Genomic DNA, 57,671 nt, shown 5'->3' on the forward strand with positions numbered 1-57,671 from the left:
CCGTACTCGCCGAGGTAGCCCACTTCGTCCATGTAGGTCGCGACGTTGTAGAAACTTTCTGCGCGGAGGAAGTAGCCGTCGCGTGGCTGGGCAGGCCCTCTGACGAGAGCAAGGTACTCGTGCAGCGGTGAGATGTCGCCGGCGGATTCCAGTTGGACGTTCTTTGTCCCTCCCTGGGCGCCGAACCCTAGAGCCAGCGCAAGGGCCTCGATCAGCGTGGATTTCCCCGAGCCGTTCTCGCCGACGAGGAATGTCACATCGCGATGGAACGTCAGCCGATCAAGTGCACGGACGGCCGGAATCGAGAACGGATACCGATCATAGCTCTCGACCCTATCTCTTTTTAGGGACGCCTGAATCAGGAAAGGCTTCTCGTACTTCATTGCTCCGTCACCCTTCTGTCCGGTCTTTCACTCATGGAACGCGGCAATTGCCTCTTCCTGGACCCGAGTCTCGACGGCGCGAGGTAATCAGATCTCCCGTACCTTGGCGATCGCGTTATCGGTCGTGAAGCCGCGACTCTTGAGCCAGCACGAAGCCACCGTGCCAGCGCGCCCGATGCCGCCGACGCAATGTATGACCACGTTACGCTTCTGCTCAAAGCGCTCCCGGATACATGCGACGGACTCGTGAAGTTCGGTGGCGCTCGGCGATCTGCCATCGAGCGTGGGAGTGTGTAGAACATCAATGCCACGAGCGCGATAGGCGTCAAGCAATCCTTCCACTCCATACCGCGCAAACTCGTCGCGTGCCAGCAGGCAGATCACGGAGGTCACGCTTGACGCCCGGAGCGCGTCGAGACTCTCCTCGAGAATCCGCCCGACATTCTTGCGCCCCGGAAGCCAGGTCAGGCCGACCCGTGCATCACCGGCCGCCATTGTCAGCAGCCAATCAATGCGAAGCCCGACGGAAGCCGGGATCTTCCGCCGGAACTGTGCTGCCGCAGCCGACGCGGCAAAGAGTGCCCAGCGCTTCTGTAGCGGATTCGCTTCTTCGAACAACAGGGTGTGGACCGCGTATCGGACCTGCCCGATCAGCAACTGCATCGGATCACGATCTGCGCTCACCAGAGCCGGGTAGTAGCTCCGCAACATCCGGACGGCGGCATACGCCCGCTGGATCTTCGGCGACTTAAACTCCTTCTCGCCTCCTTCGGGAAGGCCAGCCGCCAAGTCCTCGACGAGCAGCAGCCGGTCCGTCAGTGCGAGGGCGTCCTCGAACTCCTCGTCGGTTCAATCCCCCCTCATGGAGCACCTGGGGGTGCATGAGGTCCTACAGAGGTCCAGCCTCCGGGATGTGGAAATCCATACCCCAGCAGCGCTGATGATCGCGGATTTACTCGGGCTTGTTGAGCGTCCCCTCGAGCGAGAACACTTGGCCATAAGTTGGTGGAGCGATGTATCCGAACTAGTCAGCATGCAGCAAATCGCCTGTGCGATTTCCGATTGGAAGGCCTGCGTTGCTCTAGAATCGGAGGACCATCCAGTAGTAAGCCCCAAGGCCACTGCGAGACGGCTGTTCTTCGAGCCGATTGGTCGGGAATGGCTGAGGTTGGGCCCACAATCAGTCAAGCTCGTGCAGAAATCTACGCTTCGATGGATAAATAAGCATGATGGTGAGTGGCTCCGTCAAATTCGCAAGGCACTTACGAGAAGCACCAGCTCGATGTTGCCCCTCGATGACGTGCTCGCGGCTCGGGTGGAAATCGAAGTCGAGCGGCAGCGACTCCGGCTATCTCGTTTTCGCTTGACTGCTTACTCGATCCTTACCCGCATACACGTTCAGGGCGGAAACTACGCCGCCGGTCTGCATCGATTGCCGAAGACCGCCCTAGCACTAGACCGGATGTGTGAGAGCAAAGACGAACATGAGCGTTTCACCTCCGAGGTCCACCGTCTTTCGCGCGCTAGGTATGCGCATGAGCCGGCGCGCCTTCAGGTCCTGTCGGTGCTAGAGAGAACTGCTGGGCGGGCTTTCATATGGCAGGGATGGCCGGCCTGGCTTAGTTCATACCGGCGCGCTAGACATGTATCTTGAGGGTGGTAATCCGGCAGGTGACGCAGTTAAGAAAGCGGCGCGACGAAACATATTCAGAAAACCTTCATATATTCAATCTTGTAACGGGTTCATCTGGGATAATCCGACACTAGGCGTCAATACCCACCTCTGTTTGTAACGGTTTCAATTGCGTAATTGCCAGCAGCTAACTCGTTGTTAATGCAGCCAGTCCTGTAACGGATTCAATTGGGGGCTGACAACCGTAGCCATAAGCAATATCGCCGCTTACGGATGATCTGCCTCTGCGCGAACCACGCGGCGGCGTCCCGGATCGTCTCGGTGATCGGACGCGGGTTCCAATGCAGTTCCCGGCGCGCTTTGCCGTTGTCCATTTCCCTGAATGCATTCGACAGAAATACCGCGTCGGTGCTGACCAGGTAGTCCTTGCGCCCCAGCAGTTTGAAGATGCGCTCGACGATCCACGCCAAGGCCGCGGCCACCGGTAGCGGGATCAGCTTGAGTGGCGGATGACCACCCTGGGCCGCTGCCATCGCGCAGAACTCGCGGTTGTGTATGTACTCGTTGGCGATGATGTAGCGCTCGCCCGCTCTGCCATGTATTTCAGCCAGCAGGGCTGCTTGCGCCGCGTCACGTATGTCGACGGTCGGCGCCGCCGCATCCAGGGTGAACCGCATCCTGCCTGCTGCTATGTCCGACAGCATTTTTCCGTGCGGCGTCGGCTGGTAATCCTCGGGGCCATAGGTATTGGCCACACACAGCGCAACGCCGGGCAGGCCTTTTTCGCGACAATAATTCAGGAAGCGGGTCTCTGCTTCGAGGCGCGCCAGGATGTAAGGCGATGCGCGATCACGCCAATTGAACTCGATCTCTTCGGTAACCGGTCCGTTGGGGTTGAAGCCGAGTGTGCCCATGCTGCTGGTAAAGATGAACCGTTCGATACCGGTCTCCAGCGCGGCATCCATCGCATTGACCAAGCCCTCGACGTTGTTGCGATAGATCGGCGTGACATCAGTCAGCCAGAACCGGGGATCGACCACGCTATAGAAAACGCTACCACAGCCCTGCATCGCTGCGCGCAGCGAGGCCGGGTCTAGAACGTCGCCCAGAACGATCTCTACATCGAGGCCTTTCAAGGCTTCGGTATTGCTGGTTTTGCGCAGCAGGACCCTCACCTTGCGTCCCTGCTTCACCAGGAGTCTGGTCGTATGGCTACCGACGAAGCCGCTCGCTCCTGCGACCAGTACGGGCTTCTGTAATGAACGGCTCATGGGTTCCCTGGAGGCATCACAAGTCTTGACGAACACCGTCATTGCCCGCGATATTAGTGTCATAACTATGACATAGATTTTTGGAGGGGATTACTCGTGAGCGTCGACCTGGTCGTCAAGCTGCTTCGCTGTACAACATTGTTGGCTCTGATGGGTGGCGCTCCGTCGGCTTCGGCCGCAGACCCGGACGTCCACCAGCTCGGCATCAAATACTCGCCGCTGTCGCAGATCAACGCCGGCAATGTGGCGAAGCTCGAACGCGCCTGGGAATTCCACACCGGCGAAGTGCCGCCGAAGGACACCCAGAACGCGCTGATCGCTTTCGAAGACCAGCCTAGCCTGATCGAAGGCAACCTGGTGATCTGCACCACGTCCCGGCGCGTCATCGCACTGGACCCGCAGACCGGCAAGCAGCGCTGGGTGTTCGATCCCAAGGATCCGAAAGTCGGCACGCAGAAATGCCGCGGCATCACCCACTGGGTGGACGACCTGGCGGCGGACGGCGCGCACTGCAAGTCACGCATCTTCCTGGGCACCGCCGACTACCGGCTGATGTCCTTCGATGCGCGTGACGGCAAGCGCTGTGAAGCCTTCGGTGACAACGGCCAGGTGCAGATGCAGGCGAGCAAGCCACAGCTGTTCCCTGGCGAGGTCGTGGCCGGCTCCAAACCCGCGGTGGTCAACGGCGTGGTCGTCGTGGGGTCGGCAGTAGCCGACAACCAGCGCGTCGACGCGCCGAGCGGCCGTGTGCTGGCCTTCGATGCGCGCAGCGGCAAGCCGCTGTGGCAGTTCGATCCGCTGCCGCGCGACCCGGCCGACCCGGCCGCCAAGACCTGGGCCCGCGGTACGGCCGAAGGCTTCGGCGCCGGTAACGTCTGGGCCAACATGGCCGTCGACCAGGCGCTGGACCTGGTGTATCTGCCGACCACCAGCCCGTCCGGCGATTTCTTCGGCGGCGACCGCGCCGGCGACAACCGCTACTCCTCGTCGATCGTCGCGCTCAAGGGCTCGACCGGCCAGGTGGCCTGGCACTTCCAATTCGTGCACCACAACGTGTTCGACTACGACACGCCCTCCGAGCCGCTGCTGATCGACTGGCCCAAGCCCGATGGCACGACGGTGCCGGCGCTGGTGCAGAACAACAAAACCGGCCTGATCTTCGCCTTCAACCGCGCCACCGGCGAGCCCCTGATCCCGATCCGCGAACGGCCGGTTCCGCAGCAGGCGGTCGCTGGCGAACACCTGTCGCCGACCCAGCCTTTCCCCGAAGGCATGCCGACGCTGGCGCCACAGAGCTTTTCGCCCGACGACGCCTGGGGCTTCACCTTCATCGACAAGTGGCTTTGCAGCCGCAAGGTCGAGGACCTGAATTACGGCCCGATCTTCTCAGCGCCGAGTCTCAAGGGCACGGTGTTTTCGCCCTCGGTTGGCGGCGGCCCCAACTGGGGTGGCGGCGCCTACGATCCGGCCACGGGCATCATGGTGGTGCCGTCGAATCGCGTGCCGACCATCGTCAAGCTGATTCCGGTCGCAGACATCAAGATCGACAAGGCGCAGAAGATCGAGATGGGCGGGCCGATGAACTTCGCCGCCGCCGGCTCGCCGTTCGTGTACCAGATCCAGCCGCTGCTCTCGCCGCTCGGCTCGCCCTGCTCCAGGCCGCCATGGGCCGCACTGACGGCGGTGAATCTCGCGACTAAAAAGATCGTCTGGGAAGTGCCGCTGGGCAGCATCGAGAAACTGCTGCCGGTGAAGCCGCCATGGGACATGGATCTGGACCTGGGTACGCCCGGCGCTGGCGGCCCGCTGGTCACGGCCGGTGGCCTGGTATTCATCGGCTACACCTTGGACGATTCGATGCGAGCCTTCGATCTCAAAACCGGCAAGCTGCTGTGGAAAACCGATTTGCCCGCGGCCGGCACGGCGGTTCCGGTGACTTACGAGGCGGCTGGAACACAGTACGTCGTGATCGCGGCGGGTGGGCATAGCATGTATGGCTCGACCCTGGGCGATTCGGTCGTCGCCTACAAGCTCAGACACTGAGTAGGTTGGGGTGAGCGCAGCGAACCCCAACATCGGTGCGGATACCTGTCGGGGTTCACTGCGCTCACCCCAACCTACACGTTCGGTCTAAAGAGACTCATTCCATGCAGATGACAGGACAGCAGCGGATTTCGGCAACCCGGCAACAGGTCTGGGACGGGCTCTACGATCCGGACGTCCTCAAGCGTTGCATTCCCGGCTGCCAGACGGTGACCAAGGAATCCGAGGAGCGCATGCGCGCTGCGGCCGAAATCAAGATCGGCCCGATCGGCGCGCGCTTCAACGGTACCGTGACGCTGTCGGACATCGATCCGCTGAACAGTTACACGCTGACCATCGAAGCCCAGGGTGGCACGGTCGGTTTCGTCAAGAGCATCGCCAAGGTGCGGCTCACTGAGGACAACGGCGCCACCCTGCTCGCTTACGAAGTCGACGCGCAGATCGGCGGCCGCCTGGCACAGCTTGGTGGCGCGATCATGGACGCCACCGCCAAGCAGATGGCGAACCGCTTCTTCCAGCAGTTCGGCTCCATCGTCGGCAAGCCCGCGCAGGCGGCCGCAGCCCAGACTGCCGCAGGCGCAGCGGTCGCCGCAGGCCCTTCTTATGCCGCACCCGCCTCGCGCGGCACACCGGTCACCTGGATGCTGACCCTGGTCGTCGCCGCGCTGGTCGGCTACCTGGTCGGTCATGCCAAGGGCGGCGGCGACTCCGAATGGATGGGCCTTGCGATCGGCTTCCTGGTCGTCATCGTCGCCGCAGCCGGCTTCGAGTTCGGCCGGCGCGCGGCGGCGCCACTGGTAACGCTCGATGCCTCGCTGCTCGCGCGCCTGCTCGACGAGGCCAAGCGGTGAAACCGGCGCCGTTCGATTACCTGGTTCCGTCGACGATAGAAGAAGCCTGCGCGCAGCTCGCCGAGGCCGGCGGCGGCGCCACGCTGCTCGCCGGCGGCCAGACGCTAATGCCGCTGCTGGCACTGCGCATGAGCCAGCCCTTCATCCTGATCGACATCAACCGGATCAAAGCGCTCAAGGGCGCGACGCGCGTCGACGGCGGCACGCGCATCGGCCCGATGATGCGCCAGAACGAAGTGATCGCCGATCCGACGCTGGCGCGGGAGCTGCCGGTGCTGGTCACCGCGGCTCAGCATGTCGGCCATCACCAGACGCGCAATCGCGGCACCATCGGCGGCTCGATCGCACTGGGTGAGCCGGCCGCCGAACTGCCGGCGACCGCGGTTGCGCTTGGTGCCTCGGTGGAAGTGCGCTCGACGCGCGGCAGCCGCCGCATCGCAGCGACGGATCTATATCTCGGCCCGTATGCCACTGCCCTGGAGCCGGAAGAAATGATCACGGCGATCCACTTTCCCGACTGGCCGGACGACTCGATCTCGCTGTTTCGCGAAGTGGCACAGCGTCCGGGCGACTTCGCGCTGGTCGGCCTGACCGGCGCCGTCACGGTGAAGGACGGTTGCATTGCGCGCGCCGGCATCGCCTGGTTCGGCATGGGCCCGACGCCGATCAGAGCGCGCCAAGTGGAAGCGGCGCTGCTCGGGCAGCCGATCGCCGATCTGGATCTGGCCGGCCTTGCCGAGCTGGCCGTTGCGGATACCGCGCCCTTCGACGATCTGCACGCCACGGCCGAATACCGGCGCACGGTCGGGCGGCGCATTTTCGCGCGCACGCTGGGCGAAAGGCTGAATCGCAATGGCCCGTAGGTCGGCAATCCTTTGCCGACGTGCGCGCTGCGATGCGCAATCGGGGTCTCACGTCGGCAAAGGATTGCCGACCTACATGAGCGGGAAACCTTTATGAGCACGCACCCCATCCAGCTCACCATCAACGGCCGGCGTCACGATGCGACGGTGGAAGGTCGGCTGGTGCTCAGCGATTTCCTGCGCGGTGACGCCGGCTATACCGGCGTGCACGTCGGCTGCGAGCATGGTGTCTGCGGCGCCTGCACTGTGATCGTCGATGGCTTGGCCGTGCGCTCCTGCCTGATGCTGGCCGTGCAGGCCGACGGCGCGGCCATCACCACGGTGGAAGGACTCGCCGCCGATGACGGCACGCTGCATCCGGTACAGCAGACGATGCGCGACGAGCACGGCTTGCAATGCGGTTTCTGCACGCCCGGCATCGTCATGACGCTCGCCGCGCTGACCGGCGGACCGAACAAGGCGAACAGCGAAACGCTGCTCAATGCATTGTCCGGCCACATCTGCCGCTGCACCGGCTACCAGGGCATCCGGCGCGCGGCGCTGAAGCTCGCCGGAGATGCCGCGTGAACGCGCCGCACACGCAGACCGAGGGTTATATCGGCCGACGCATGGCGCGCACCGAAGACACGCGCCTGCTGACCGGCAAGGGTGTCTACGTCGACGATGTCGGCCTGCCCGGCATGCTGCAGGTGGCCTTTCACCGCAGCCCGATCGCGCGCGGCCGCATCAAGACGATCGACCTCTCCGCGGCTCGCGAAATCCCCGGCGTCTATGCGGTGCTGATCGCGTCCGACCTGGCTCGCTACAAGGTCGACATGCTGAGCTTCTTCCTGGCGCTGCCGACCGTGCCGGTACCGGTGCTGGCGGTCGACCGCGTGACCTACGTCGGCGACCCGATCGCGATGGTCGTCGCGCAGGATCGCTACATCGCCGAAGACGCAGCCGGCCTGATCGTCATCGAATACGAAGAACAGGACCCGGTGGTCACGCTGGCCGACGCCAAGCACGGGTCGCTGGTGCATCCGCGCACGGACTCCAACGTCGCGGCCGCCACCGGCTCCGACGAAGTCGACGAGGATCTCGAAGCGCTGCTGGCACACGCGCCGCATCTGGTGAGCATCGATCTGACGCACCAGCGCATCGCGCAGTCGCCGATGGAACCGCGCGGCGTGGTCGCCGCACCGCAGGGCTCGGGCGAGTTGACGGTCTACCTTTCATGCCAGGGCCCGCAGCTCGCGGCGCGCTGGTTCGCGCAGGCCTTCGGCATGCCGGCGACTTCGATCCGCGTGATCTCCAAGGACGTTGGCGGCTCCTTCGGCCTCAAGGGCCAGCCCTGGCGCGAGGAAGTCGCGGTGGTGCTCGCAGCCCAGCTGCTGAAGCGTCCGCTGAAGTGGATCGAGGATCGGCTCGAGAATCTGACGTCCGCCAACCAGGCGCGCGAGCAGGAAATCAGGCTGCGCGTCGCTTTCGACAACGACGGCACCCTGCTCGCCTCGCACGCCGACTACGGCATCAACAACGGCGCCTATCCGCAAGGCGCGGACAGCAACATCGCGGTGATGATGTTCCTGTGGGCCGCGCACAAGCTGCCGGTGTTCGGCTTCCATGCTCGCGGCTGGTACACCAATACGGTCGGCCTCGCCGCCTATCGCGGCCCCTGGGCGCTGGAATCGCTGGCGCGCGAAGTGCTGCTCGACCGCGCCGCGCGCAAGCTGGGCATCGACGCGATCGAGCTGCGGCGCCGCAGCTTGATCACCAGGGCCGACCAGCCCTGCACCACACCGATGGGACTGCAACTCGAAGACATCAGCCCGGCCGAATGTCTCGACGAATTGCTGCGTCACGTCGACGTCGCCGCGTTCCGCGTGGAGCAGGCAGAAGCACGCAAGCAGGGCCGCTATCTGGGCCTGGGCGTCGCCACCTACATCGAGCCCACCGCCGGCAGCACCGGCATCGCGGTGCTGATCAGCGAGTCGGCGCACATCCGCATCGAGCCTACCGGTAAAGTCAGCGCGGTGGTCTCCACGCACTCGCAGGGCCACGGCACGCAGACCACGATGGCGCAGGTGATCGCCGAGCGCCTCGGCGTGCTGTTCGAAGACGTCACCGTGCACGAGGACGACAGCTCGCGCGGCGGCTACGGTTCCGGCGCCTACGGCAGCCGCCAGGCCGTGGCCGGTGGCGGCGCCTGCATCCGCGCGGCCGATCTGCTGGTCGACAAGATCAAGCTCATGGCCGCGCACCTGCTCAATGCAAAGCCCGAAGAAATCTTTCTGCGCGACAGCGTCATCCATGTCTTCGGGGAAAAAGAGCAGACCGTGAGCCTGCGCGATCTCGCCGACATCGCCTATGGCGAACCGGATCGTCTGCCCGAGGGCATGGACGCCGGGCTGGAAGTGCAATACCGCTACCGTCCGCCTCCGATCACGATGACCAGCGCGGCGCATGCCTGCATCGTCGAAGTCGATGGCGATACCGGCTTCGTCAAGATCCGGCGCTGGGTCACCAGCGAAGACTGCGGCGTGATGATCAATCCCGCCGTGGTCGAGGGGCAGATCGCGGGCGGCCTGGCCCAGGCGATCGGCTGCGTGCTGATGGAAGAAATCTCCTACGACCCACGCGGCAATCCCACCGCGGTCACGTACAAGGACTACCTGCTGCCGTCGATCTCGGACGTGCCCGATTTCGAGTACCACCACGGCGCCTCGGCGCCTTCCAAGGCCGAGGGCGGCTTCAGGGGCGTGGGCGAAGGCGGCTGCATTATCGGCCCGCCGACGCTGGTCAACGCCATTGCCGATGCGCTCTCGCCGTTCGGCGACATTCCGCTGCAGCTGCCGCTAACGCCGCACAAACTGCTGGAGGTGATCGAAGGTCGCTCGATGGCGAGGCCGGCGCCGACTCAGCCCAAGGCGTCCACACCCGCCGACGCGCCAAGCGAAAAGCCGATGTCGGTCGCCGAGGCCGTCGTGCACGAGCCTTCATCCGCGCTCACACCGGTACCGGTGGTGGAAACGGCCGGCATCGACGGCCTATGGAAGTTCATCCTGTCCACGCCGATGGGACCGCAGGCCTTCACCGGCAAGCTGGCCACCAGCGGCAACGTCGTCAGCGGCTCGTTCTACTTCAACATGGACGAGGCAAGCTTCACCGGCACCATCAATGGCAACAACCTCAAGTGGGATCTCAAGGTCACCAAGCCGATGTCGATCACGCTCAAGTACGACGTGCAGATCCAGGGCGACAAGCTGGTCGGCAAGGTGAAGATGGGCATCTTCGGCACTGCGAAACTCAGCGGCGAGCGCGTGTAGCGGCGGCGCTGCTACGTTTGATGCGGCATCTTCTTTCACCTGGACAAGCACTTTGCCCTTGGCACGGCCTTGATCGAGATACGCGAGAGCCTCTTTGATCTCGGCGAACCGAAATGCTAGCTCAGCAGACACGACTCAGGATTGATCTAGGCTTTTGCACGCAGGCGCCCTGTCCGGACGGTGCCCCAGCCGCTCTTCATCACCGATTTGAGGAATGCCCACAGTCCGCTCTCATCGGGGCGCGGATTGCCACCGCTGGCTATCCGGCGAAGCTGTAGCGTGTACCAGAAGATTTCCATGACACTCATGCGGTCGATCATCGAGATACCCGTCTTGATAGTCGGATGAATTGAGCTTGATGCCAACCGGGAAGTCGCGACCCACCTGCCTGCGGATTTCGGTGTAAACAGCGAGCACGAAGCGCCGCCGCTTTTCCGGGCTGCCACCCCATTGATCGTTGCGCCGGTTGTGATGCGGCGACAGAAACTGGCTGACCAGGTAACCGTGCGCGCCGTGAAGTCGAATCGGCCATGGTCGATACTCTTAAGGGTGAGGGCAGCGCGCGACTTGGCGCCGCCAGGTCTCAGGCTTTCGCAAGCTTTTCCTGAACGGTTGAAAGGCGCTCCACTTCGGCTTCAAGTCGCCTGATTCGCTTTTCCAGCCGCTCTGCATCGGACTCACCCACCGCTTCGACGGCGAGCGCCAGCCTCGTCCAGAAGCCGGGGACGGTCCTTGGCGGATTCGCGTGCATGTTGTTCATTGGGGGCAACTCGTGGTCGTGATCGAGCTACTTGGCGGCCGCCGAAGACCGAACCGGCGATGCTGTCAGCGTGTCGAGCTGGAAATCTTTTCGAATGCCGGCGTCGAGCAGAGCGGCCGGCGCAAACCGGCGCAGAAACCGCAGCCGGCCAGCGAGGCCGCCGGCGGTATATCGCAGCTTAGGGTGCGCCGCGTTGGCCGCCTGCAGAACCACATCCGCGACGACACTGGGTGCGTCGCCCTTTGTGATGGCGCCTTGCATCAACTGGCTCATGGCGGCGCGGTTCTCGCGGTATTCATCGAGCTTGGCGTCAGGCTCCATCAGGTTCGCGTCGAATGCCGTCTTTGTGAAGGCCGGCTCGATGACGGAGACCCGGATGCCTCGGGTCCGCAGCTCGTGGTCGAGCGACTCCGAATAGCCTTCGACGGCATGTTTGGTGGCGGAGTACAGCGCGCCGTACGGCATGGGCAATAAGCCCAGCACCGAACCGATGTTGATGATGCGACCACTGCCCTGCTGTCGCATGTGCGGGACAACGGCGCGAGTCATCCGGACAATGCCGAAGAAGTTGGTTTCGAAGATCGTCCGTGCCTGCGCAATCGAGCTTTCTTCTGCGCCGGCTGGGGCGACGCCGAAGCCGGCGTTGTTCACCAGCAGATCGATGCGGCCTTCCAGCCGCAGCAACTCGTTGACGGCTGCGGCAACCGATTCGTCGCTGGTCACGTCGAGAGGCAACATCTCAAACGATTGTGGACCTTGTTGCGCACCGCGCCGGCTGGTGCCATACACCTTGTAGCCCGCTGCGGAGAGCCGCTCTGCCGTCGCCTTGCCGATGCCGGATGAAGCGCCCGTCACGAGCGCGATGGATTTCTTGGGGGTCATGGGAATGCCTTCCTGTCAGTGGCGGTACACGGGGTTGTTGGATAGAGGGGTAAATTTATGATGAACATCATATTTCTATTCGTGCGAAAAGCAGGCGCGGACATGACTGCGCTCAGGTGCCAGTGGAGTTGAAGTGCTTCAAGGTCGACGCCAACAGGGCATCGGAAAGCTTGGGGTCGTCTACCGCGCGTGCCAGTACCAAAGTGCCGACCATTGCGGACACGAGAACGAGCGCCTGTTCGTGCGCTCCGGCCTGCCCCCAATTGGGCAAGTGGCGCGTCACGACGTCGATCATCTCCTTGATGCGGAGCGTGGCGGCGCGCCGCACCTCGGGCGCCTGGCGCGGCATCTCCGAACCCAGGGCGACAACTGGGCAGCCATTTTCCGCGGAGTTAACGTGCTCTTTGGAGAGGTAGGCCCGCATCATCCGCTGCAAGGCCTGATCCGGCGGGGCTGCCGCAGCGACGCGCGCTGAAGCGGCCACGGCGTCGGCGCCGGCACGGTCCGCCGCCTCGGCCAGCATCGCCTCACGCGATGGAAAGTGGGCATAGAAGCCGCCATGCGTAAGGCCGACCTCCTTCATGATGTCGGCCACGCTGGTGCCGTCATAGCCGCTGCGCCGGATGGCGCGGGCCGCGGCATCGACGATGCGCTCGTGCGTTGCTTCCTTGGAACTGGCGGTGGTTCTTGCCATATGATGAACATCATAATTAATTCCGCGAAGAAAGCAAGCCCCCACGCATGAATCGATATTTTGGTAAGGCCTGCTAACGTGATTTTTTCGCCGTAGGTCAGATGACCCGTGCTGCGCTTGGCGTAGCCGCCCGTCAACGGCCGGCCCACATCGGCCCGCCGCGATGCGCCGGAAACCCGAGCTGATCCACCGCCACCAGATCGATTTCTGCGGCGGAAATCGCAGCACCTTCGTTCAGCAGCATCGTTCCCGCTCGGTGCAGCGCCGCCAGAACATGGCGCTCGGTCGTCTCGCATGAATCCGTTTCGGGCGTCACCGGCTTGCCAAGTTGTTGTGTCGGTGGATGCAACGTCCATCCGAGTCGGCTCAGGCAGGCGTCGTCAGGGCTGAGTTGCGCAAGCACCTGTTGCAGAGCTTCTTTCAGCCTTTGGCTCAACAGGCCGGCCCGGGTCGCGAAACCGGTTTTCTTTGCGGCTCTACGCGCCGTGAACAGATAGCCCAGAGCCGCTCGCTGCGGGCTGTGCTGACAAGCGACGTAGCCACGTCGTTCGATGTGCCGGCCGTTGTCGCCGAGGCAGCCCGCCTCGACCGCGTCGATCGCCAGCCAAGGGGCCAGCTGTCCGCTCCACTGCTCGCGATGCCGATTCCGGAAGTCTTCGAACCAGGCTGCATCGATCGGGCCGATCCGGTCGCGCCGATCCATCACGCTGATCAGTGCGAGTTGCTTGGCGACGGCGTGGCCGGCAAATTCGACCGCCGCCGATTCGGCGTCATCCGCCACCAGCCGATCGACCAGGCCCGCGTCTCGCGCCTCGGTCGCGCCGACCTGACGTCCGGAGGTGATCCACTCCAGTGCCAGCGCCGCGCCGACCAGCCGCGGCAGCCGCTGCGTTCCACCGGCGCCCGGGATCACACCGAGCGTGACTTCGGGCAGACCCAGCTTCACGGAGGCATCGGCGACGCGCCAGTGACAAGCCAGCGCCAGTTCCAGGCCGCCGCCCAGGGCAACGCCTTTGAGCGCCGCGATGATCGGTTTGCGCGCGGCTTGAATCACGTCGATGGCGTCGAGCAGGCTCGGCTGGTTCAGGGATGTGTCGCCGAGTTCGCGCACGTCCCCGCCGGCACTGAAGTGCGGCCCCGTCCCGCCGATCACGATCGCCGCAATCAGTGGATCGTCCACGGCGTTCCGAAGTGCGGTGAGCAGATCGCGGCGCACCGCCTGTGCCGTCGCGTTGACTGGCGGATGGTCGATGGCCAGCACGGCGACACTGCCGGCCTTGCGCACCTGGATCATCGGGCCGATGGTCGAGCCGCTCATCGAACGATGCGTCTCATCGGATCACATACGGCGGCGGCCGTCGGCCGTGCAGGCGATTGATCTGCTCCAGCAGGCGTCCCAGCAGCTTGAGCAATTGCTGCCGCTCGCCGGCATCCAGGCCCTGCAGCGCGTAATACTCGGCGGGCTGATGGTGGGCGACCAGCTCGCGCAGTGTATCCAGGCCTTTGGGCGTCAATCGCAGCAACACGCTGCGGCCGTCGTCGGGCGAGGCCTTGCGTTGCAACAGGCCCATGGCCGCGAGCTTCGACAGCCGCTTGGTCATGCCGGGCAGCGTGATCCAGAAAGTCCGCGACAGCTGCGTCGGCGTGCTCTCGTAGGGCGGCCCCAGGCGGCGCAGCGCGCCCAGCAGGGTCACGTCGCTGAAACCGAGCCCGAGCTGCGCTGCGACTTCCTCGTTGGAAGTGAACATGTACTGGCCGATCTGCGTGAAGTACATCAGCAGCGCCAGAATGCCGTGATCGATATGCGGCGCCTCGGCCTCCCACTTGGTCAGTTCATTGGCGATGGGATCATCGACGCTTGCGGGCCTTGTATCGGTTCTGATGCCGGCGGGATTGCGCGCATAGGAACTCAGCGCATCGAGGCCTTCACGACGCACGCGATACAGGCGCCGCCGCCCCTGTGCTTCCACCTCGACCAAGCCGGCGCCGAGCAATTGCTTCAGATGCTGCGACACCGCGGCGCGCGTCACCGGCAAGCGCGCCGCCAGTTCGCCGACCGATCCAGGCTCGCGCGCCAGGGTTTCGAACAGGCTGCGGCGCGTCGGATCGGCCAGAGCGGCAAACAGCGCGTCGATCCTCATGCTGCGCCTCTCAACCCTCGTCGTTGACCCAGCGCACGAAGCGATGCATCGGCATGAAGCCATCATGAGGCAAGCCGGATTCGACCGCGCCGGCCGAGCCCAGATTGACGATGCGCTGCACACCCATCGCCGCCAGTGCGTTGCGCAGCTCGGCCTTGCGTGACGGCGGATAGACACCGACGGTCTGCGTCGCGACATTGGCATGGCGCACGCCATCGCTGAGCGTGCCGACCGGCAATACGTTGACCACGCGGTTGTCGGGATGGAATTCGACCGGATCTTCCGAGCGGATCACCACGCCCTGGCCACGATAGTCGCCCCAGATCCGGTAATAGTCTTGCATGTCGCGCAGGCCGTCGATCTCCTCGCGCAGATTCTGCGGCAGCGGCCGGCCGGCCGCGGTCGCCATCGGCCGCTCGACGCCCATGCGCTGCTGCAGCAGCGCGCAATAGCGATCGACCTGCTCGGTCGTGCCCTCCACGAACTGGAAGCGGCTCGACACGCAGGCCTGCTGCTCGACCATCGTCGAATCGGCGGCGGCCAGATCGGCAACCTGCGCCAGCGTTTCGTCGGATTCGAAAGCCTCGCGGCCGATCAGCGAGATCGAGGTCTTGGGATCGAACGCCACCAGCTCGAAGCCCGGGCCGATGTATTTCTGCGCATTCATGATCGTGCTGCCGCCGCCCCAGGCGACGAGCTTGTCGAAGAACTGCGGCCGGAACAGCATGCTCTCGACCTTCTCGTCGCCGCCGCGCCAGTACGCGGCCGAGAACGAGCGCGCCAACGGATGGCCGGGCGCAACCGCGGCGAGCGCGCGCAACAACGCGGTCGCGGTGAACAGGTCGTTCGACGGAATCTTGATCAGATGCACGCCCTTGATCAGCGCACCGCGCAGGATCGTCATCGCCGCCACACCCGGCGAATTGCCGGCGATCACGTGCACCAGCCGCGGCGGAAACGCGCGGATGCGGTGGCGACGTCCGCTGGTCGCGTCGCTGATTTCGCGCCAGCCATCGACGACGTCGGCGCCGCCGAGTTCGGCACGCACCTGGAACTCCATGCTCGGGCGATTGAAGATTTTCGGCAGCCCGGCATACGAGCGCTCGAGAATCGCCGCCGGCAGCAGGCTGGTGCGGATCGAGTAGTCCAGGGCCTGTGCGATCAGGCCCTCGGGATCGGCCGCGATCCACTGCCCCATCGCCACCATCACGTCCATGATCTCGGCCAGCGGCGTCTCGAACGCAGGGCCCGGCTCGTTGCGTGGCCAGACCAGCGCGTTCAGATCCAGCCTGGGCGTCGAGAAGCGCGCATGGGCCGGGCCGAACTCATGATCGGCGCCGACCACGACCTGGCCCTTGACGACATGGCACAGCGGAACCGCTGCAATTTGGATGGGGGCGTTCATGCGTTCACGGCTCCGCGGATGTAGGCGTCGATGGTGCCGGCGCAACCGATATGGTCGTCCTGTCCCGGCCGGGTATAGCGTCCGATGGTGTCGAGCAGGGTCGGGCCGTGGCGGCCGCAGGCACAGCGCTCGGAGAAGTCGATGGCCACCTTGTCGCCAGTGATCAATCCGCCCCAGCGGCCTTCATACAGCAGGTCGAGAAACGCGAAGCGCGCTTCGATCGGCTGGCCGCCGGCGTCTTCCGGCTTCACTCGTTTTTCTCCGCTGGCATCCAGCGGCAGTGCGATCAGGCCGGGCGCAATGTGATAGCGGCCGGCCTCGCAGCGCGGCAGTGTCTGCGCCATTTCGGTCATGCCGTAGGCGGCGAAGCGGATCACCTTGCCGTAGAAGCGCTCGACCTGCTGCTGATAATCCGCGGGCAGCGCCACGCCCTTGATGCCGCCGCCGGCGCTGATCACGCTTTGCGGATGGAACTCGCCGTCACCGACGCCGAGTTCGCGGGCACGCTCGATGATCATCATGTGCTGCGACCACAGGCCGGTCAGGAAGATCGGCTCGTGGCGGCGCTCCAGAATGCGGTCGGTAAGCTTCAGCAGGCCGGCGCGCATGCGCTGGCTCTTTTGCAGGCTCTTCAGTTCGAACGCCGCGATCTCATCCGGTGTCGCGCTGCCCTTGGCCATCTTGTTGCGCATCGCCGCCATCTCGCTCAACTCGGATATCAGCAGCGGCTCATCGGACAGTGCATAGGTGTCACCTGCCCTGCCCCAGTTCTTCGCGTTGGCGATCGCTGCTTCCACCGAACTCTGGCGACCCTTGATCGGCCCGAGCCAGAACACCGGCCGGTCGCTGCTGGCGCGCGCGAACGGCCAGGCGACGGTATGGCGCGCATGCCGCGCCTTCATCTCGCGATCACCCATCGTGTGATTCAGGAACGAGCACTTGCCGGTGGTGCCGCTGGTGGCGATCACCGCATGCCCGGCATCCCACAGGCGCTCCAGCCAGTCGTCGACGTTGCGCACGCCCGCCACGTCGACACCGCTGACGTCGGCGACCGACAGTGTGTTGAGCCATTGCAGCATGCGGTCCCAGCGGCCCTGCTCGAAGAATGAGGCCGGATAGGATTTGTAGACGGTATGCGCGAACAGCAGCGGCACCAGATCGTCGAACGAGCGGATCGCGCTGATACCGGCATCTTCGGCGCGCTTGGCGACCAGCGGAATCTGCTCGCGGCGCTGCGCAAACAGCTCCTGAGCCGCTTCGAGCTGCAGCGCGCGGATCTCGGCGGCCGGCTGGTCGTAGGCCTGGTCGGGATCCAGGATCAGATCCAGCAACTGGCGTCGGGCATTGCTCACTTGTTCACCTCGCTAGCCTGGGCGTGGCACCGGGTGGGTGCTCTTGAGTAGTAAGCCAAGCTAAATACAAGTATCGGGATAGATCAATTCCGTCCGCGCTTCGGCGGTTTGTTCTCTCTAAACCGTTAGCTCGAGCTTACCGGCAAGCGCCGGCCGCCCGCTCGCTCCGCTAACTTCAGTGCATCGGAACCAGCGCCTCGTAAGGTGTCGGCGTCAGATGCTGGCCGCCGTCGGCGTACAGCACATGGCCAGTCAGAAATCGCCCGGCCTCACCAATCAGCAGCATCACGGCGCCGCCGATGTCATCAACCGGGTCGCCCATGCGCTGCATCGGCGTGCCGGCGATCAGCGCGTCCACGGCCTCGGGCGCCGCCAGACGCAGGCGGCGAAAGTTCTCGGTATCGGCGGCCGGCGCGAGCGCGTTGACCAGGATGTTGTACTGGCCCCATTCCTCGGCGGCACTGCGCGTCAGCGACTTGATCGCCTCGCTGGCGGCGACGGTATCGGCGGCCTGGCGATTCAGGCTGTCGCCGAGTGTCGCGACCAGGTTGACGATGCGGCCCGACTGCTGCGCGCGCATCGCCGGATAGACCGCCTGCATCATCCACAGCACGCGCTGCGCGTCCGGCGCGACCGCGTCGGTCTTGCTTTCCAGCGGCGCAAACGCCGCGGTCTCGTCGCTCGCGTTGACCAGAATGTCGATCCGCCCGTAGTCGGCGAGCGCGGCAGCGGCGACGCGCTCGGCCGCGGCTTTCGACTCCGGCATCGCATCGACCGTGATCACGGTCGCGCCTTCGTTTTTCAGTCGCGCCGCGATGCCGGCGCCGACTCCGGCTCCGGACCGGGCTTGCGTGACGATCGCCACGCGCTGGTTCAAGCGTCCCATGTCGTTTCTCCTATTCCGGCCGCTTCAGGTGAAGGCCGCCATCGGCAAAAAAGGCCTGGCCGGTGATGAAGCGCGCGTCCTCGGTCAACAGGCCGGCGACCAGCGCGCCCAGATCTTCCACCGGCTTGCCGAGGCGGCGCATCGGGATGGCCAGCAGCGTGCGCGCCGCCATCTCCGGGTTGTTCTGCATGTAGACGATGGTCGCGGCCGATTCGCAGGCCGGGCAGATCACGTTGACGGTGATGTTGTAGCGGCCCCACTCACGTGCCGCGGACAAGGTCAGCCCGCGGATCGCCTCCTTGGTCGAGTTGTATTCGGCGCTGAGCTTGGCGCCGTAGACCGCGCGCCGCGAACCGAAGTTGATCACCCGCCCGCAGCCCTGCTGCCGGTAGTGCGGGAACACCGCATTCATCAGCCAGCGCGAGGCATGGAAACCGGAGGACAGCGCCTTGTCGTAGGCGTCTTCGGTCTTGTCTTCGACCGCGACCCATTTCCATTCGGCTTGCGCGTTGTTGACCAGCCCGTCGATGCGGCCGTAGCGCTCGGCCGCGACGCGGACCACCGACTCCGCCTGTTCGCGAACGCCGACGTCGGCCTGCAGATAATCGGCTTCAAGCCCGGCCTCGCCGAGCTGCTGCATCGCCTTGCTGCCTTTGTCTGCGCTGCGCGAACAGAACACTACTTTGGCGCCATCGGAGGCGAGCTTCTGCACGATGCCGAAACCGATGCCTTCCGAACCGCCGGTGACGATGACGACCTTGCCGTCGAGTTGAGCCATTGACGCTACTCCTGCTTGAATTTGTTAGTTCGTAGGTCGGCAATCCTTTGCCGACGTGAGGCAGCGATTGCGCATCGGAGCTGCACGTCGGCAAAGGATTGCCGACCTACGACATGCGATCCGATCAATGTAGGGTGGGCCATCGTCACGGTGTCGAATTTAGCGAGCCGCCGCATTGAGTATCGGCACTGACGATGCCGTGGGCTTACGGCCGCTGCGCGGCAGCGTCAGCGATACCAGAAAGCCGATCACCGTCGCACTGGCCAGAACGGCAAACGTCAGACCGACCGCCGACGGCGCCGGATAATTCGAGCCGTTGACCGACACGCTCTGCGTGCTCAGCAAAAACGCGCAGAGCTGGGTTGCGACCGCGAAGTTGGCCTGGCGCAGCACCGCAGTCACGCCATTGGCCTCGCTGGTGCGATCCAGCGGCACCGATTCGGCCAGCACCAGCGGCGTCGCGCCGAGAATCATCACCGAGCCGACCGATTGCAGCAGCAGCATCGACACCAGCAGGCCGAGATGATCCTGGCCGAGCGCCATGCCGACCCAGCCGAGCGCGGCGATCAGCGCGCCGGCCTGCAGCGCGCGCCGCGCGCCACGGCGGTTGGCGACGAAACCCGTTGCGGTCCCGCCGAACAGCGCCATCAGCTGGGCGCCGAACATGATCGTGCCCGACAGCGTCGCCGACAGCCCGAAGCCGCTGCCGGCGGCCGGCGTCTGCTGCAGCAGCATCGACATGAACGGGCCGACCTGGAACACGCCATAGGCGGAAATGATCATCACCAGGTTGGCGAGCAGCACCTGGGGGTTGCCGAGCAGGCGCACGTCGATCAGCGGATACGGCCGGCGCCATTCGTGCCAGAACCAAACCATGCCGATCAGCATCGCGCCACCGATCAGCGCCGCGATCCGTGGATCGCCGATGCCCCAGTACTTGATCTGCCCGATCGCAAACAGGCAGCCGGCGATCATCGGAATCATCAGCATGCCGCCCAGCAGATCAAGGCCGCCCAGCGGCTTCGCTGCGCGCGAGCGCGGGATCGCCACGATCGAGACCCCGATCGCGATCGTCGAGGCAATCGCAGCGAACGTGAACATCAGATGCCAGGGCATATGGTCGGCAATGAGTCCGCCGACCAGTACGCCGACGCCGGTCGCGATACTCGCCGTCGCGGCGACGAAACCCGAACCCATCGTCTGGTGGCGAGGCTCGGTATGTTCGCGCAGCAGGCCCAGGCACAACGGCAGAATCGATCCGCCCAGACCCTGCAGGCCGCGGCCGATCAGCAGGCCTTGAATATTCGGAGACAGCGCGCTGACGATCGATCCGATGGTGACCACGAACAGCACCAGCGCGAGCATCATGCGCCGGCCGTAGAGATCGCCGAGCCGCGCGATCAGCGGCGTCAGGCAGGCCGAGACCAGCATGTAGATGGTGATGATCCAGCCGACCAGGACCGCGTCGCCGATCTGGTGGTAGAGCAGGCCGATCGCGCCGTAGATCATCGAGGTCTCGAAGGCGGCGATGGTTTCCACGTACATCAGCGCGGCGATCAACAGCCACGGTCTGGCCTGCATCTGCGACATCTTCATCTCCTCCGAGATCGATGGCCTGGCGGCTCAGAAGGCCGCTCAACTAATACGGTGACACAGTGATATCGCGACATTCGCAACCCACCGTCATTCCCGCGAAGGCGGGAATCCAGGGTCCCGAGCCCTTATCTACGAACTCTGGATTCCCGCCTACGCGGGAATGACGTGTCGAAATTAATGTGCCGCGCTACTGGTAGCGGCGAGAATGATGTAATGGTGCACTATTAGTCAAGACGCTAACCGCTCGATCTGCGAAAACAGCTCGTAACAGCCGCCGTGTTGCCGCTGTTGCATTAATTAAGTGCACTATTTATGCTCGACGCAGACCAATAGGCGGGCGCCCGCGGCGACCCTCCCCATCATGCGAGGAGACTAGCAATGCCGAGCCGTGCCAGCGCCCAGGATCTGATCACCGCTGCCGAACAAGCGACCGGCCTGAACCAGTGGGGCGACCAGGACTTTCGCACCGGGCTCGCATTGTTCATCGCCGCCGCGCAGCGCGAGGCGCGGATGTCGGATCTCGGCTGGCAGCGCATGCTCAGCCGCATCGACGGGCTGCTGAAGAACCGGCTGCGCATCATCGACTATCGCGCGAAGCATCCCGAAGTCGCGGCGCAGACCATCACGCGCCCGATCTTCATCCTCGGCCTTCCGCGCAGCGGCACCTCCAACCTGTTGTCGCTGCTGTCGTTCGACCCGGCGCATCGCGTACCGCGGATGTGGGAGATCTACCGCTCGGTGCCGCCGCCGCAGCGCGAGACCTACGAGACCGACCCGCGCATCGCCGAAGTGCAGCAGCTGCTGAAGAGCGACGGCTTCGATTCCGAAGCCCTGCAGGCGACGCATCCCTTTGACTCAAGGCTGCCGGAGGAATGCGGCTTTATCTTCGAGCACACGTTCGCCTGCATGGTGTTCCCCGCCTACGTCAATGCGCCGAGCTTTGCCGATTACGCGATGAACAAGGCCGACTGGCGCGGCGTCTATGGCTTCCACAAGCAGTTCCTGCAGAACCTGCAGACCGCCTACGCCGGCGAGCGCTGGGTGCTGAAGACGCCGGAGCACTCGCACTTCATCCCCGATCTGCTCGCCACCTATTCCGACGCGATCCTGCTCTACACCCACCGCAGTCCCTCGGCGGTGATGTCCTCGCTGGCCAGCAACATCACCGAGCTGCGCAAGCTGTGGTCCGACCAGGTGGACCCGAACGAGGTCGCGACCAGCTTCCTGCAGGCCGAGGCCGAAGGCGCGCGGCGCATGGTCGAGGCGCGCAAAGACCCGGCGATCGATCGCCATTTCTACGACATCGACTTTCAGGATCTGATCGAGCATCCGGTCGAAGTGATGCAGCAGCTATATCGCCACTTCGACCTGCCCTACTCCGAGGCGACACGCGCAGGCTTGCAGCGCTATGCCGACCATGAGGCGAAGAAAACCCACGGTCACGGCAAGCACAAGCACGCACTGGCCGACTACGGCTATGCGCCGGCGCAGATCGATCAGGCATTCAAGCTCTATCTGGAATGGTACGCGGCGAATCGCGATCGCATCCGCCTGACGACTGCCTCGGCATGAGCGCCGTCGAGCTGACACCGGGCGCCGCGATCTCGCCGCTGATGGAAGCGGCCTGGCGGCGTTACCTGCAGGGCCTGGAGCAATTGCGCCAGCGCATCTTCGCAACCGAAATGCACTGGCGGCCGGAGACGCACGCGGCGGCGCATTATTTCCTGATGAACGCGCAGGCCTCGGCCTTCACCACCTGCTTTGCGCCCAAGCAGGCGTATCCCACGTTCTACGTGCATAGCACCTTCGAGCCGAACATCTTCACCTGGACGCTGCCGAACCCGGACTTTCATTACCGCTGGGCGTTCATCGACGGCAGCCGCACTTACCGGATCTGGGGCAAGCGCGGCAGCAGCCTGTGGCTCGACATCCAGGTGATGCGCAGCCACTGGTGCAACGACAATCCCAGCGTGCTCGGCAACTACGACGCCGACCAGGTCAAGGATGCCGAGGGCAACTTCGAGTACATCCTCAGCGCCGAGCCGCAGCCGGGCAAAAACTGGATCAAGCTCGATCCCAGCTCACGCAACAACGTCGTACTGGTGCGCGACACGCATTACGACTGGGTCAATACCACCGCCGCCGAGATGCATATCGAGCTGTTCGACCAACGGCCCGCGGGCCCCTGCTTCCTGAGCGAGGCCGAGATGGCGCAGCGCCTCGACGGCTGCCTGCAGATGTTCAATTTCGTGATGGATCATTTCCAGCCGCACATCACCACCAATCCGCAGCGCACCGGCATCAATGTGTTTCACCAGAGCACGGTGAACACGGTCGGCGGCTCGAACCCGGTCGCGGTTTATCTGCTGTTGCCTTATCTGATCGAGGCGGACGAGGCGCTGATCATCGACGTCGAAATCCCGCAGACGATGTACTGGAATATCCACCTCGGCGATGTCTGGGGCGGCACCTCCGATTACGTTCAGCACCAGAGCTGCCTCAACGGCGCGCAGGCGCAGGTCGATGCCGACGGCCGCTGCCGCCTGGTGCTGTCGGTAGCCGATCCGGGCGTGCCGAACTGGCTCGACGCGATCCACTGGCTGCACGGCATCGCGCAGTTCCGCTGGTACAAGACCAGCAAGGTCTGCGTGCCGACAGTGCGCAGGCTCAAGCTCGCCGAGCTGCGCGCCTCGCTGCCCGCGGGGACGCCGACCGTGACAGCGGAGCAGCGCAAGCGAACCGTTAGCGCCAGGCGCGCGGCGGTGATGCGCCGTTATCACTACTAGCGGCTCGTAATCGATGAACAGCATCCAAACACGAGCGGCACCTGTAGGAGCGGGTCATACCCGCGACTGTGCCGTTCAAGGCCGGAGTCGCGGGTATGACCCGCTCCTACAGCGGCGGCGATTAACGTGCCGCACCAATAAGCGTACCGACATATGGATCTCGGCCTGAAGAGCAAAATCGCAGTCGTCGCCGGAGGTAGTCGCGGCTGCGGACGCGCGATTGCCGAAGAGTTGGCCAAGGAAGGCGCGCACATCGTGCTGTCGGGCCGCAATCAGGAGCCGGTCGATGCCGCCGTCGCCGCAATCACCGCCGCCGGTGGAAGCGCGGTCGGTGTAATTGCCGACATGACCGAAAAGGCCGGTGCAAAACTCATCCTCGACGGCGGCTACACCAAGAGCCTGTTCTGACCCAGGAGAGAACCGTGTCCGCCAGCACTCGTCTCGAAGCCGCACTCGACCGGCAGGAAATCGCCGAGTTCGTCGTCACCAACTCCATGCTCGCCGACGGCGGTGCGCCCGGCGACTGGGAGCGCTATCGTCAACGCTACGCCGAGGCGATCACCATCGACTACAGCAGCACGCTCGCCGATCCGCCGAAAGAGATTTCGCGCGACCTGCTGATGCCGTACTGGAAAAGCCTGATCGACGCTTTCGACATCACTCAGCACATCGTCAGCAACCTCGTCGTCACGCTCGATGGCGACAATGCCAGCTGCCGCTCCTACGTCATCTCCAATCACCGCATCGGTGGCGACGTCTGGAGTTGCGGCGGCATTTACGATCACGGCCTGCGCCGTGCAAGCGGCACAGACGGCGGCTGGCTGATCACGGCGCAGCGCTTCAGCTCGCTGTTCGAAACCGGTGATCGCAGCGTGTTCGAACGCGGCATCGCCAAGGCCATCCCCTCGCCGCTCAAGCAGGCCGCCGCAAAAGCATGAGCAGCCCCGCGCCGAACTTTGAAGGCAAGGTCGCGATGATCACCGGCGGCGGCTCCGGCATCGGCCGCGCCAGTGCGCAGGCATTTTCCGCCGCCGGTGCCAAAGTTCTGGTCGCAGATCTGGACCCGATCGCCGGCGAAGCCTGCGTTGCCGATCTGCGCTCACGCGGCGGCATCGCCTTGTTCGTCCGCACCGACGTCACGCGTGCCGAAGACGTCGATCACGCCGTGAACCTTGCAATGCAGACCTGGGGCCGGCTCGACTGCGCGCACAACAACGTCGGCGGCGGTGTCAGTCACCTCGATCTGCTCGACGACACCGAAGCGCAGTGGCTGCGCACGCTCGATCTGAATCTGGTGAGCATCTGGCGCTGCATGAAGGCACAGCTGCCGCCGATGATCACCGCTGGCGGCGGCGCCATCGTCAATACCGCGGCCGCGGCTGCGTTCAAGGTGGTCGATGCGGCGCCGGTGGCGTATTCGGTGGCCAAGGCCGGCGTGGTGCACCTGACGCGCATCGCCGGCGTGCGCTATGCCGCGCAGGGCGTGCGTATCAACGCGGTATCGCCCGGCTTGACCGAAACGCCCGGCGCAACCGGCAGCCTGCAGGAACATGAAATCCGCCAGGCCGCGACCGCGCTGCACGCGATACCGCGCGCCGGCCAGCCGCGGGAACTCGCCGATGCCGTGCTGTGGCTATGCTCGGATGCCGCGTCTTTCATCACCGGTGTCACCCTGCCCGTCGACGGCGGTATGGTCGCGAAGTAGCACACTGGATTGCTGTTCCGTAGAAGGACTAAAAGCCATGAACCGTCTCAAACAAAAAGTCTGCATCGTCACCGGCGGCGCACTCGGTATCGGCCGCTCCGCGGCCCTGCTGATGGCGGCCGAGGGCGCCAAAGTCGCCGTCGCCGACATCGACCTTGCTGGCGCAGAAGCGGTGGCGGCGACGATCCGACAAGCCGGCGGCGACGCCATCGCCTTGCCGCTCGATGCGCTGCAGGAAGAGTCGATCGCCGCGATGGTGAAGGCCACGCAGGCCGCTTATGGCCGCATCGACGTGCTGCACAACAACGTCGGCTTCACCGACGGCCGCCGCGACAACACCGTGCTCGGCATGGACTGGGATTACTGGGACACGGTGATCCAACTCAACCTGAAGAGCACCGTATTCGCCGCGCGCTGCGTGCTGCCGCTGATGATCGAAAACGGCGGCGGCTCGATCATCAACACCGCGTCGATGGCCGCGGTCCAGGGCATGACGCAGCCGACGATGTACGCCACCGCCAAGAGCGGCCTGATGGCGTTCTCGCGCAGCGTCGCCGTGCAGTACGGCGCCAAGGGCATCCGCTGCAACACCATCGCGCCGGGCATGATCATGACCACGCGCGCGCCGAACTGGCCCAAGCCGATGCTTGAGGTGTTCCGCAAGCACACACCGGTACCGCGCTTCGGCCTGCCCGAAGACATCGGCCACCTGGTGGTCTACCTGGCCTCCGATGAATCGGGCTACGTCACCGGCCAGCTGTTCCAGGTCGACGGCGGCGTCGGCATCATGAACCCGACCACCGCCGATCTGCTGACGCTGTAGGTTGGGGTGAGCGGCAGCGAACCCCAACGATCACTGCCGCAATGTTGGGGTTCGCTGCCGCTCACCCCAACCTACGGGCTACGGGCTGTAGCGTTTCGCCTCGCTCAGTTGCGCACCGGCGCGATGCTGAATCCGGCGATACCCTCGGCCGAGGCGATCTCCTCGGCAAGCGCGGACGGCAACGTGGCGCGCGAACGGTCCAGGGCCACGACGCTGAATCGCCACACGGGGCGGCTGTCGGCGAAGGTGATGCTCAGGCTGTTTCGAAGCACCCGGTAGCCGTGCGACTCGGCGATGCCGGACATCTCGTCGAACGACGCCGGGCTGGCCGGCCGGAAGGTCAGCGTCACGTCCAGCGTCGAGCGACCCGGAAGGAGGGCCTCCAGTCGGTGCATCGACATCGACAGCATGCATAACAGGGCGAGCAGCAACGCCGCAGCATAAAAGCCGACGCCGAGCAGCACGCCGATCGCCGAAGCCGCCCAGATCGACGCAGCCGTCGTGAGGCCGCTGATGCTCAGGCCGTCCTTCATGATGACGCCGGCACCCAGGAAGCCGATGCCGGTCACGATGCCCTGCACCACGCGCGTCGGATCGGCCTGCATATGCGCGGCGGTGCCGCCGTACCACAGCGACGCGTGGCCGACGAACACCGTGAGCGCCGTCGAGGCCATGCAGACCAGGCCGTAGGTGCGCATGCCGGCGGCGCGGCCGTTGAACGAGCGCTCGTAGCCGACCAGCATGCCCAGCAGCAAGGCGCCCACCAGGTTCAATCCGATGAAGGCGTTCGCGGCGAGGAAGGCGCCGCTCCAATAGTGGTGCAAGTCTCCGAGCATGTTCTTTCAGCAGCCGTTACTAATACCAACGCAAGTAAAGCCCCGCATCACGGCATATCCGCAAGGGCGACTTCCGGCTCTGCCGCCAAACTGCGGCGCAGCCGCTGAAACTCCGGCGACTCGCGCAGCGCCCGCCGGCCGGCGATCTGCAACTGGCGAACCTGTATGGGCAGGATCGTGAATGCGGTGGGCACGTTCATCAGCGTCCGCCGAACCGCGGGGTCATGCAGTCCGCGCAGACTGACGTTGATCACATGGATCTCGGCGTCGGGTGCGAACGGGCTGCCGGGTCGGCTGCGGTCGGCCGCGAGTTGCTCGGACAGCCGGCGCGCGACGTCGTTGACGATCTCGGTGGTCTCCGTCGTCACACGCGAGCCTGCGCCGAAGATCAGCGAGTCCATCACCTGGCCGACGCCGGGTACACGGTCGCTGGTGTCGATGCGCTCGGCGGTGTCGCGTTCCGAGTTGACGCTGATCAGCACGATCCTGTGCACCGATCCCGGTGGCAGGGCGCCGAAGCTCGTCTCCAGCGAGCCGCCTGCGGTCACGCGATCGACCAGGCTGCGCACGCCGAGGTTATCGACCAAGCCTCCGTCGACGAGATGGATGTAGGGACGCTTGGCGGAGTCCCTGCAGCTTTGCGCGATGAGATTCAGCAGCCGCGCCGACAGGTTGCCGTCCGCGGGCAACTCGTACAGCGGTGCGGATTGCGGGCAGCTGCCCGCGTAGTTGTGCACCGTAATCGGGCTCAGCAGGATCGGCACCGCGGCGGAGGCGGCGACTGCGAACGACAGCGGGACGCTGTCCAGGTCGGAGCAGATCAATGCGAACTGCTCGGGCGTGAACTCGAAGGGCGCGCCGGTGCTCAGGTCGGTAGCGGTGACGAGCAGCTGCGGCTTCGGGCGCTTGCGCCGCAGATCGCCGAAGCTCATGCCACGAAACACCGGGTCCAGGCGCTGCGCGAGGATATCGCTACGGCCCCACCAGGGGGAGGTGAGACTGTACAAACTGCTTGGCGAGGTCAGATCCCCCACCAGCGAGGACTGGAAGTTCACCAGCAGGAAGTCGTGCTCGAAGCGCGTGAAGGTCTCGTCCCCAAACGCCGCGTAGTAGGCCGCCAGGACGCTGCCGCCGGAGACGCCGCTGACCAGGCCCACTTCATCGAGCAAGCTCGTCTGGCGTCCTTCCCAGGTGAACTGCGTTTCCTTCAGCTCCTGCAGCACGCCGAGGCCAAACGCCGCCGCGCGCGCGCCGCCGCCGGACAGCGTGACCGCGGCGATGATCGAAGGCGTAGTGCGCGCACCGCCGGCTGCGTCGACCGCGGGCGCGGCGATCGGGGTTGATGCGCCCGGCGAGTCCGCCGTGATCGGCGGGTTCATCCAGGGCCGTGTCGTCGAGCAGGCGGCCAGCAGCAGTGCGGCGGCGCTGACCACGGCGCCCCGCCCCCACGCGCCGCGCCGATTTCGCGGCGAGGCCGATATCGCGCGGATCATCGCAACGAGCAGACAGAGACGGAGCGCCATGACCGACACCGTCAGGATGCCAGCGCAATATGGCCGGTAGTCGGGCCCGGAACCGGGTCGGTGTCGCCGGCCGGCTGATGGCGGCGGACCTTGAACCATGCGGCGTAAAGCGCCGGCACGAAGAAGATCGTCAGCAAGGTCGCGATCGTCAGACCGCCCATGATCGCGATCGCCATCGGCCCCCAGAACACGCTGCGCGTCAGCGGCACCATCGCAAGCACCGTGGCCAGCGCCGTCAGCAGTACCGGGCGGGTCCGATGAATTGCCGCGTCCAGCACCGCGTTCCACGGGTCGCGGCCTTCGGCGATTTCGGTCTGCACCTGGTCGATCAGGATCACCGAGTTGCGCATGATCATGCCGCCGAGCGCGATGATGCCGAGGATCGCGACGAAGCCCAGCGGCGCCTGGAACGCCAGCAGCGCGGGCACCACGCCAATCAGCCCCAGCGGCGCGGTGAGCACCACCATCCACATGCGCGAGAAGTCCTGCAGCTGCAGCATCAGCAGCAGCAGGATCGCCCCGATCATCAGCGGCGCCACGGCTAGCAGCGCCTGGTTGGCCTTGTCGCTCTCTTCCACCGCGCCGCCGACGTCGATGCGATAGCCCGAAGGCAGTTTCGCCTCGATGTCCTTCAGCAGCGGCCGGATCTCCTGCGTCACCGAGACACCCTGCTCGCCGTCCTTCACGTCGGCGCGCACGGTGATCGCCATGTCGCGGTTGCGGCGCCACAGCACCGGCTCCTCAAGCTCATGACTGACGCTCGCGACCTGCGACAGCGGCACGACCGTTCCCTGCCGGGTATAGATGTTGATGTCCTTCAGCGTGTCGAGGTCCAGCCGCTCCTGCGGCACCGCACGAGCCACGATGTCGATCAGGTCTTCGTGCTCGCGCAGCTGCGACAGCGTCGCGCCGTTCATCACGGTCTGCGTCACCAGCGACACGTCGGCCGGCGAGAGGCCGAGGGCGCGCGCCTTGTCCTGGTCGAGCTGCACTTTCAGCGCGCGCACCGGGTCGTTCCAGTCGAGCTGCACGTCGCGCACCTTGGGGCTGGCGTTCACCACTTTTTCCACCTCGCGGGCGATGCCGCGCACCACCTGCGTGTCGGGGCCGACGACGCGGAACTGCACCGGGTAGCCCACGGGCGGCCCCAACTCCAGGCGAGTGACGCGCACCCAGGCCTGCGGGAACTGCTGGTCCACCGTGGCCATCAGCCGCGAGCGCACCTGCTCGCGCGCCTCCAGATCCTGGGTCATCACGACGAACTGGGCATAGCCCGCGTTCGGCAGCTCAGGGTTGAGCGCGAGGTAGAAGCGCGGCGCACCGGCGCCGGTGTAGGCGGTGAAGAACTTGACGTCCTGGTCCTTGGCCAGCACGGCTTCCATCTTCTTCACCTGCTCGGTCGTCGCTGCGAACGACGCACCTTCTTTCAGGCGCAGGTCGACGATCAGCTCGGGCCGCGAGCTGCTGGGGAAGAACTGCTGCGGCACCAGCTTGATGCCCACCAGCGCGACCGCCAGCGCCGCGACCGTCGTGCCGATCACCAGCCAGCGCCGCTGAATGGCGAGGTCGATGAGCCCGCGCAGCTTGCGATAGAACTTTGAATCGTACGGGTCGCCGGCATGATGCTGGCCGAAGTCCTTCGGCAGCATCTTGACCGCCAGGTACGGCGTGAAGATGCCCGAGCAGATCCAGGACAGCAGCACCGCAGCGCCGACGATCCAGAAGATGCCGCCCGCGTACTCGCCGGTGGTCGATTTCGACAAGCCGATCGGCAGAAAGCCGGCGGCGGTGATCAGCGCGCCGGTCAGGCGTGGCATCGCGGTGGACTGGTACGAGAAGGCGGCTGCCTTCACACGATCCCAGCCGCCTTCCATCTTCACCACCATCATCTCGATGGCGATGATCGCGTCGTCCACCAGCAGGCCGAGCGCGATGATCAGCGAGCCCAGCGAGATGCGCTCCAGGTTCCAGCCCATCGCCAGCATCACCAGCGCAACGCCGCCGAGCACCAGCGGCACCGACGCCGCAACCACCAGGCCAGTGCGCCAGCCCAGGCTCGCCAGGCTCACCGCGATCACGATGATCAGCGCCTCCATCAGTGAGCGCTCGAAGTCCCAGATCGCGTCCTTGACGGTGGTGGGCTGGTCGGCCACGCGCTCCAGCTCCACGCCATGCGGCAGCTCGGACTGGATCTTCGCGACCGCATCGTCCATCGCCTTGCCGAGGTCGACGATGTTGCCGTCGTCGGTCATCGAGATGCCGAGCATCAGCACCGGCTGGCCGTTGTGGCGCACGGTGTAGGTCGGCGGATCTTCGTAGCCGCGCTGCACGGTGGCGATGTCGCCGAGCTTGATCGTGCGGCCGTCGGCCGCGATCGGCAGCTTGCGGATGTCCTCGTCGCTGGCGAACTGGCCTCTCACGCGCACCATGACGCGGTCGCCATGGGTGTCCACCTGGCCCGCGGGCAGCATCGCGTTCTGGCTCTTCAGGCTTTCGGCGATCGCCAGCGGCGTGATGCCGAGTGCGGCGAGGCGCTCATGCGAGAACTCGACATAGACGCGCTTGGCCTGCTTGCCGATCACGTCGACCTTCTTGACCATCGGCACCTTCAGCATGCGGCGCTTGATGTCCTCGGCCGCATCCGTCAGGTCGGCGTGGTTGATGCCATCACCTTTGACGGCGTACATCAGGCCGTAGACGTCGCCGTATTCGTCGTTGACGATCGGGCCGATCACGCCATCGGGCAGCTCCAGTCGCAGGTCGTCGAGCTTCTTGCGTGCCTGGTACCAGGCCTCGCGCTGGTCGGCCTTCGAAGTGCCGCCCTTCACGGTCAGCGTCATGCCGCCGTAGCCTTGCCGGGCGAAGGTGACCACCTTCTCGAAGTGGTCGATCTGCTCGAACTTCTTCTCCATGCGGTTGAGCACTTCGTCTTGCATCTGCTGGGCGGTCGCGCCCGGCCAGGAGACGCCGGCGGTCATCGACGGCACCGAGAAGTTCGGGTCTTCGAGCTGGCCGAGTCGGGTGAAGCTGAACGCGCCGGCCACCGCGACGACGAGCAGCAGAAACAGGACGACGGCGCGGTGGCGCAAGGCCCAGTCGGTGAGGTTGAAGTGGTTCATTGGGCCACCTGCGTGTTGTTGGTTTCAGCCAGCGCCGCAAGCGGCAACGAGCCGGGCAGCGCGACCTTCAATCCGGGAGACATCTTCTGCACCCCGGCGGTGACCACCTGCTCGCCGGCCGGCGGGCCGGACACGAGCACCTCGTCGTTGCGATAGCCATGCACCGACACACCCATCAGCTCCACGGTGCCCACCGGCTCCTGGCCCGTTCGCTTCACCACCCATAGCGCCGGCTTGCCGTTGTTTTGGGTGATGGCCGCGGCCGGAATAGCGGCCACCGGCGTTCCTGACATCACGCGGTCGGCCACCAGTGTGGCGGTGGCGCCGAGCGGCAGCGCGCGGGCGTTCACCGGCTTCAACCGCGCGCGGTAGGTGCGCGTCTGGGCCGCAGCCTGCGGCGACAGTTCGCGCAGCGCGACGTCGAAGCTGTCGCTCGGCGCGCTCGCCAGCGATGCCTTGAAGCGCGCGGTCTGGAAAGCGGCCACCTGGTCCTCGGGCACATCGACCACGATCTCGGGCTCGCCGGGGTTAGCGATCGAGACCACCGGCAGTCCTTCGGCCACCACCTGCCCGACCTCGAAGCGCAGAGCGGTGACGACGCCGCTACGCGAGGCGCGCAGCACGGTGTACTTGAGCCGGTTGCGCGCGAGTTCGAGTTTGCGCGCCTCGGCCTCGGCCGCCGCGTGCGCCGTGTGCGCAGTGGTGGTGGCGCGCTCGTCGTCGGCCACGCTGACCGAGCCGTCGCTCTTGAGGTCGCGCAGGCGCAGCTGGTCCGAGTCGGCCTGGCGCGCCTGGGCGACGGCGGCGGCATATTGCTGCCGCGCCGCGTCTTCGGCGAGCCGGTAGTCGGCGTCGTCGAGCACGGCCAGCACCTCGCCTTCGGTCACGGACTGGCCGACGTCGACCTGGCGCTGGACCACCTTGCCGCCAACGCGGAACGCCTCGTCCACTTCATGCCGCGACTGCACCGTCGCCACGTAACGGTTGGCCTCGCGGGCCTGGTCGTAGCGGAGTTCGGCGGTACGCACCGGCCGGGGCGCCTGCACGGGCGGCGGCTCCGTGCTGCAAGCGGCAAACATCGCGGCGATCGGCAACGCGACGATCGCGCCAAAAAAGTTCTTCATGACAGTTTCTCGTGATGGGCAAAGGGGTTTAGGAAAGCGGGCGGGCGGCGTTGTCGGCGGCGGGTTCGAAGGCCTGCCAGCCCCCGCCCAGCGCCTTGTAGAGCTGCACGCTGTCGAGCAGCAGCTGGGTGCTGCCGTCGTTGGCACTCAGACGGACCGCCAGCCGCGCGCGCTGCGCATCGAGCAGCGGCAGCAGATCGATCTGGCCGCGGTCGTACAGCGATTGCGCGCGGCCCAGCGCCGCTTCCGCGGAGGCGGCGGCGGCCTGCAGCGACTGCGAGCGCTGCCGTTCGGAGGACAGCGCGACCAGCGCGTTCTCCACGTCCTCCAGCGCGCGCACCATGCCGTCCTCGGCGCGCAGCACCGCTTCGCGCTGGCCGCTCTCGGCGGCCTCGTTCAGGGCCTGCGTGCGGCCGGCGTTGAAGATCGGCATCGCCAGCAGGCCGGCCACGTTGGTGTAGCGCGCGGCGCCGAGGCCGATGCCGTTCAGACCCAGGTTCTGGCTGCCGAACGACGCGTCCAGAAACAGCCGCGGGAACCACTCCGCCGCGGCCTGCTTGCGGCGCGCATTGGCCGCATCCAGCTGCGCCATCAGGGCCAGCACGTCGGGCCGGCGCTGCAGCAGCGTGGCGGGCTGTCCCGGCTGCGCCTGGGGCACGATCGCGTCGCCGCGCCAGGGCTCGATGCGCGCCGCGTGGGAGGCCTGGTCGCCGATCAGCACGGCGATGCGGTGCCGCGAGACCGCCACAACCGTCTCCAGCGGAGGGATCTGCGCGCGCGCCGATTCGGCATCGGTCTGCGCACGCTCCACGTCGAACGAAGTCGCCAGGCCCGCGCGCTGGCGTGCCTTCACCAGGCGCAGTGTCTCGTCATGGGCGGCGGTGATCGCACGCAGGGTGTCGAGCTGGCGCTGTGCGCCGACCAGCGTGAAGTAATTGCTGGCGACATCGGTCATCACCAACAGGCGCACGCCGCGCACGCCGTGCTCGGCGGCCAGCGCATCGGCGGCGGATGCGGCCGCACCGGCGCGCAGGCGCCCGCTGAGGTCGACCTCCCAAGACACGTCGAGACCGGCACTGGCGCTTTTGGTGTCCGGCAGGAGCTGCTTCACGGCATCGCCGTAGCCGCTGCTGCGGTCGCCGGCCGAGCCGACGGCGCTGACGCTGGGCATCAGGAAGGACCGGCTGACCGTCACGCCGGCACGTGCGGCGTGCAGACGCTCGGCGGCGATCTTCACGTCGCGGTTCTCGATCGCGGCACGCCGTACCAGCTCGGTCAGGATCGGGTCACCGAAGCTCTCCCACCAGGCGGCCTCGGGCTCGATATCGGCGACCGTGCCGGCGACGAACTGGGCCGGCACATCGACCTGCGCATGGGAGATCGGCGTGGAGCAGCCGGTGAACACCAGCGCGAACGATGCGGCCAGCGCCGACATGGCGACACGGCCGGCCAGCTGACCGGCAGCTCGGACGGTCTTCGGCCCGGCAGATCCGGACAGCGGGCTTGCTAATGGAGGTGACATCGGAATGGACTCGTGTGGATTTGATGGGGTCAGCGTAGGGCTCGATGCACGCGAAGTTGTCAGCGTTGCGTCGCGATTCGGTCGCCGTGCGGGCGGCTCAGCCGGCGGCGTCGTCAGCGGGCCGGCCGGCGGCGGCGCACTCCAGGTCACTGGCAATGGCGGCCAGCAACTCGAAGGCGGAGGTAAATTCCCGTTGGCGCCCGGTGACCAGGTTTTCGATGCGGCCGGCGAGCGCTTCGGCAGTGGCGTCGCCGCGCAGCTTCAGCACGTAGGCGCGGCGGTTCGGGTACTTGGATTCAGGGTTCAGCGTCATGGCAGCGAAAGGGATCGGCAGGTTCGCTGTCAGCCTGAGCCCCTGCCCCCGTCGAGTCGTCAGCGAAAGGTCGGCGTTGGGTCGCGACTGCGCTTGCTCGGAAGCCTCGGTCAAGAGCAAGCCGTCGGGATCGGGCGCCGGTTGCAAAGTCAGCGTGCAAATTCATAGCACTTAGTGCTATACAATAAAGGGCGAGGAGGCGGACATGGCGGTTTACAAAACCCGGTGGTTCGACCGCTGGGCTCGCAAAGAGGGATTGGCCGCATCCAGCCTCTGCGCCGCCGTGCAGGAAATGGCGCATGGCCTCGTGGATGCCGACCTGGGCGGTGGGCTGGTCAAGAAGCGGATTGGGCGGCCCGGACAAGGGAAGAGCGGCGGTTATCGAACGTTGGTTGCCACCAACAAGGGCAACCGCTGGGTGTTCGTGTTTGGCTTTCCGAAGAATGAGCGCAGCAACATCGACAAGGACGAAGCCGAAGCCTTGAAAAAGTTGGCAGCGCACCTGTTGTCACTGACGACGCAGGCGCTCAGCAAAGCACTGAGTGCCGGTGAACTGATGAAGGTGGATTGCGATGCGAAAGACTAAATCTTCGATCCTTGACGCCGTGCATGACACGGCCAAGGGCCTGCACAAAGCGGGCGTGATGGATCAGGTCACACTGCGTGAATTCGACCAGCTCTGCCTGCCGCCGGTCGAGCCGCTGCAGCCCGAGCAAATCAAGCACATCCGCGAAACCACACGGGTCAGTCAGGCTGTCTTTGCCCGTCTGCTGAACACCAGCCTCTCTACAGTGCAGAAGTGGGAAATCGGCCAGAAGAAGCCGACCGGCACCGCTCTCAAGCTGCTACACCTGGTGCAAAAGCGCGGCCTCGAAGTCGTCGCCTGAGTCATACAGGCGCATGAATCCAGAAACCGACGCCTCGTCGGCTGCGGCCCACGGCTGCGGCTCGGTAGCGGCTGCGCGGCGGAATGCGGCTGCCGTTCCTCTGGATGCTGATGGGCTGCATCGGCAGCTTCAGCGTGCTGGGCCTGGCCGGGCTGGTGATTCGCGTTTGATCGGATGGAATTCGAGTTGCGTCTCGGCCAGGAGCTGGCATTCCGGGGAACTGCTTGGGGTTCCCCGAACTAACTGCAGGACGGTTACAAGCGTCCAGTATGGTCCCCGATAGAATCGGTCTCCGACAAGGCGGCTAGTGTGGAGATAAGGCTATGGCGATCCCGGACTTTCAGTCGTTGATGCTTCCTGTGCTCAAGGAGTCTGCTGCCGGCGAGGTCCGCATTTCAGATGTCGTTGCCGTACTCGGAACCAAGCTGGCTTTGACCGAGGCAGAGCTGTCGGAACTCCTGCCCTCGGGCAAGCAGACGACGTTTGCCAACCGCGTGAACTGGGCCAAGAGCTACCTGGGCAAGGCCGGCCTGATCACACTCACGAAGCGCGCGTACTTCGAGATCAGTGAACGAGGGCGGGCGGTGCTTGCCAACCCGCCGCAGACGATCAATATCAAGTTCCTCGAGTCTTTTCCCGAATTCAAGGCATTCCGATTGGCCGCTGCTGAGAGTCCGACCACACCGCAAGCGGAGCCGACGAACTTCAAAGAACTGGCGCCCGATGAGGTGATCCGGTCTGCAAGTGACGAGCTTCAGCAGTCGCTCAGTGCGGAGTTGCTCGCGAAGATACTTGCCTCACCCCCAGACTTCTTTGAGCGCCTGGTCGTTCAGCTTCTGATCGCCATGGGCTACGGTGGTTCAGCCATCGAAGCCGGTAAGGCGCTAGGAAAGAGCGGCGACGGTGGCGTAGATGGCGTCATCGATCAGGATGCGTTGGGTCTGGATCGGATCTACGTCCAGGCAAAGCGCTACACGGACAACAAAGTGTCGTCGGGCGAGATCCGGGACTTCTTCGGGTCGTTGGATCGATTCAAAGCGAACAAGGGCCTATTCGTCACGACGTCAACCTTCTCGCCGGCAGCGAAAGAAACGGCCGACATGCTGAGCAAACGCATCGTATTGATCGATGGGATACTTCTCACTCGGCTGATGATCCGATTCGATATCGGCTGCCGGGTCGAAGAGGTGGTCTACATCAAGAAACTCGACGAGGACTTCTTCGACTGATGGATTGCCCACTGAAGGAGCCTGAAGATGAGCATTCGTATCGAAGACCTGCCGCACCTGGATTTCAGTGACCTGATCCAGCCGCGCGCTCGGCGCATCCCGCCCACCAGCCCCGGTGAAATGCTGGTCGAGGAGTTTCTCAAGCCGCTGGAGATGAGCAATTACCGGCTGGCGAAGGAAATCGGCGTGCCCGCCCAGCGCATCGGCGAAATCATCGCCGGTCGTCGCAGCATCACCGCCGATACCGATTTGCGGCTGTGCCGGTTTTTTGGCCTCTCGGATGGTTGGTGGCTGCGCTTGCAGGCCGACTACGACACCAGGATTGCGCGCGACGCGATGAGCAAAGCACTCGCGAAGATCAAGCCCTGGCCCGCTTCGACAGGACGTGGAGCGCCGGCCTGAGGGAATCACAGATCGGCTTCGGAAGTTGGAGCGTGGCTACAACGGTGCAAGCGGTGCTTGCACCGTTGCCCTGAGTAGAAGCTGCATTCGTCCAACAGTCTGCTGGACAATCGTTCCGGGCAACCGGCGCGGCCGAATATCGAGTGTTTGCGTCCCTTCGGCTCCTTGATGTTAGTACATGGACGTACCGCGGCAATCGCTGCCTCATGGTCCAGCGCATCGAGCTTGTTCTGGCACCGGCCGGTGCCATGGGCGTCATCAGGCTGGTCAGGGCTGCAGGATGGCCCGTGCGCGCCGCACCGGCGGCGTGTCGCTCGCTTCCGGGAGTCGCTCGACAAGAACAGCGAGCGCGCTACGCTCCGCAGCCGCCGCCTCGTGGTGCTCGCACAGGTCGACGAGTGCAAGCAGTTCGAGCCAGGGCGCGTTCTGCGCTCGCGCTTCGTCGATCGCGCGCCGCACCGAGGCGGCGCCGGCCTCGGCCCGAGCTTGCGCACGGGCAATCGCCGCCTCCAGCAGCCACAGTTGCGGCAGGACCACGCGCTCGGCCAACTCGTCGGCGAGCTGCAGCGCTTCCTGCAACTGGGCTAGCGCCGCATCGGTACTGCCGGCCAGCAGCAGCGCCTGCGCCGAGTAGCCCAGCACCTCACTGGCGCCCGAGCGCATGCCAAGCCGGATGTTCTGCTCATAGGCCTCGCGGATCAGGCGGTGGCCTTCGAGTGGCGCTCCGTTCAGGGCCTGCGCCCAGCCGCGGAACCAGCGGCACGCCGTCTGCCCCTGCGCCAGGGAGAATTCGTCGACCAGTGACTGCATCTCCTCGGCCAGCGCCGCGACCCGTTCGGCATTGCCCAGGCGCACCTCGAACAGCGCCTCGTGCCAGGTGGCGACGAGCTGCGTCATCGGCTGCCGCAGCACGCGAGCGCGCTCACGTAAGCGTTGCACCTGTGCCCTCGCCTGCCCGACCCGCCCGCGGTGTACGAGCTCGATGGTCAGCATCCCGAGCAGCGTGACTTGCGGGTCGGTGACGAAGACCTCCGCCGCCGCGACGTCGAGCGCCTCGGCAATGGCGAGCCCGCGTTCTATCCATGCGAGCGCCGCCTGCGGCTGGCCCTGCAATTGGTGCACCTCGCCGTGCACGATGCACACCGCCAGCATCAGCGCCGGATCGTCCGATCCCGCCGCGAGCGCCTCGGCGCGTCCCGCCACCGCCAGCGCCTGCGCATACTCGCCGCGCAGGCTCAGCATGTAGCCGAAACCGTACAGCAGCCGCCCGCGCATCGCGTGGTCGGGCAAGTCTTGCAGCAGCGTGTACGCGCGCTCGAAAGCGCCTTTCGCTTCGCTGCCCACGCCTAGCGATTGGAAGGCCGCCACGCCGTGCAGCGTGGCGACTGCGATCTCCAGTGCGTTGCGCTCGTCCCCCGTCGGCGCCTGCTGGAGCAGAACCGAGGCGCGCTCGGTGAGGCTGATGGACAAGGCCGGGCTGAAGTGCAGCAGCGCCGCTTCCGCCGCCTCGTTGTAGTAGCGCAGCGCGGTCATCGGCTGCCGCGCGCGGTCGAAGTGCATCGCCAACTCCGCTGCGGCCACCGGCACGCCGGCCGAACGCTCCCGTTCGAGGGCCGCGCCGACCTTGCGGTGCAGCTGAGTTCGAACCGCAGGCGACGTGCGCTCGTACAGCACCTGCCGGAACAGCGCGTGCCGGAACGCGTAGGGCAGCTCTCCTGCGGCGTCGCTCTCGGCGGCTCGAGGCGCGGCGAGCCACAGGTGCTCCCGCACCAGCGCCTCGCAGGCATCGACCACTGACGCGGCATCGCGCTCCAGAGCCAGCGCCACCGTATCGACACGGAATTCCACTCCGCAGACAGCCGCCGCCGAGAGCAGGGCGCGCGACTCGTTGTCCAGCCTGGCCATGTAGTGGTCGATGATGGCCGCGAGACTCTCCGGAACCGCCATCGCCGCGAGCTGCGCTTCCACCGCGGCGTCGTCCGCCCTGCGTTCCATCACCTCGGTGATGACCGACGAGACGAACAGCGGCACGCCGTCGGTGCGCGCGTGCAGCGCACGCACGAAGGCCTCGTCGCGCGCGAGCGAGGCCGAGTGTTGCGCGATGCATGCGGCGACCTCAGTCTCCGAGAACGGGTCGAGCACCACCTCCTGGCACAGGCGCTGCCGGCGCAGCTCGTGCCGCAGCGGGTTGAGCGGATGGTTCAGCGCGATCACCTCGGCCAGGCGGAAGCTAGCCAGCCACATCAGGCACGCGCGTCCGCGCCGCCGCGCGAGGTAATCGATCAGCTGCAGCGTCGCCCGATCACTCCAGTGCAGATCTTCCGTCACCAGCAGCAAGGGACGCTGCTCGGTGTAGCGGTCGAGCAGCTCGCCCATTTCGCGCAGCATGCGTTCCGGGCCCACGCCAGCCAGCTCGCGCCGCAGCGCGTCGCGTTCCTCGGCGGTGCTCAGCCACGGCAGCTGCAGCAGCCAGGTCGGCGCCACACTACGCAGCAGCACCGGCAGTGTGGGGTCGCCGCGACACAGCTCGGCCAGCGCTTCCAGCACCGGCAGGTAGGGCTCGCCCGTGCCGTAGTGCTCCACGCACTGCCCGCGCGCGCAGGCGATGCCGCCGAGGCTGGCGACGAAGTGCTCGATCAGCGTGGTCTTGCCGATGCCCGGTTCGCCAGCGACCCAGACCACCGCGCGCTGCCCGGTGCAGGCTTGATCCCAGGCCTGCTGCAGCCGGGCGATGGCGTTCGCGCGGCCAACGAACGACGACGTCGGCTCCGGGCCTGGCGGCAGCGTGACGGCGACGGACTGTGCCGCAGGCGCGGCGGCCGGCGCCGCAATGAAGCGGTAGCCACGCCGCGGCACGGTCTCGATAAATCGCGGCTCGCGGGGGTTGTCACCGAGCGCCGTGCGCAGGTCGCTGATGGCGGTCTTGAGTACTGATTCGGTGACGAACTGGTGGCCCCACACCGCGTCGAGCAGTGCGTCCTTCGCGAGCAGCGTGCCCGGCTGGCGCGCCAGCGCGCACAGCAGGTTGAAGGGCGTGGGCGCGAGCGCGACGGCCTTGCCGCCTCGCAGCAGCCAGGCGTTCGCCTCATCGAGTTCGAACTCGTCGAAGCGGACGCGAACCGGATTCGGGTTGGACGGCGAGCGTGCCACGCGCTGTGTCCTGCGTTAAGGCCTGAACGAATTGTGGCTGGGCGCGTGACGGATGTCTCGATCAACAAAGCTTCCGCGAGAAAGCGAGCCCCAACATTCTTCCGTGCCGATGTTGGGGTTCGCTGCCGCTCACCCCAACCTACGGGCTGTAGAACGAACGCGGCTCATTCCGGCCAGATCGGCTTCTGGTAGCCGTTCGGATTGGGAAAGTAGCGGCCGTAGCTCGCCGTGCCGATCACGCGGATGTCGCGCAGCAGGTTCGGGTCGCGCGTCACTTCCGCAGCCAGTGGATCGGCAGAGAGCAGCACCAGATCGGCGTACTTGCCGATTTCAATAGTGCCGCGAGTCTTGTCCATGCCGTATTGATATGCGGCATCGACAGTGAAGGCCCTGAGTCCTTCGAGGATGCTGATGCGCTGGTCGCCGCCGACCGGGTCGGCCGCGTCCACCATCACCGGTGGGCACTTCTGATCCTTGGGATACCACGGCATCTGCTGCGCATTGCGGGTGACCGCCGTCCAGATTTCGAACAGCGGATACGGCGGCGTCACCGGCGAATCGCTGTGCAGCGTCAGGCGCCCGGTGTGACGCAGCACGTCGCGCGAGGGGTAGATCGTCAGCGTGCGCTTGGGGCCGAGCACCTGATGGCATTCCGGCAGCGCGTAGTAGTAGACGTTGCTCGACATCTCGCTGACCATGGTATTGCCCAGGCTCTTGAGCGTGTCCAGGTCCTGCGTGGTGATCATCGGCGCGTGCAGAAGCACGTCACGCTTGCCGGACGGCGGCGGTGAGGTCGGCCGCGTCTCCTGCAGCGCATTCACCGCGTTCTGGATCGCCTGGTCACCGATCTGGTGAATGATCATCGGGAAACCCGCCTGGTGCGAAGCCTTCAAGCGCTCGGCGATCTGCTGCTGGCTGATGTCGGGCAGCCCTTTATACGGCTGGGAGTACAGCAGGGGTTCGGTATACGGCTTGAACCACTCCTCGTAGGGCTGCTTCAGATCGGCGGTATAGCCCTGCGCCGAACCATCGGTGAAGCTTTTCAATGCCTCGACGGATAGCAGCGGGTTCTTTTCACCGATCAACTTCCGCGCCGCCAATCCGGTCTCGACGGTCTTTGAGAAATCAGCGGCGGCGGCATCGTAGGCAATCATCGCAGCGGCCACTGGAAAGTCGCTGCGCTTCCAATCGAGCAACTGCTGCGCGTAGAGCGCCATCACATCAAATCCGGCTGCGCCTTCCTGCGCCAGCGTGTAGCCGTGCTGTGCATAGATGTCGGCGGCCTGCTGGAGCAGCTTGCCGCTGAAGTCAACGCCCTTGTTCTGCTTGATCAACACGCCTTGGAAGTAGGCGGTGGCGACGAGCGAGCGGTCTTCGTTGAGCTGGCCCATCTGTGCCAGCGCGATTTCCTGCTTCGGATTGGTCGTGGGCATGTGGCAAGGCTGCGGCTGCACGGTGCCTGGATTGCAGATGTTCAGCATCTCCAACGCCGGCGAGTTGACGTACGAGATATGCCCGGATTCGCTGGTGACGTAAATCGGGATGTCCGTAGAAATGGCATCGAGTTGCTTGCGCGCGCTGCCGTCTTCGAAGTTCGGGCATTGAAAGGCCACGTCTTGCGGCGGCTTCTTGCAGCTGGGGCTGTGGCCCAGGCGCGATGGATCGTAGTTGAACGCGAGCACCGGGCCGCTGCGCTTCTCCTGCTTCCACTGCGCGACGCGCGCGGTGATGCGCGCAAGCACTTCATCGTGGTTCTGTACCGGAATGAAGCACTGCTGTGGATCATTGGGCGTGGCGCAGCGCGGGTCACCCGGCGAAGGCTTGAAGTAGATGTTGATGCTGGATACGTCCAGCCAATTTTCCGGGTCGTTGTAGATGCTGTAGCCCGCCATGTGCGAATGCGGGTCGATGAAGCCCGGCAGGATGGTCATGCCCTGCGCATACACGAGCTGCGTCGACGGACCGACCAATGGCTTCATCTCGGCGTCGGTTCCAAGCTTCACAATCTTGCCGTCGTTCACCGCCAGCGCTTGTGCGTTCGGCTGCTGCGGGTTCATGGTGACGACGTTCGCGTTGAGGAAGATCAGCGAGGCATAAGGCTCGCTCTTTCCTGCCGCTTGCGCCGCACCGAAAGCACTACCACTGACACTGCCGAGCACGAGTGCAAGCGCAGCCGAAATGACGCGGCCGCCGGATACCCGGCGGTGGATTCCCTGTTTCATGATCGCCTCTCCCTGGTTGAGCGACCGGACCGCCTGAGCGCTTGCCCAGAACGGTGGAGTGGTCGCGCAATCATTCCGCCTGAGCGGCGGCGGCTCTTCAATCGCCAGGTAGGACTAGTACTTTCGTATCGTGGTCGAGCTACAGCGCGCGGCCGAACAAGGCCAGCATGCGATCCCAGGCTTTCTCAGCCTGGTCGTAATCGTAGGCAGGCGAATCGGTCGGACACCAGCCGTGCTTGGTGCCGGCATAAACCTCGATTTCCGCCGGCAATTTCGCCTGAGCGAAAGCCGTGCGCAGCGTGTCCTTGGCGGTCGGTTCCTTGGCGTCATCGTTCTCGGCAATCGCGATCAGGAACTGTGCCTTCATGCTCGGGATCAGCAGATGCGGGCTGTCCGGCTTGTCCGTCGCCAATCCACCGCCGTGGAACGTGGCACCCGCACCGATACGGCCCGGCAAGGCCGCTGCCGTCTGCAGCACCAGCGGACCACCCATGCAGTAACCCGTGGTGCCGATCTTTCGCTTTATATCCACGGCCGACTGCTGGTCGAGAAACGCAGCGAAGGCCTTGGCGTCGATCTGCGCGGTGTCCGCGCTCAGGCTTGCGCGCAGCGCCATCAGCGCATCGCGCGTTGCCGGATTATTGAAGTCGGCATGTTCGGGCGCGGTCGGCGCGCGCTGGGTGCGATAGAACGGATTGACCACCAGCACCGCATAGCCGGACGCGGCGAGGCGCGTCGCCATCTCCTTGAATGCCGGCCGCAGCCCGAAGATATCCGGCCAGATCAGCACGCCGGGATGCTTGCCCTTCGCCGGGTGCACGAAGTACGCATCAGCAGTCCCTGCGGGCGTTTTGATGTCGACATCCTTGCCCTTGGTCTCGGCCGCCAGCGAAAGGACGGGCATGCCGGCGGCCAAGCCCGCGCCGAGCACCGCCAGCCCGAACTTGCGGCGCGTCAGCCCCGTGTCACGCCGCGCAAAGCCAGCCAGGTCATCGCTTTCACACATTGGTTCGTCCTCGTAGTGGCAGATATGAAAGGCTCATCCCATCGAGCAAGGGGGATTTTAAATCATCATGTTCGCTAACGGTCGGTTCCAGGAATCAGGCCTGGATCCGCTACAGAGCGACTTCAGTCCGCCCAGCGCGGGGCGCGTTTCTCCAGGAACGCCAGCGCGCCTTCTCGATTGTCGGGCGATGCGCGCAGCCGCTGGCTGGCCGCTTCGGTAACGACGCGCGCATCGGCTTCGTCCATGCGCGTTGCCGCCCGCGCGATCGCCAGCGTCTCGCGCACGGCCAGCGGTGAGTTTTGCGCGATACCTGCGGCCAGCGTCAGCGCCTCGGCGATCACCTGTGCGTCGGGTACCACGCGGTTCAACAATCCGGCTTCGTAGGCGCGCGGTGCCGCGACGAGTTCGCCGGTCAGCAGCCACTCCAGCGCGATCGAATGCGCTACCCGCGCCGGCAGGCGGAACACGCCGCAGGAGCCGGCGATGGTGCCGCGGCTGACTTCGGGCAGGCCCAACCGCGCGTTGTCGCCGGCAACGATCAGGTCGCAGGACAGCGCCAGCTCCAGGCCACCGCCGGCGGCGACGCCGCGGATCGCGGCGATCCAGGGCTTGCGCCGCGGATACGCGGTCAGGCCCAGATAACCACCACGTGGCCGCAGCAGCTCCTGGTCGCGGCCGGCGGCGATCGTCGCCAGATCGGCACCGGCGCTGAAGGCCTTGTCGCCGGCGCCGCTGAGCACGACGGCGCGGATCGCGGCATCGGCTTCGAGTTCGTCGGCGGCGGCTTCGAGCGCCACCGCCATATCGACATCGATCGCATTGCGCGCCGACGGGCGATCCATCAGCACATGCGCGACATGCTCGCCGACGCGCTCGATCCGTACCTTGCCGGCTTCGGCGGCCATCAGCTCTTGCTCCGCTTTTTGGCAGCTTTCTTGACTGCCGGCTTCCTGACTGGGCCTTTTTTAACGGCAGGCGGCTTCTTGGCCGCTTTCTTCGTGGCGGCTACTTTCGGTGCCGCCGGCCATTCCGGTGACAGCTCCTCGGTATCGCGCAGCGATTGCAGCCACTCGCTGCGCGGCGCCTCGCCGTACCAAGCATCGACCAGCTTCAGGTGCCGCGTCATCAGACGCCGTGCCAGCGCCACTTCGCCACGGCTGATCGCGCCGACCAGTTCGGTATGGCTGTCGGTGAACACTTTCCAGATGTCCGGCAGCGGCACGCGTGTCGAATAGTAGGCGGCGATTTCCGCCATCACCTTGGTGAACAGCGCCAGCACACGATTGCCGCTGAGCACGCTGATGGCCTCGTGCACGCGGCCGTGAATTTCCAGCATGTCTTCGCGGCCGGCCTGGCGCTGCTGCTCCAGCAGCAACTCCAGCTGCCGGCGGCCGGTGGCGTCAATGCTGCGCGCCGCGAGCTGCGCCGCGGTGGTCTGGATCGTCCGCCAGAGTTCATAAAAATGGCGCGGTTTCAGGCGCGCATACTGGAAATAGATCGACGTCAGTTCGACCGTATAAGCGGGATCGGGCTTGCCGACGACCAGGCCGCCGCCGAGGCCGCGGCGCACGCCGACGATGGAATGCAGCTCCAGCGTGCGCACGGCCTCGCGGAAAACCGCGCGGCTGACGCCGTAGCGCGCGCCGACTTCAGGCTCGGCGCCGATGCGGGTGCCCGGTGCGGACTTGGCCGCGGCGATATCGTGCGCGATGCGCAGCGAGGTCCGATGCCCGAGCTTCATCGCGGCATTGCCGGCGTTGGGCGAATCGTGGGTCACGCCCAGCGTCAGTGCGCTGGCATCCTCGAACTTGATCCGGATACGCCGCAGCTGCTGTTCGGCTTGCTTGCGGCTGCGGTCCAGCGAGGCACGCATCGCCATCCGCGCCTGCATTTCGTCGCCGCCGAGCAGCGCTTCGACCAGTTCTTTTTTCTCGCGCCGCGATTCGCGGATCAGCATCTTCACGTCAGGGTGATCGGCCTCGACGGTCAGCATGTCGCTGGTCACGTAGTACAGCGATTCCAGCAGCAGCGACAGGGCGGCGTTGCGCGACAGCGAGTTGATCGCGCCACGCAGCGCCAGGTGTCGCGTCGCCTCCAGCTGCATGTTGTCCGCCGCGCTGGCGAGCAGACCCTGCAGCAATTCGCCCAGGCGCTTCAGATCGGCGTCGGTGGCGCGCTCGCAGATCAGGCCGACGAGCAGGCCTTCGACGACTTCACGCGCTTCGAACAACTCGCTCAGGCTGACCGCGGCCAGTTCCAGATAGCTGGCGATCGCCAGCACGACCGAATCACGAGCCGGCTGCTGCACGACCAGGCCGCCGCCGACGCCGCGGCGCATTCTCGCCACGCCGTGGCGCTCGATCTGGCGCACTGCTTCGCGCAGGGTCGAGCGGCTCACGTTGTAGTGGCGCATCAGCTCGACCTGGTTGCCGAGCACCTCGCCGACCGGCCAGCCGCGCGCCGCGATGTCGCGCTTGATGGCGTAAGCGGTGACTTCGCCGAGCTTGCGGGTGCGCGCCGCCTCGTTGTCCTTCGGCACCTGGAACAGATTCGCCGCTGCCGCTGTCCACTTCGAGCGCGACGACCGGGAGGGTTTGCTGCGCGCAGCGGCGTCGTTGGGGCTAGAGGGCATGTAGGTCAGGATCGATAGGCACGGTATAGGGTCCTATTATCGGTGGGTTTCCGCGGCGATGCGACGCTGCCCCAGGACTGTTGCCTTCATCGAAAAAAACCTGTGATGGCTGGCGTCGGCTCGTCGTCTTGAATTAGGATACTATTTATAGGATGCTCGCCGTAACCGGGCCTCTGTTATGGGCCGCGGACGCCAGCTCTTAAAACGACGAGGAGGAGAAAGCGGCCGCGCAGCGGGCGCCGAATACGATGGACCCAAGCACATCCCAGACGCCCAGCCCGCCGACGGCCGTAGTCGAACCACGGTTTCTGGACGCCGTCGAAACCCTGCCCCGCCCGCAGCTGCGCGCGCTGCAGGAACAGCGGTTGCTGAGGATGCTGCGCTACGCCTACGAGCGCTCGGCGCTGCTGCGCAACAACTGGCAGGCGGCCGGCGTCAGGCCCGACGACATCCGCAGCATCGACGACTTCAAGCGCCTGGCACCGTTCACGGACAAGGACCAGATCCGCGCGTTTCGCGACGAGCACGACGATCCTTTCGGCGGTCTGCTGTGCATCCCGCCCGAAGAAATCAGCTTCATCGCGTCCAGCTCCGGCACCACCGGCGACCCGACGCTGTTCACCTGGCGCTGGGGCTCGTCCGATGGAATGGACCCGCAGTGCCCGGGCATCGAGGCCGGCACCTCGAACTTCTGGCCGAATACGCCGCGTGACCTGTGGCAGATGGGCGTGCGCGCCGGCGACTACGTGGTGCTGCTGGCCAACCGCATCCGCGGCCCGGTGTTTCGCGTGCTCGAGCGCCTGGGCACGATCCCGATCCTGCTCAGCTATCACCCCGACGACACCCATGCCTTCGTCGAGATGTCGCGGCGCTATCGGCCGGCGGTGCTGTTCACGGCCAGCAATCCTTTCATCTACCAGCTCGAACTGCTGGAGCGCGATCACGGCGTCGACATGCGCGAAGTGTTCACCAGCTACAAGGCGGTGATGTTTGCCGGCGAGCCGATGGGGCCGCGCAACCGCCGCCTGCTCGAAGGCTGGGGGCTGATCGGACGTATCTACAACCAGACCGCGTTCGGCGACATCGCGGTGGCGCACGAATGCCGCGAACACGAGGGCATGCATGCGCACGAGGATTTCGCGCTGGTGGAACTGGTCGATCCGCAGACCGGCGCGCTGATCGAGGGCGACGGCGTTGGCGAACTGTGCGTGACCTCGCTGATCAACGATGTCGATCCGCTGATCCGCTATCGCTCCGGCGACATGATCCGGCTGACCACCGAGCCCTGCGCCTGCGGCCGTAGCAGCGCACGCTTCTGGACCGTCGGCCGTTCCGGCGACGAGGTGGTCGTCGACGGCCGCACCGTGCTGCCGATGGATGTCTGGGCCGCCGTGGAGAATGTCGATGACACCTCGGCCGGCCTGTTCCAGGTGATCCGTACCGGCCGCCACATGCCGGCGCTGCGGATGCGCGTCGGCTACGGCGGCACGCCCGACCTGGCCGCGGTGCAGGCGCAGCTGGTGGAATCGGTGCAGCGCGCGGTCGGCCTGATCGCCGAGATCGAATTAGTGCCCTATTCGGAGCTGCTGAAGATCGGCCCCCGCAACAAGATTCCCCGGACCGCGAAGCAGTGATCCCGACGAACCATGCAACACCATTGAAAGCACCGGCCGGAGCGCCCTGGATCGTCGGCGTCGCGCACTTCGCCTGCGGCACGCTGCCCTACCCGCTGAGCCGCCGCGATATCGAGCGCGACAGCGCCTGGGCGGTGACGGTCTACGAACGCCTGGGCCTGCAGGCCGGCCAGATGATCCACCTGATCGGCGACGGTGCCGAGGAAGTGTCGTGGTGGCCGTTCGAGAACGCGGCGATGCGCCTGCACATCCCGTGGATCCAGGCCGAATCCGGCGCTTTCGACACCAGCCGCACCGACATGGTGATCCGCCGCTTCAAGCTGCAGGCGATTCTCGGCCTGTCGACGCCGGTACTCGATGCGCTGCTCGCGCTGGGCCGCGATCCGCGGCAGTTCTTCGGCGGCCTGCGCGCGGTGGTTGCGGCGCCGGCGGCGGCGCGCAAGCTCGCCGCGCTCAGCGTGCCGGCGTGGACGCTGCTGCAGATCGGCCCGGTATTCGCATTCGAGCCGCCAGCCGGCGGCGGTGCCCGCTACGACGAGAGCGAGTGGCGCGTCGACGCGATCGATGGCGAACTCGCGCTGTCCAGCGTCAACGCGCGCGCGGCGCCGTTTGCGAAGCTGCGCAGCGGCCTGCGTGGGCGCGTCGAGATCGTCGACTCCGAGCGCCGCGTGTTCCTGGAGTGAGCGACGGCGCGGCCAATCCGAATCCTGGGCCGGCATCGTCCGCACCGGACGTGCCGGATCGCTTGTCACCCGGCATCTCGCGCAGCATCGCGATCTCGCTGACCGCGGTTCCGGTGATGCACGGCATCGGCCAGTCGCTGATCTTCGCGATTCTGCCGGCGGTCGCCCGCGACATCGGCATCGACGAAAACGGCGTCGGCCTGATCTATATGCTGCCGGCGATCGCCTGGTCGCTGGCAACCGCGTGGTGGGGCCATCGCTGCGACACCTGGGACCGCAAGCCGATCCTGCTGTTGAGCCTGCTCGGCTTTGCAGCGTCGTTGCTGATCTTCGCTCTCGCCTCCGCCGGCGCCTATGCAGGCTGGTACGGCGCCGGCCTGCTGTGGACGCTGATCCTGATGTCGCGTCTGCTCTACAGCGCGCTCAGCAGCGGCGCGCTGCCGGCCGCCCAGGCCTACGTCATCGCGCTGACGCCGCCGGCGCGGCGCACGATCGCGATCGGCCGGCTGACCGCGGCCTGGAATCTGGGCACGCTAATGGGCCCAGGGGTGATCGGCGTGCTCGCGGTGTTCGGCTTGCTGACCCCGCTGTTCGCGACCGCCGCTTTCGCGATGCTGGTCTGGCTGGGCGTGCGCCGTGGTCTGGACCCGCAGCCGCCGCAGCGCAGTCACGGCGCCCCGACGCTGAGGATGAGCCCGTTCGATCCACGGATCCGCTCGGTACTGCTGATCGGACTGTGCGGCAGCATTTCGCAGGCGACGCTGCTGCAGACGCTGGCCTACACCTTCATGGACCGGATCGGCGTCGCCACTGCCGACGCGCCGCGCGTGGTCGGCATCGCCCTGATGCTGGCGGCCCTGGCGACGCTGTTCTCGCAGACTGTGCTGGTGCCGAGACTCGGCGCCGCACCCAGGAAGCTGGAAAGTCTCGGCCTGACGATCAACCTCTGCGCTTTCGCCGGCCTGGCGATCAGCACGAGCTCGCTTAGCGTCTGGCTGGCGACGCTGCTGTGCGGCCTCGGCTACGGCCTGGTGCGGCCCGGCAACATCGCCCGCGCCTCGCTGTCGGTGCAGGCCGATGAGCAGGGAGCGATCGCCGGGCTCAACGGCGCGTTGTGGTCCGCCGGTTTCATCGTGACCCCGATTTTTGCAATGCCGCTGCACCGGATCGACCCCCGGCTGCCGTTCGTCGCAGCGGGCGCCGTGATCCTGGTCGCGCTGCTGCTGAGCCGACACAGATCCTGAGTTGACTTGAAGCGTTTCAAATAGGCTACTATCGCAACCACACGAGACCCGCTCAGAGGTCAGGCATCAGCGTAGCGAGGGCGTGCATCCCGCCTGAGGTCTGCGAGAACCTGGAGAAACAGAATCATGCTGAAACACGTACCGGTCCCGGCGCCCGACAGCCTGACCCCGCGGGCCCGCGAATTCGCCTATCCGCAGATCGATACCGCGGACGAGATCGTCGCCGGCAGTGAACTCGAGCGCCGCTTTCCGCTCGATCCGCAGTCTCTGATGCAACGCGCTCGCGAAGAAACCGGGCTGCTGGATTTCGGCCCCGATCCCTTCCTCGAACCTCTGACCGCGCTATGCGATTCACTGAGCCGCGAGGTCGATCTGAACGCCGGCGGCCGCGAGAATGCCTATCGCCGGCTGATGACCATCCTGGTGACGCGCCTGCGGCTTGAAGCGCTGTGGAGGCAGCGGCCGGAGATCCTGAACCTGCCGGTGCCCAAGCCGATCTTCGTCGTCGGCCTGCCGCGCAGCGGCACGACGTTCCTGCAATGGCTGCTGGCGCGCGACGCGAGCCTGCGCCACGCGCCGTTCTGGGAGCTGCTGTTCCCGCTGCCTTTCGGCGATCCGGAGGCGCCGGTGTCGCAGCCCGATCCGCGCATCGCCGCCGCACACGCGGCGCTGGACCGGCTGCACCGGATCGCACCCGAGATGACCAAGATGCACCAGCTCGAGGCCGAGGAGCCCGAGGAAGAAATCGCACTGCTGTCGCTGGGCTTCTGCTCGATGGCGTTCGAATTCTCGTTCGCGGTACCCAGCTACGTCGACTACTACCTGCGCGCCGATCACACCGCCGGCTATGCCTACTTCCGGCGCGTATTGCAGACGCTGCAGTGGCTGCGCGGCGGCGAGCAATGGGTGCTCAAGGCGCCGATGCACATGGAGAACCTGAAGCCGCTGCTGGCGGTGTTTCCGGACGCGCTGATCGTGCAGACGCATCGCGACCCGGTGACGACGACGGTGTCGCTGGCCAGCCTGACCTGTTACGGCATCCGCAACTACTTCGATCACCCGAATCCACTGCTGGTCGGCAGCAACATGGTCGCGATCATCGAGCGCCTGCTGCGCGGTATCTGTGACGCGCGCAAAGCCGGTGATCCGCGCTACGTGGACGTGCATTTCCGCGACCTGACTGCCGATCCGATCGGCACCGTGCGGCGCATCTACGCCGCCTGTGGCAAGACGCTGGACGCCGCCGCCGAAACAGCCATGCGCGACTGGATACAGACCAGCCAGCGCGGCAAACCCGGCGGGCATACTTATTCAGCGGAGGATTTCGGCATCGACATGGCGCAGCGCCGCCAGGCGCTGTCGTTCTATACCGAGCGTTTCGGGGTACCCGAAGACCGCCGCGCCTGACCGCCCCCCGGTGCGAACAAATGCAAAATGATGCGCTTCATTTACCTACAGGTAAGACTTCAAAAAGACGTTGACAAATAGCATCCTTTCGAGAGAATCTAAGCTGAATAAGGCATTCAGCCAACCAGAACTAGCTCACCGCTTGAAGTGAGCACCGTGCCATAGAGGAGAAACTGTCTTGTTTAAACAAAGCATTATCGCAACATCCGTAGGCTTGGCCGGCGCCATCGCGAGCTTCCCCGTGCATGCGCAAATGGAAGCAGTCGCCCAGCAGACCGCTCCAGTTCTTTTAACTGAAAGCGCTTTAAGTGAAACTGATGTACCGGCTGCGGAGTCGGCACCCGCCGATCCCACTGCGGCGGCACCAACTGCCGACGCCGCTCCGCCCGCCGCCGAAGCTGGTGAGCTGTCGATCGAGGAAGTCGTGATCACCGCACGGCGCCGCGCTGAAAGCATCCAGAACGTGCCGATCGCGGTCACTGCGGTGAGTGGCGATGCGCTGGCACGCGCGAACATCACCGACGTCAATGCGATGGCGACGCAGGTACCAAGCCTGGTGATCACGGCCGGCTCGTCCGGCAGCAAGGCGATACCGACGTTCGCGATCCGCGGCCAGAGCCAGCAGGAGCTTTCGATCCTCGCCGATCCGTCGGTGCCGGTGTACTTCAACGACGTCGTCGTCGAGCGCCAGCAGGGCGTCAATTCCTCGCTGTTCGACATCCAGTCGGTGGAAGTGCTCAAGGGCCCGCAGGGCACGCTGTTCGGCCGCAACTCCACCGGCGGCGCGATCAACATCAAAGCGAATACACCGAGCGAGGAGTTCGAAGGCTACGTCGGCACCACGGTCGGCAACCTCGGCCGCTTCAACACGACGGCGATGGTGAACCAGCCGCTGACCGACTGGGCGCAGCTGCGCGTCGCCGGCCAGACCACCGACAGCGACGGCTATCTGAAGGACGTCGTGCTCGACAAGGAGATCAACAACGAGCACACCAAGGCCGGCCGGGTTTCGCTCGCCGTGCAGCCGATGGATGGAATGAACTCGCTGTTCACGTTCTCGCGCTTCATCGAGGACGATGGCGGCACCGGCGCGGAAATCGTCACGCTGAATCCGGGCTCGCTGGCGAATGCGACCAAGCCCGACGGCACGCCGAACGGCACTGCGGCTTTCCTCGGCTACACCGGCTCGCTCAGCGGCGAGCAGATGGTGGCCGACCAGCAGGCGCGCGGCATCTACAAAACCGCCAGCGGCGCCGACCAGTTCACGCGCGTCTCGACTCGCGACATCGCCAACACGACGACCTATGACATCAACGACGGCCTGTCGGTGAAAAACATCGTCGGCAACCGTCGCGTCACCGGCGGCAATTTCGACGATGTCGACGGCATGCCGATTCCGCTGATCCAGATCGCCCGCTACTACGACTTCAACCAGATCTCCGAAGAGTTCCAGCTGCTCGGCAAGACCGATACTCTGAACTGGATCGTCGGCGCCTATTACTTCCACGAAGCCGGCGGCACCGACGACTACAGCATCACCGTCAAGCCGGCCAATACCTCGCCGGGCAACCAGATACCGCAGCCAGTACCGCAGGATTTCCCGGGCTGGACGCTGACCGATCCGGATGGCAAGAACACCAGCAAATCGGTGTTCGCACAGGCCACGCAGAAGCTGGACAACCTGGTCGAGGGTTTGTCGTTCACCGCCGGAGGCCGTTATACCTGGGATGACCGCGAGGCCACGATACGCAACCGTTCCGGCAACGCCAGCAATCCGAACGGACCGGAGGTCTGCCGCTTCTCGCGCGATCTGGACAGCGATCCCAGCACGCCCGAGACACCCGCCAACCAGGTGCCGATCGACGAATGCGTGGTCTCGTTCAAGAAGAGCTTCAGCGAGCCGACCTGGAACCTCAGCCTGGACTACCAGTTCACGCCGCATAACTTGCTCTACCTCGCCAATCGCCGCGGCTATCGCACGGGCGGCTTCGGCGCACGCGCCGCGACCGAGGACGCGCTGTCCAAGACTTTCAATCCAGAAACCGTCACCGATGTCGAAATCGGCAGCAAGAACGACTTCCGCCTCGGTGAAATACCGCTGCGCCTCAATGCGGCTGTCTACTACTCGGACTACAAGGACATTCAGCGCCTGCTGACCGATCCGACCACCAATCCGCCGCAGACGATTCCGGTCAACGCCGCCAAGGCCACGATCAAGGGCGCGGAAGTCGAGTTCACGATCCTGCCGACGGACAACACCGAAATCTCGGGCTTCTATTCCTACACCGATGCGAGCTATGACGAGTTCATCGATCCACTGACCGGAGCCGACATCTCGAACCAGCCGTTTGCACGCGCCCCGAAGAACGTCTACAGCATCACCGGCCGCTACACGCTGCCGACACCGGCCGAGATCGGCAAGACCAGCGTGCAGGTCAATTACTTCCACACCGCCGGCTACAGCGCGAGCGATACCTACGCGCCTGAACAGAGCGTGGACGCGTATGGACTGCTGAACCTGCGCGCGGACTGGAACTCGGTCATGCGCAGCGGTTTCGATCTCGGCTTCTTCGTCAAGAACGCGCTCGACAAGGAATATCTGAACGCCTTCGGCGACATCTACACCTCGGCCGCTATCGGCATCGTCACGCGCACGCCAGGCGAGCCGCGCAGCTTTGGCCTGGATATCCGCTATCGCTTTGGTGCACAAGGCGGCTGATGCAAGCCGGCTTATTGGCATAACCTCCCCTCCCGCGCTTCGGCGCGGGTTTTCTTTGTCTGAAAGCCAGGAGTTTTTCATGGATGGACTCGCCGACATTCGCCAGATTGCCGAGCAGGCTTACGTGTACGCGTATTCACCGGTCATGGCCTACGGCCTGACGTATACGCAGATCGTCACCGCGCCCGAAGCGGAACGTCAGCCAGTCAACACCTGGAAGCATTTCCGCACGCTGGCGACGCCGGATTTCAACAACTACATTCCCTGGGTCAACACCGACACGGTGTATTCGTCATCATGGCTGGACCTGCGCGCGGAGCCGGTGGTGCTGGTCACACCGGAGTTTCCCAAGCACCGCTTTCAGAACATCCAGATCAACGATGTCTACGGCCACAACATCGTCAACCGCGGCACTCGCACGCATGGCAACGGCTCGCGCCGCTATCTGATCGCTGGCCCGGGCTGGAGCGGCCCGACGCCGGCCGGAATCGACGAAGTCATCGTCGGCGAATCCTGGCTGCTGAAGATGTTCGCCCGCATCCTCGTGGAAGGCGCCGACGAGAACTGGACCGAACTGCATGCGCTGCAGGATCGCTTCGAGTTGCATACGCTGAGCGCCTGGCTCAAGCAGAATCCGCCGCCACCGGTCGCGGCTATCGACTGGGTCGTGCCCGACGGCAACGCTCGACTGTTCGAGGCACGCACGCCGAACTTCATCTGCTACTTGAATTTCGTGCTCGGCATGTGCCGCATACACGAAAGCGAAATCGCGCTGATGCAGCGCTTCTCCAAGATCGGCATCGACCCGGGTCTGGACTTCGATGCATCCAAGCTCGACACGCCGCGGCGCAACGCAATTCAGGCCGGCATCGATGCCGGTTACGAACGCATCCAGAAGCGCCTCGCGCATCTCGACGATCCGGTCAACGGCTGGGTCTATCCGCTGAACTTGCGCGGTCCGCGATCGATACTCGCCGGCAGCGACGACGCCTTCCTGCGCCGCGCGGTGCTGGCACGCTATGCGATCTGGGGCCCGGAATCGGCCGAAGTCGTCTACATGACCGCCGAAGTCGATCTCGACGGCGAGCCGCTGGACGGCAGCCAACATCGCTACCGCTTCCACCTCGCTCCGCCACCGCCGGTCAAAGGCTTCTGGTCGTTCACGGTCTACGACGCGAAGACGCGCTTGCTGGTGAAGCATCCCAGCGGACGCTACAAGATCGGCGACCGTGATCGCGATCTGGTGTACGCCGCGGATGGCTCGCTGACGCTGTACGTGCAGCACGATTCGCCGGGCGCGGAACATCAGGCCAATTGGCTGCCGGCGCCGGCGATGCCGTTCCAGATCGTCGCGCGGCTGTACTGGCCCGAGGCGGAGCTGCTCGATGGGCGCTACCAGCCGCCGGGACTTTGCAAGGCGGGATGATTCTCCGATATCGACGGGCAACGACACCCGTAGGTCGGCAATCCCTTGCCGACGTGAGGCGGTGATTGCGCATCCGAGGGCGCACGTCGGCAAGGGATTGCCGACCTACGCGACAAAGTGAACCGTGTTGGTTTCAGCGTGTAGGTTGGGGTGAGCGCAGCGAACCCCAACGTGTGCCCGCGCCGATGTTGGGGTTCGCTGCGCTCACCCCAACCTACACGGCTGTCGTCTCGCCCCCATCCCGCCGTTGGCTTAACTCGAATCGACACAAGTCGATTCTCGCCGGGGCCAACGGCTCCCCTGCATGCGGGGGAAGGAACTGGCCGGTTCGGCTCAGACCGGCAACATCAGCTCAGTCATCGCCTCGCGCACCGCCGCGACCAGCGGCACCGGCCTGCGCGAATCGGGGTCGACGAACACATGCACGAAATGCGCGGTCGCAGCCGGCTGGCTGTCGCCTTGCCTGAACAGCGCGACCTCGTAACGCAGGCTGCTGTTGCCGATGCGGCCGATCCGCAGTCCGGCATCGATCGCCTCGGGAAACGTGATCGGCTGGTGATAGTTGCACTGGCTTTCGATGGTCAGCCCGATCGCGTCCCAGTGCGGCCCGCGCAGCACCTGCCTGTCGATCAGCATCGTCGTCACGACGGTGTCGATGAACGAGTAATACTGCACGTTGTTGACATGCCCGTAAGGATCGCCGTCCATCCAGCGCGTCGCGATCGACAGCCAGTAGCGATACCGATCGCGGGTTTCAATTTTCGTTTCCATCAGATCCTCCGCTGTCCGCTCGTCAGGCTGAAGTCTGCGGGCTAAACGCCGCTGCGCGCAGCAGATCGCCCGGAGCCCATTTCGCCGCGACGAGCAGATGCACCGTCGCCCAGATATTGCCCAGGGCCAGCAGCGCCATTGCGTAGGGCAGCGCGTTGGCGCCGAAACTCGGGTTGAACCGGTCGCTGAGCAGCCCGACGAACTGCGGCCCGAAACCGTAACCGCAGACATTGCACAGCACCTGCAGCAGGGCCATCGTCGTGCCGCGCATCGTCGAGCGCGTTAGTTCGAGTGAAAGCGCGTAGCCGGTCGAGACGATCATCGCATTGAAGAAATGCTGGGCGGCGAAGCCGACGATGGTCAAGGGCAGCGATCCGCCGAGAATACCGAGCAGGGCAGTCGGCACGGTCAGCGCTGTCGCCAGCGCGGTGAGCTTGGGCAGATTGGCGACATTGCGCGTGCCGACACGGCTCGCCAGCATTCCGCCGACGAAAGAGCCGAGCGCGCCGAACGTCGCCACACCCAGCGCCAGCGTGAGCCCGGCGGTTTTCAGATTGATGCCATACAGGCGGATCATCAGCGGCGCGAGCCACGCGCCCATCCCGGCCGTCACCGCCATCGCGATGACGATGCCGGTCATCGTGTGCACCTGCGAACGCTGCGACCAGATGAAACCCAGAGTCTGGCCCAGGCTGGACGCGGCTACCGGTGCGCTGCGCGACGCGGCCGGCACTTCCTGATCTTCGTCGGCGTCGCCGCGTCGCGGTTCTTTGATCGTGGTCAGAACCAGGAGCATCAGCAGCAGGCCGGGAATACCCGCGACCAGAAAGCCGGCGCGCCATCCGTACTTCTGCGCCACGATCGCGGCCACCGCAAAGCCGATGATCGTGCCGATCTGCGTGCCCATGTAGTAGATGCCCATCGCAGTCGGGCGATCCTTGCGCTTGAAGTAATCGGCGATCAGCGACACGTTGGTCGGCGTGCCGCCCGACTCCGCTGCGCCGATGCCGATACGCGCGATCACCAGCGAGGCAAAGCCGCCGGCGAATCCGCACAGAGCGGTCAGGCCGCTCCACACCGTCAGCAGCACCGAAAGCAGACGCACGCGGTGCACTCGATCCACCAGCAGCCCCAGCGGAATGCCGGCAATGCCGAACGAAATCGCGTAACTCAAGCCGGCGAGGAAGCCGAGCTGCGTATCGGACAGAAGGAATTCGCGCTTGATCGGCTCCAGCAGCAGCGTGACGACCTGGCGATCCATGTGGTGGAACGCGTAGACCAGCACCAGCAGCGACAGTACATACCAGCGATAGCCCGAGGCCGCCGGCCTGCCGGATGTGCGCACAGCCTTCATCGAGTCTCCTTGACGATCCGCCGGAGGCGTCGACGGATCGGCTTATCGACGCGCCTGGTTCGGCGCTATCGCTTGTTTGGGCAAAGCGGGCAGCCGGCGTCGGGAGGCAAAGCGCCGCGACGGCCACGGTTCGCAGTATATGCCGCCGGACGGCAATATTGATAGCGCTTCAAGTTTATAATGGGACAGCAACGACCAATATCTGAATATCCCTTTTATATTAAATGTTTAACTTTATTAAGGTAAGGGACCAACCGGCTCATAGCGCAGTCAAGACGCTCAAGTCCTCGGCAGTTTCCGCGCCATAG

Annotated in this window: 47 protein-coding genes and 1 pseudogene; 21 read left to right on the forward strand and 27 right to left on the reverse strand. The window is 65.2% G+C overall.

Translation table 11 applies throughout. The features are described from left to right. The 3 genes from JWQ90_RS02230 to JWQ90_RS02240 form a co-directional block, all read right to left on the reverse strand. The coding region (locus JWQ90_RS02230) for an AAA family ATPase (RefSeq protein ID WP_299688701.1) at nt 1-383 on the reverse strand (383 nt) is incomplete at its 3' end. Between the two features lie 87 nt (nt 384-470). Then, a complete protein-coding gene (locus tag JWQ90_RS02235) occupies nt 471-1,046 on the reverse strand; it encodes a dual specificity protein phosphatase family protein (protein WP_299688704.1) in 576 nt (191 codons plus the stop codon). A gap of 1,194 nt (nt 1,047-2,240) precedes the next feature. Next, nucleotides 2,241-3,287: an NAD-dependent epimerase/dehydratase family protein gene (locus tag JWQ90_RS02240; protein WP_299688707.1), complete on the reverse strand. Its 1,047-nt coding sequence runs from the start codon at nt 3,285-3,287 to the stop codon at nt 2,241-2,243. Nucleotides 3,288-3,383: 96 nt separating this feature from the next. On the opposite strand from JWQ90_RS02240, the gene JWQ90_RS02245 reads away from it, so the two are divergent. From JWQ90_RS02245 to JWQ90_RS02265, 5 genes are all read left to right on the forward strand, one after another. Then, nucleotides 3,384-5,330 (forward strand): pyrroloquinoline quinone-dependent dehydrogenase, encoded by a 1,947-nt coding sequence (locus JWQ90_RS02245; RefSeq protein ID WP_299688710.1) that lies wholly within the window; start codon nt 3,384-3,386, stop codon nt 5,328-5,330. A gap of 104 nt (nt 5,331-5,434) precedes the next feature. Next, nucleotides 5,435-6,181 (forward strand): carbon monoxide dehydrogenase subunit G, encoded by a 747-nt coding sequence (locus JWQ90_RS02250; protein ID WP_299688713.1) that lies wholly within the window; start codon nt 5,435-5,437, stop codon nt 6,179-6,181. After that, entirely contained in the window at nt 6,178-7,044 is an 867-nt protein-coding gene (locus JWQ90_RS02255) for a xanthine dehydrogenase family protein subunit M (protein ID WP_299688716.1), read from the forward strand. Before JWQ90_RS02250 ends, JWQ90_RS02255 begins: the two co-directional genes overlap by 4 nt. A gap of 93 nt (nt 7,045-7,137) precedes the next feature. Further along, nucleotides 7,138-7,611 (forward strand): (2Fe-2S)-binding protein, encoded by a 474-nt coding sequence (locus JWQ90_RS02260; RefSeq protein WP_299688719.1) that lies wholly within the window; start codon nt 7,138-7,140, stop codon nt 7,609-7,611. Further along, complete coding sequence (locus JWQ90_RS02265; RefSeq protein WP_299688722.1) at nt 7,608-10,352, forward strand: xanthine dehydrogenase family protein molybdopterin-binding subunit; 2,745 nt, start codon at nt 7,608-7,610, stop codon at nt 10,350-10,352. The genes JWQ90_RS02260 and JWQ90_RS02265 overlap by 4 nt, the downstream gene beginning before the upstream one ends. 146 nt (nt 10,353-10,498) lie before the next feature. Here JWQ90_RS02265 and JWQ90_RS29080 read toward each other — a convergent pair. The 11 genes and pseudogenes from JWQ90_RS29080 to JWQ90_RS02325 all read right to left on the reverse strand — a co-directional run. Next, a pseudogene (locus JWQ90_RS29080) lies at nt 10,499-10,871 on the reverse strand (hypothetical protein); the annotation flags it as partial. Nucleotides 10,872-10,935: 64 nt separating this feature from the next. Beyond that, nucleotides 10,936-11,112, reverse strand: a complete 177-nt coding sequence (locus JWQ90_RS02280) for a hypothetical protein (protein ID WP_299688728.1) — start codon at nt 11,110-11,112, stop codon at nt 10,936-10,938. 27 nt (nt 11,113-11,139) lie between these two features. After that, on the reverse strand, nt 11,140-11,994 hold the full coding sequence (locus tag JWQ90_RS02285; RefSeq protein WP_299688731.1) for an oxidoreductase: 855 nt from the start codon (nt 11,992-11,994) through the stop codon (nt 11,140-11,142). A gap of 112 nt (nt 11,995-12,106) precedes the next feature. Continuing rightward, complete coding sequence (locus JWQ90_RS02290) at nt 12,107-12,688, reverse strand: TetR/AcrR family transcriptional regulator (protein WP_299688734.1); 582 nt, start codon at nt 12,686-12,688, stop codon at nt 12,107-12,109. A gap of 133 nt (nt 12,689-12,821) precedes the next feature. Next, on the reverse strand, nt 12,822-14,006 hold the full coding sequence (locus tag JWQ90_RS02295; RefSeq protein WP_299688737.1) for an enoyl-CoA hydratase/isomerase family protein: 1,185 nt from the start codon (nt 14,004-14,006) through the stop codon (nt 12,822-12,824). A gap of 13 nt (nt 14,007-14,019) precedes the next feature. Then, entirely contained in the window at nt 14,020-14,829 is an 810-nt protein-coding gene (locus JWQ90_RS02300; RefSeq protein ID WP_299688740.1) for a metalloregulator ArsR/SmtB family transcription factor, read from the reverse strand. A gap of 10 nt (nt 14,830-14,839) precedes the next feature. Next, nucleotides 14,840-16,234: an acyl-CoA reductase gene (locus JWQ90_RS02305; RefSeq protein ID WP_299688743.1), complete on the reverse strand. Its 1,395-nt coding sequence runs from the start codon at nt 16,232-16,234 to the stop codon at nt 14,840-14,842. Further along, on the reverse strand, nt 16,231-17,586 hold the full coding sequence (locus JWQ90_RS02310; protein ID WP_299688747.1) for a hypothetical protein: 1,356 nt from the start codon (nt 17,584-17,586) through the stop codon (nt 16,231-16,233). The genes JWQ90_RS02305 and JWQ90_RS02310 overlap by 4 nt, the downstream gene beginning before the upstream one ends. A 175-nt stretch (nt 17,587-17,761) precedes the next feature. Further along, entirely contained in the window at nt 17,762-18,472 is a 711-nt protein-coding gene (locus tag JWQ90_RS02315; protein ID WP_299688750.1) for an SDR family oxidoreductase, read from the reverse strand. A gap of 10 nt (nt 18,473-18,482) precedes the next feature. Next, the gene (locus JWQ90_RS02320; RefSeq protein ID WP_299688753.1) at nt 18,483-19,250 is read right to left on the reverse strand and encodes an SDR family NAD(P)-dependent oxidoreductase; all 768 of its coding nucleotides are present in this window, start codon (nt 19,248-19,250) and stop codon (nt 18,483-18,485) included. Between the two features lie 159 nt (nt 19,251-19,409). Beyond that, complete coding sequence (locus JWQ90_RS02325) at nt 19,410-20,840, reverse strand: MFS transporter (RefSeq protein WP_299688756.1); 1,431 nt, start codon at nt 20,838-20,840, stop codon at nt 19,410-19,412. A gap of 384 nt (nt 20,841-21,224) precedes the next feature. Here JWQ90_RS02325 and JWQ90_RS02330 point away from each other — a divergent pair, with 384 nt between their 5' ends. The 6 genes from JWQ90_RS02330 (at nt 21,225) to JWQ90_RS02355 (ending at nt 26,160) form a co-directional block, all read left to right on the forward strand. Beyond that, nucleotides 21,225-22,418 carry a sulfotransferase gene (locus tag JWQ90_RS02330; protein WP_299688759.1) on the forward strand — a complete coding sequence of 398 codons (1,194 nt, stop codon included), beginning with the start codon at nt 21,225-21,227 and terminating at the stop codon, nt 22,416-22,418. Then, nucleotides 22,415-23,632, forward strand: a complete 1,218-nt coding sequence (locus JWQ90_RS02335) for a hypothetical protein (protein ID WP_299688762.1) — start codon at nt 22,415-22,417, stop codon at nt 23,630-23,632. The genes JWQ90_RS02330 and JWQ90_RS02335 overlap by 4 nt, the downstream gene beginning before the upstream one ends. Before the next feature lie 153 nt (nt 23,633-23,785). Continuing rightward, nucleotides 23,786-24,040, forward strand: a complete 255-nt coding sequence (locus JWQ90_RS02340) for an SDR family NAD(P)-dependent oxidoreductase (RefSeq protein ID WP_299688765.1) — start codon at nt 23,786-23,788, stop codon at nt 24,038-24,040. Between the two features lie 14 nt (nt 24,041-24,054). Continuing rightward, nucleotides 24,055-24,570: a nuclear transport factor 2 family protein gene (locus JWQ90_RS02345; RefSeq protein ID WP_299688769.1), complete on the forward strand. Its 516-nt coding sequence runs from the start codon at nt 24,055-24,057 to the stop codon at nt 24,568-24,570. After that, entirely contained in the window at nt 24,567-25,337 is a 771-nt protein-coding gene (locus tag JWQ90_RS02350) for an SDR family oxidoreductase (RefSeq protein ID WP_299688772.1), read from the forward strand. Before JWQ90_RS02345 ends, JWQ90_RS02350 begins: the two co-directional genes overlap by 4 nt. Nucleotides 25,338-25,374: 37 nt before the next feature. Further along, nucleotides 25,375-26,160, forward strand: a complete 786-nt coding sequence (locus tag JWQ90_RS02355) for an SDR family NAD(P)-dependent oxidoreductase (RefSeq protein ID WP_299688775.1) — start codon at nt 25,375-25,377, stop codon at nt 26,158-26,160. A 104-nt stretch (nt 26,161-26,264) separates the two neighbouring features. Here the strand turns inward: JWQ90_RS02355 and JWQ90_RS02360 are convergent, their stop codons facing one another. From JWQ90_RS02360 to JWQ90_RS02385, 6 genes are all read right to left on the reverse strand, one after another. Then, complete coding sequence (locus JWQ90_RS02360; RefSeq protein ID WP_299688778.1) at nt 26,265-26,996, reverse strand: MgtC/SapB family protein; 732 nt, start codon at nt 26,994-26,996, stop codon at nt 26,265-26,267. 47 nt (nt 26,997-27,043) lie between these two features. Then, nucleotides 27,044-28,519 carry a patatin-like phospholipase family protein gene (locus JWQ90_RS02365; protein ID WP_299688781.1) on the reverse strand — a complete coding sequence of 492 codons (1,476 nt, stop codon included), beginning with the start codon at nt 28,517-28,519 and terminating at the stop codon, nt 27,044-27,046. An 11-nt stretch (nt 28,520-28,530) separates the two neighbouring features. Further along, entirely contained in the window at nt 28,531-31,638 is a 3,108-nt protein-coding gene (locus JWQ90_RS02370) for an efflux RND transporter permease subunit (RefSeq protein WP_299688784.1), read from the reverse strand. After that, nucleotides 31,635-32,762, reverse strand: a complete 1,128-nt coding sequence (locus JWQ90_RS02375; RefSeq protein WP_299688787.1) for an efflux RND transporter periplasmic adaptor subunit — start codon at nt 32,760-32,762, stop codon at nt 31,635-31,637. Before JWQ90_RS02375 ends, JWQ90_RS02370 begins: the two co-directional genes overlap by 4 nt. Before the next feature lie 28 nt (nt 32,763-32,790). Further along, a complete protein-coding gene (locus JWQ90_RS02380) occupies nt 32,791-34,284 on the reverse strand; it encodes an efflux transporter outer membrane subunit (protein WP_299688790.1) in 1,494 nt (497 codons plus the stop codon). A 97-nt stretch (nt 34,285-34,381) separates the two neighbouring features. Beyond that, on the reverse strand, nt 34,382-34,597 hold the full coding sequence (locus JWQ90_RS02385) for a hypothetical protein (protein ID WP_366919417.1): 216 nt from the start codon (nt 34,595-34,597) through the stop codon (nt 34,382-34,384). A 205-nt stretch (nt 34,598-34,802) separates the two neighbouring features. Between JWQ90_RS02385 and JWQ90_RS02390 the strand changes: the two genes are divergently transcribed. From JWQ90_RS02390 to JWQ90_RS02405, 4 genes are all read left to right on the forward strand, one after another. Beyond that, nucleotides 34,803-35,183 (forward strand): type II toxin-antitoxin system RelE/ParE family toxin, encoded by a 381-nt coding sequence (locus tag JWQ90_RS02390; RefSeq protein ID WP_299688795.1) that lies wholly within the window; start codon nt 34,803-34,805, stop codon nt 35,181-35,183. Further along, a complete protein-coding gene (locus JWQ90_RS02395) occupies nt 35,170-35,484 on the forward strand; it encodes a DNA-binding transcriptional regulator (RefSeq protein ID WP_299688798.1) in 315 nt (104 codons plus the stop codon). Before JWQ90_RS02390 ends, JWQ90_RS02395 begins: the two co-directional genes overlap by 14 nt. Nucleotides 35,485-35,807: 323 nt before the next feature. Then, nucleotides 35,808-36,713 (forward strand): restriction endonuclease, encoded by a 906-nt coding sequence (locus JWQ90_RS02400; RefSeq protein WP_299688801.1) that lies wholly within the window; start codon nt 35,808-35,810, stop codon nt 36,711-36,713. Nucleotides 36,714-36,740: 27 nt separating this feature from the next. Beyond that, entirely contained in the window at nt 36,741-37,115 is a 375-nt protein-coding gene (locus JWQ90_RS02405; RefSeq protein ID WP_299688804.1) for a HigA family addiction module antitoxin, read from the forward strand. Nucleotides 37,116-37,382: 267 nt separating this feature from the next. On the opposite strand, the gene JWQ90_RS02410 is transcribed toward JWQ90_RS02405, so the two are convergent. From JWQ90_RS02410 to JWQ90_RS02430, 5 genes are all read right to left on the reverse strand, one after another. Then, nucleotides 37,383-40,265 carry an AAA family ATPase gene (locus JWQ90_RS02410; protein ID WP_299688807.1) on the reverse strand — a complete coding sequence of 961 codons (2,883 nt, stop codon included), beginning with the start codon at nt 40,263-40,265 and terminating at the stop codon, nt 37,383-37,385. Between the two features lie 164 nt (nt 40,266-40,429). Further along, a complete protein-coding gene (locus tag JWQ90_RS02415; RefSeq protein ID WP_299688810.1) occupies nt 40,430-42,487 on the reverse strand; it encodes an amidohydrolase family protein in 2,058 nt (685 codons plus the stop codon). A gap of 139 nt (nt 42,488-42,626) precedes the next feature. Then, the gene (locus JWQ90_RS02420) at nt 42,627-43,493 is read right to left on the reverse strand and encodes a dienelactone hydrolase family protein (RefSeq protein ID WP_299688812.1); all 867 of its coding nucleotides are present in this window, start codon (nt 43,491-43,493) and stop codon (nt 42,627-42,629) included. 122 nt (nt 43,494-43,615) lie between these two features. Then, nucleotides 43,616-44,398, reverse strand: coding sequence for an enoyl-CoA hydratase-related protein (locus JWQ90_RS02425; protein ID WP_299688815.1), 783 nt, complete (start codon nt 44,396-44,398; stop codon nt 43,616-43,618). Next, a complete protein-coding gene (locus tag JWQ90_RS02430; protein WP_299688818.1) occupies nt 44,398-46,125 on the reverse strand; it encodes an FCD domain-containing protein in 1,728 nt (575 codons plus the stop codon). Before JWQ90_RS02430 ends, JWQ90_RS02425 begins: the two co-directional genes overlap by 1 nt. 248 nt (nt 46,126-46,373) lie before the next feature. Here JWQ90_RS02430 and JWQ90_RS02435 point away from each other — a divergent pair, with 248 nt between their 5' ends. The 6 genes from JWQ90_RS02435 to JWQ90_RS02460 all read left to right on the forward strand — a co-directional run bounded on the left by JWQ90_RS02435 (nt 46,374) and on the right by JWQ90_RS02460 (nt 55,238). Next, entirely contained in the window at nt 46,374-47,759 is a 1,386-nt protein-coding gene (locus JWQ90_RS02435) for a hypothetical protein (protein WP_299688821.1), read from the forward strand. 23 nt (nt 47,760-47,782) lie between these two features. Then, nucleotides 47,783-48,442: a hypothetical protein gene (locus JWQ90_RS02440; RefSeq protein ID WP_299688824.1), complete on the forward strand. Its 660-nt coding sequence runs from the start codon at nt 47,783-47,785 to the stop codon at nt 48,440-48,442. Continuing rightward, nucleotides 48,439-49,686 (forward strand): MFS transporter, encoded by a 1,248-nt coding sequence (locus tag JWQ90_RS02445; RefSeq protein WP_299688827.1) that lies wholly within the window; start codon nt 48,439-48,441, stop codon nt 49,684-49,686. Before JWQ90_RS02440 ends, JWQ90_RS02445 begins: the two co-directional genes overlap by 4 nt. A 126-nt stretch (nt 49,687-49,812) precedes the next feature. Beyond that, the gene (locus tag JWQ90_RS02450; RefSeq protein WP_299688830.1) at nt 49,813-51,093 is read left to right on the forward strand and encodes a sulfotransferase; all 1,281 of its coding nucleotides are present in this window, start codon (nt 49,813-49,815) and stop codon (nt 51,091-51,093) included. A 424-nt stretch (nt 51,094-51,517) separates the two neighbouring features. Further along, on the forward strand, nt 51,518-53,812 hold the full coding sequence (locus tag JWQ90_RS02455) for a TonB-dependent receptor (protein ID WP_299688833.1): 2,295 nt from the start codon (nt 51,518-51,520) through the stop codon (nt 53,810-53,812). Nucleotides 53,813-53,891: 79 nt separating this feature from the next. Further along, nucleotides 53,892-55,238, forward strand: a complete 1,347-nt coding sequence (locus tag JWQ90_RS02460) for a DUF1214 domain-containing protein (RefSeq protein ID WP_299688835.1) — start codon at nt 53,892-53,894, stop codon at nt 55,236-55,238. Nucleotides 55,239-55,571: 333 nt separating this feature from the next. Here JWQ90_RS02460 and JWQ90_RS02465 read toward each other — a convergent pair whose 3' ends face one another. Further along, on the reverse strand, nt 55,572-56,009 hold the full coding sequence (locus tag JWQ90_RS02465; protein WP_299688838.1) for a thioesterase family protein: 438 nt from the start codon (nt 56,007-56,009) through the stop codon (nt 55,572-55,574). Between the two features lie 22 nt (nt 56,010-56,031). Further along, nucleotides 56,032-57,363 carry an MFS transporter gene (locus tag JWQ90_RS02470; RefSeq protein ID WP_299688841.1) on the reverse strand — a complete coding sequence of 444 codons (1,332 nt, stop codon included), beginning with the start codon at nt 57,361-57,363 and terminating at the stop codon, nt 56,032-56,034. Nucleotides 57,364-57,671 lie beyond the last annotated feature (308 nt).

The sequence above is a fragment of the Hydrocarboniphaga sp. genome (genome assembly GCF_028291725.1).
Taxonomy (GTDB): domain Bacteria; phylum Pseudomonadota; class Gammaproteobacteria; order Nevskiales; family Nevskiaceae; genus Hydrocarboniphaga.

Bases quoted from the DNA above. Each gene is read 5' to 3' on its own strand.
- JWQ90_RS02235 (WP_299688704.1), bottom strand. From the start codon at position 1,046: ATGCAGTTGCTGATCGGGCAGGTCCGATACGCGGTCCACACCCTGTTG.
- JWQ90_RS02240 (WP_299688707.1), bottom strand. From the start codon at position 3,287: ATGAGCCGTTCATTACAGAAGCCCGTACTGGTCGCAGGAGCGAGCGGC.
- JWQ90_RS02250 (WP_299688713.1), top strand. From the start codon at position 5,435: ATGCAGATGACAGGACAGCAGCGGATTTCGGCAACCCGGCAACAGGTC.
- JWQ90_RS02260 (WP_299688719.1), top strand. From the start codon at position 7,138: ATGAGCACGCACCCCATCCAGCTCACCATCAACGGCCGGCGTCACGAT.
- JWQ90_RS02280 (WP_299688728.1), bottom strand. From the start codon at position 11,112: ATGAACAACATGCACGCGAATCCGCCAAGGACCGTCCCCGGCTTCTGG.
- JWQ90_RS02285 (WP_299688731.1), bottom strand. From the start codon at position 11,994: ATGACCCCCAAGAAATCCATCGCGCTCGTGACGGGCGCTTCATCCGGC.
- JWQ90_RS02290 (WP_299688734.1), bottom strand. From the start codon at position 12,688: ATGGCAAGAACCACCGCCAGTTCCAAGGAAGCAACGCACGAGCGCATC.
- JWQ90_RS02295 (WP_299688737.1), bottom strand. From the start codon at position 14,006: ATGAGCGGCTCGACCATCGGCCCGATGATCCAGGTGCGCAAGGCCGGC.
- JWQ90_RS02300 (WP_299688740.1), bottom strand. From the start codon at position 14,829: ATGAGGATCGACGCGCTGTTTGCCGCTCTGGCCGATCCGACGCGCCGC.
- JWQ90_RS02305 (WP_299688743.1), bottom strand. From the start codon at position 16,234: ATGAACGCCCCCATCCAAATTGCAGCGGTTCCGCTGTGCCATGTCGTC.
- JWQ90_RS02315 (WP_299688750.1), bottom strand. From the start codon at position 18,472: ATGGGACGCTTGAACCAGCGCGTGGCGATCGTCACGCAAGCCCGGTCC.
- JWQ90_RS02320 (WP_299688753.1), bottom strand. From the start codon at position 19,250: ATGGCTCAACTCGACGGCAAGGTCGTCATCGTCACCGGCGGTTCGGAA.
- JWQ90_RS02325 (WP_299688756.1), bottom strand. From the start codon at position 20,840: ATGTCGCAGATGCAGGCCAGACCGTGGCTGTTGATCGCCGCGCTGATG.
- JWQ90_RS02330 (WP_299688759.1), top strand. From the start codon at position 21,225: ATGCCGAGCCGTGCCAGCGCCCAGGATCTGATCACCGCTGCCGAACAA.
- JWQ90_RS02335 (WP_299688762.1), top strand. From the start codon at position 22,415: ATGAGCGCCGTCGAGCTGACACCGGGCGCCGCGATCTCGCCGCTGATG.
- JWQ90_RS02340 (WP_299688765.1), top strand. From the start codon at position 23,786: ATGGATCTCGGCCTGAAGAGCAAAATCGCAGTCGTCGCCGGAGGTAGT.
- JWQ90_RS02350 (WP_299688772.1), top strand. From the start codon at position 24,567: ATGAGCAGCCCCGCGCCGAACTTTGAAGGCAAGGTCGCGATGATCACC.
- JWQ90_RS02355 (WP_299688775.1), top strand. From the start codon at position 25,375: ATGAACCGTCTCAAACAAAAAGTCTGCATCGTCACCGGCGGCGCACTC.
- JWQ90_RS02360 (WP_299688778.1), bottom strand. From the start codon at position 26,996: ATGCTCGGAGACTTGCACCACTATTGGAGCGGCGCCTTCCTCGCCGCG.
- JWQ90_RS02365 (WP_299688781.1), bottom strand. From the start codon at position 28,519: ATGGCGCTCCGTCTCTGTCTGCTCGTTGCGATGATCCGCGCGATATCG.
- JWQ90_RS02370 (WP_299688784.1), bottom strand. From the start codon at position 31,638: ATGAACCACTTCAACCTCACCGACTGGGCCTTGCGCCACCGCGCCGTC.
- JWQ90_RS02375 (WP_299688787.1), bottom strand. From the start codon at position 32,762: ATGAAGAACTTTTTTGGCGCGATCGTCGCGTTGCCGATCGCCGCGATG.
- JWQ90_RS02380 (WP_299688790.1), bottom strand. From the start codon at position 34,284: ATGTCACCTCCATTAGCAAGCCCGCTGTCCGGATCTGCCGGGCCGAAG.
- JWQ90_RS02385 (WP_366919417.1), bottom strand. From the start codon at position 34,597: ATGACGCTGAACCCTGAATCCAAGTACCCGAACCGCCGCGCCTACGTG.
- JWQ90_RS02390 (WP_299688795.1), top strand. From the start codon at position 34,803: ATGGCGGTTTACAAAACCCGGTGGTTCGACCGCTGGGCTCGCAAAGAG.
- JWQ90_RS02395 (WP_299688798.1), top strand. From the start codon at position 35,170: ATGCGAAAGACTAAATCTTCGATCCTTGACGCCGTGCATGACACGGCC.
- JWQ90_RS02400 (WP_299688801.1), top strand. From the start codon at position 35,808: ATGGCGATCCCGGACTTTCAGTCGTTGATGCTTCCTGTGCTCAAGGAG.
- JWQ90_RS02405 (WP_299688804.1), top strand. From the start codon at position 36,741: ATGAGCATTCGTATCGAAGACCTGCCGCACCTGGATTTCAGTGACCTG.
- JWQ90_RS02415 (WP_299688810.1), bottom strand. From the start codon at position 42,487: ATGAAACAGGGAATCCACCGCCGGGTATCCGGCGGCCGCGTCATTTCG.
- JWQ90_RS02420 (WP_299688812.1), bottom strand. From the start codon at position 43,493: ATGTGTGAAAGCGATGACCTGGCTGGCTTTGCGCGGCGTGACACGGGG.
- JWQ90_RS02425 (WP_299688815.1), bottom strand. From the start codon at position 44,398: ATGGCCGCCGAAGCCGGCAAGGTACGGATCGAGCGCGTCGGCGAGCAT.
- JWQ90_RS02430 (WP_299688818.1), bottom strand. From the start codon at position 46,125: ATGCCCTCTAGCCCCAACGACGCCGCTGCGCGCAGCAAACCCTCCCGG.
- JWQ90_RS02435 (WP_299688821.1), top strand. From the start codon at position 46,374: ATGGACCCAAGCACATCCCAGACGCCCAGCCCGCCGACGGCCGTAGTC.
- JWQ90_RS02450 (WP_299688830.1), top strand. From the start codon at position 49,813: ATGCTGAAACACGTACCGGTCCCGGCGCCCGACAGCCTGACCCCGCGG.
- JWQ90_RS02460 (WP_299688835.1), top strand. From the start codon at position 53,892: ATGGATGGACTCGCCGACATTCGCCAGATTGCCGAGCAGGCTTACGTG.
- JWQ90_RS02465 (WP_299688838.1), bottom strand. From the start codon at position 56,009: ATGGAAACGAAAATTGAAACCCGCGATCGGTATCGCTACTGGCTGTCG.
- JWQ90_RS02470 (WP_299688841.1), bottom strand. From the start codon at position 57,363: ATGAAGGCTGTGCGCACATCCGGCAGGCCGGCGGCCTCGGGCTATCGC.